Source organism: Ideonella benzenivorans, assembly GCF_020387415.1.
GTDB lineage: Bacteria > Pseudomonadota > Gammaproteobacteria > Burkholderiales > Burkholderiaceae_C > Ideonella > Ideonella benzenivorans.
Genome location: NZ_JAGWCB010000021.1, coordinates 1 through 57,671 on the forward strand (window position 1 = coordinate 1; position 57,671 = coordinate 57,671).

The window sequence follows — 57,671 nt, forward strand, 5'->3', positions numbered from 1 at the left end:
TCCTGCCAACGGACCCGACAACGCGCGCTTCGACGCCTCGATCATGCAGGGCCCGCAGGACGTCAGTGGCGGTCTCTAGGCAGCGGCGCTTGCGCTCCTGCGCGGGGTCCTCGAGGACAAGAGTTGCCTGGGGTGGGCCGCTGATGGAAGCGAGCCGGACTACATGAGCCTTATGCACGACATCGAACACCTCAATGAACAGCGTATACGGCGCCTTCAGCGTGAGCCAAGCTGCATTCTTAATGTTGTCGTCCCGGAAAGCCACGATGCCCTGGTCGGGTAGAACGCGGCAAACGAAGTCGATGATGAGCGCCGAGTCCACTCGAGGTACGCGCAGCGTGACCTTTTTGCGCTCAGCGTCCACCAGCGCTTCGACAGGGAGGTCCGAAAGCTCTGACATCGTGTGCTTCATGAGCGAACGCGTCATGAGTACACCCCGTGCGCGATGCGGCCTAGGAGGTCCTTCAGTGCCTCAAGCCCGCCGGGCTCCTCAAGCATGTCCTTGGGCAGCCGACCACCGAGTTCGAAGGCCGGCGCTCTAAGCCACCTCTGCAGCCAGGCCTCGTCGAGTCCTAGCTGCAGGGCGTGTTGGGCGAGCTGGCGGAAGATGTCGGAGTGCGTTGCGTGGGCCATTTGCACGGCGACTGCCTTGACTGCGATGTAGGCGGCACGCAGGGCGTTGGCGTCGGCCAGGGCATGGTGGCGCGCGAGTCCGAGTCGTCGGAGTTCATGAAAGCACTCCTCGGCGGCAATCTCACCCTCCGGACTCCCTGTCAGTGCACCGACGTCGACGGGAGTCACCACCGCGCGGACTCTCTCCCAGAGTCCGAGACTCAAGTCATGAATGGCGCGCTCCATCAGTTCGAAGTCGGCCCAGTAGTCGAAGGCGACCTGGACCGGAGTCCCGGACTGGGCTGCGAGTCCTAAGAGCCACTCGGCGGTCCGTCGGCCCATCTCGGGGTAGTCGCACGGAGCGCCAGGGACGAGTCCCCACAGGTCCAGAACTCCGTCGTAGCGCACGAAGTCGCTGGAGGCCCGTTTGCGGGCCTGGCCGACCTCTGTGGACAGGTCGAGCTCAACGTAGTGCTCGCAGCCATCGAGTGTGACCAGGCCGAGGCTCAGGAGCTCGGGGGTAACCAAGCTGGTGAATTCGGTGTCGAGGAAGGAAAGCGTGCCCATCCATTATGGATACCACGTCGACCGCCGAGTGCCAAGGGAACACCAGGGTGAGGGAGGGTACGATGGTTTTTGAGATATTCGCTACGCGAGTGCTATGGTGAATTTGCAACGCAATTGCACCGTAGGCGTTCACTGAACGCAGTGGTGCGTTTTTGCTCCGTCGGCGGCAAATTGGAGCCACACCAGAGTTTTTGCCCCACTTTTCCCCTGCGACTCACAAATCTCATCACGTTTCGCGCCAAGGCCCCCCCGTGTAGCTCACATTCGTGGGTGACGCATCGCCTACATATCAAGGATATATCTATTTAAAATCAATGAATTAGCGCTATACGTGATGACTTTTGTGAGTCCTCGCTTGGTGCCGCGCCTAGCGTCAAGGCGCCAACTCTTTGAAATCAAGGACTTAGCGCTCGTGAACTCACAAATGTCATCACGTATTGCCGGGCTGTGGCTTCGGATTGGCAAGGCCCCCCGTTTTACTCACATTGGGAGGATGTCACCGCTTGCTGGGCGCAGGGAACCAGGCTCGTGCGGCCTCCGGATTCGCACGCTTCCATTCCTCAAGGTCGCGGCCTTTCAGCCACCAGTCGCCAGGCCTGGTGTCCTGCAGTCGCGGCCCGGCGCTGTCCGCCCGTGGCTGCGTCTCGAGAAAGGCTGCCCTCTTGCGTTCTGGCGTTTCCGGCCGGACGAACACTCCGCGCACCGGGTCCCACCTGACACCGGTACCAGGTGCAAGCTTGCCAAACGGCTTGGCGAGGCCAGCAGCCATCTCCGGAAACAGCAGCGATAGCAGCCGGTCACCAGGCATCGAACCATGCGCGCTGCTCGGCACTGAGGGGCGGCGGGTACGCCTTGGCGGCGATGAAGTAGATGGAGAGCGTCGACAGCCGAGAGCCGCTCGTCTGCCGGATGGCATTCAGCACACCCATGAGGTTGTCGAAGCGATAGCCCACTGGCCGCCCGAGCATGATGGACAGCACTCGGGACAAGATGGCGCCATGGCCGACAAGGTTCTCGTCGGCCGCCTCCGGGTAGCCGTGCATCCCCAACTTGTCCGCGGCATCAGCAACGCGCTCGCGGGCCGCTCGGACGGCGTCGGCGTCCCCGCCGGCTGCGCGGATGTCGAGCATGCGCATCACCGCATCCAGATACTCGGCGCCGACCTCTGAGACTGGCGTCGCCAGGACTTGCGTCCGGCGCTCGGCGAGCCACCGCTCCCGCGACTCCCGCTCGGCCTGCTCATCGGCCACCTGCTTGGCCAGCCTGCCCAGCAGCGCGGAGCGCTGCCACTCCAGGTTCGGATGGAAGAGCCAGCGTTTCGTTGCCACCTCGTCCACCACCAGGTGCTTCAGCTCATCCCGGTTCACTCGGCCGCCGGCCAAGCTCAGGTCAATCTCCAGAGTCGCCTCGCCGGTTGCCCGAATCCGGCCGAGCCGCTCTTCGTCGACAGGGTTCGTCACCGTCACCTCAATGAGCAGCGGCAGGTGCCGAGCATGTCCGTCGTCGCCAAAGGCTTCGGCGGTGATGTCGGGGACCAGGCGGCCGTACCCTGTCTCCAGCTGCACATTGACCAGGCGCAGCTCTTCCTCTTCCTCGACCCACCGGCCGTGCAGAGTCTGTCCGTCCAAGCCTGGCACCTCGACTTCGACGGTTACCTCTGGGACGGTGAGCCGGCCCACCTCCGCCAGGATGCGCTTGACCTCATGGTGGAGCACCGTCTCACGGCGAAGCGCTGGGTCCAAGCCTTCCGGAAGCTCCAGGCCATCTGGGATGTCGTCGAAATAGAAGTGCGCCCGGGCGCGGGCTGCCGCCTCGGCCTGGGCCAGCAGCTCGACGTCGTTCCAGTGGGCGTGCCAGCACAGCTCGTTCGGCTGCAGGCGCGCCCGTCGGCGTAGTTCCTCTGGCGCCAGGGCGGCGAGCTGCGGATCGTCGATGGCAAGGTAGATGGTTGGGACGGGCTGGCCAGAAGGACTGAGCTTGGCCGGGTCGCCGGGCGTGCCGGTCAGTTCCACCTGCACCTGGCGGCCGTCGTCGAGCGTGATGACCGCGGTCGCCCTGTCGCGGTAGTCGACCTGGCTGATGCGAATCCGGACGGGAGCTTCTTCGACCCAGGCCTCGTGAAACTGGCCGCTGAGGCCAGCGACCCGGGCGGACATTCGGCGTCGAGGCAGGTCGAGCCAGCCGTCTTCCTGCAGCTGCCGCAGCGCCGCGGCGCGCGCGGCCAGCACCAGGCACTCGTCGCGCTGCGCACCCTCAGGGTGCCTGAAGTGCGGCCGCCTCAGGAACTCGCTCTTGGCGGCGTTCACCGCCGTCAGCGGCTTGCCGCAGCTCGGGCACTCACAGCCGCACTTGGCCCCGCGGTGCGCGGCGTCGAGCTCGAGGATGTAGCGAGGTTCACCGGTCTCCGCGTCACGGGCCCAGGCCATGACCAAGTCGGCCAGCGCCTGGCGGGCGCCAGCGCCATCGGTGACGACGAGGTTGGGTGCGTCGCTCATGGGGCCCAGTTTCGCATGGGCTACGCGTGGCTGTACGAGGCCAAGGGCCCCGGAACGTGGTTACCTACCCAAGGTCGCATCAAGCTCATGGGTAAGCAGGTAGATGTCTGCCCAAACGTCCAGCTTGATTTGACTGAACGCCTCGGCTGCAATTGCCAGATGTGCTTGTGTGCCCCAGGCAATTTAGGACGCAGGCAGCAAGGCTATGCCTACAACGCATGCGATATAGAAAAACCTGCCATGAAATTTCATCTTCATTAAGGAACCTCTGCATAAATCGAGAGCGATCTGCTACGGACGATTCAGCATCAGTGTTGCGGGCGACCGATTGGATGTAAGTCGTTGATTCTTCGTGCCCGCGGCGACCGGCGGTTCGCATGGACGGTGGACTGCCACGGCGGATTTCGATTTATGCAGAGGTTCCTTAAGCGTTCTTGCATGTATTCAGTTAAAACATATCGCAGGCACCTTATCGAACATTGACCTAACCTGAGCCAACCGTACATTCTCAGGCAGAGCTGACCTCCCAGCATTCCTGATGCTTAATGCTATTGGCTTGCAAGCGGGATACGCCCCTTTCTCAACTTGTCTTGCAAGGCCATCAGCATAGGCAGCAACACGATCACGAGATGATATTTCAGGAGCCTGCTCGACTGGCGCCGGGGTCATCTCCGCCTTTTTCTGTTTCAGCCAGCTCGCTAGATAAGGAGGAGCGCTCTCGCCAGACGCCCCAAATCCAAATGAGGACAACTTTGATTGATCCTCCATCATGACACCAAATACCTCTCCAGATTGAGTATTTATCGCGAAAGCCGCTTCGTCAACACCTCCCGAATGGGGAGCAAGCCCAGCGCCGACGACCCACACGCCCCGTTGTTCAGCCTCACTTGCAACTGTCAATCTTTCAACGAATTTCGCATATTCTGATTTGGTGATATTTTTAAACTTCTGCCTCCAATCCTTGGACCTGACTATGTCATAAGGGTGCATACCTACCAATCGACCCTCTACCACCTCACGAACAGGAGGTGAGCCGCACTGCTCTTTCACAGCAGCCTCGACAGCCCACATTCCATCCTTTAATTGATCAACTGAAGACATCGCCTTTTCCGCACAGGCATCATATTCAGATGGCGAAATTTTTGTTTTGGCTGCCGAACTAGCTCCAGCAGCCATCATCAACGCCAATATAAATGAGGCTTGATAAAGCCTATACATCCGAAGCACCTTTGAACCCTCGCTCAAAATATTTTTACACTATCCTCGCCGGCCTGATATTTGCTTTTTTTAACTCTCTTGGCAGCGTGACCGAAGCCTATAGTTTTTTGCAACGCGGCGGCACCGTTTTTGCGCCGCACCGGATTTCGCAGGCTCTTGACGCACGAACGTCACGGCAAATTCTAGGTATGTAAATTACGCCAAAAAAAATTGATTCACCGCACCTCTGGTGCCGTCAGCCCACCTTTCTCCGTACCGCTGAAGCCCATACTGACGGCAGATCGTGACCCGAAGCGGTCCGAAGTAGAAGTCCCCGGCATCCACTCTTCGGCGGATGACCGGGCGTAAAGCCCCCCGCCCAGCACCGTCGGCGCCTCGGTATCGCCGCATAACCAGCCCAAGCTGTTGTCCGCATCCCCGTGGGTCAAATTTCGATCGGCGCCAACACGTAAGCTCACCCACCAAGTAGACAGCTGAAAACCAGAGAATGCGGCCCAAGTCGAAAGGAAGAGGCCGATGAGGAAGAGCAAGTTCACGGAGAGCCAGATCGTGGCAATCCTCAAGGAGGGCGAGGCAGGCGTGCCGGTGGCGGAGGTCTGCCGCAAGCACGGGATCAGCTCGCCGACGTACTACGCCTGGAAGAGCAAGTACGCAGGTGCGACGGTGTCCGACCTGACGCGCATGCGCGAGCTGGAGGCGGAGAACGCGCGGCTCAAGCGCATGTATGCCGACCTGGCGCTGGAGAACGCAGCGATCAAGGACGTGCTGACAAAAAAATTCTGACGCCGTCCGCGAAGCGGCAGGCGGTGGCGGTCATGGTGACCGAGCACTGCCTGTCGATTCAGCGAGCCTGCAGAGCCACAGGCTTGTCGCGGGCGGCGTACTACAAGGTGCCGCCGCTACCGCAGGAGAAGGATGCCGAGGTCATCGACGCGCTCAACGGCGTCGTCGAGCGCAATGGCCGCTGGGGGTTCTGGAAGTGCTTTGACCGACTGCGCCTGGATGGCCGACCGTGGAACCACAAGCGGGTCTGGCGGGTGTACTGCGAGTTGGGCCTGAACATTCCTCGCCGAACGAAGCGGCGCATTCCCAAGCGCGAGCCGGTGCCGCTGGCAGCGGGATCGTTGATCAACCAGGGCTTGGCCTTGGACTTCATGCACGACGTTCTCTACGACGGCCGCCGGTTCCGAACGCTCAACGTCATCGACGAAGCCAACCGAGAGGCCTTGGCCATCCAGGTGGCTCAGTCGCTGCCCGCCTCGATGCTGATCCGCACGATGGACCGCCTGGTGGACTGGTACGGCGCGCCGCTGTCGATCCGCATGGACAACGGCCCGGAGATGACCAGCCATGACTTCGTGGAGTGGGCCCAGCGCAAGGGCATCGCCTTGAACTACATCGAGCCCGGCGAGCCCAACTAGAACGCCTACATCGAGCGCTTCAATCGGACCTTCCGCACCGAGGTACTCGATGCCTACCTGTTCAACTCCATCGAGCAAGTTCAGGCCATCGCCAACGACTGGCTGACCCAGTACAACGAGTACCGACCGCATGACGCACTGGGTGGCGTGCCGCCCAAGCAGTTCATGCCCAGATTGATCACCACAACCGCCGCAGACTCTAGAAATCAACTGTCTGCTTGACAGGTGAGCTTACGTAACCTCCACCCATCGCCTGAAATAGTGCGGCACTATCGGCAAGCCGTTGCGCCTGCGCTGCGACCAAGGCAATGCTACTTTGTTGAGCCTGCTGCCTTGCAATCAGCAATTGCGTGTAGCTGGCTGCGCCAAGCGCATACTGACGCCCAGTGGATTCAAGGGAAGACTGTGCAGTTGAGTCTGCAAGCGCGAGTGAACTCAATGCCTGTGCATCGTGCTCCAGTGCGCTCAATGTGTCCGCCACGTTGCGCAGAGCGTCGAGCACAACGCCCTGATAATTTGCCGCTGCGGCATCCAATGCTGCCAGCGATGCCCGTTTTTCTGCGGGTAGTCCCGGATTGAATAGTGGCTGGGTCAACTGCCCCAACACACTCCAAACAGCAGAGTTGCTGCCAAAAAGAGCCCCGGTTGTGAGTGCTTGCGAGCCAAGGTTTGCACTGAGGTTGATTTGAGGATACAGCTTGGCGATCGCCACCCCATATTCGGCATTCGCCGCGTGGAGCAATGCTTCTGCCGCCTGAATATCAGGCCGTCTGCGCACCAGATCAGAAGGCATCACAAGAGGCAATTCGGTGGGCAGTTTGAACTCGGCCAAAGTGAAATCGGGCACCTTCGCGTCACCAGGGGCCTGGCCGGAAAGCGTGGCCAGAAGATGCTCACTTTGTTGCAGTTGCTTGAGCAAAAGGGGTAGTCCAGAACGAGTTTGTTCGGTCTGCGTTTGCTGTGCAAGCAGCTCGTCCGGTGCTGCTTGACCAAGACGCACCCGCTTGCGGATGACATTGATCTGCTCGTCCTGTGCTTCGACCATCGCTTTGGTGGCCGCAAGCTGACCCGCGAGTTTTGCTCGGACAATGGCGGTGGTGGTGATATTTGCCGCAAGGGTCAGTTGCGCGCCCGCCAGTTCATGGCTCCGGTAGTCCACACGAGCGGCCAGCGCTTCCAACGCACGACGATTCCCTCCAGCCAAGTCGAGGCGGTAATGCACGCCAACGCTGGCGTTGTGAAGACTGAACTCACGTGCATCGCCGGCCAGTCCGAGACCGCTGGGGCTCATCCGTTGGCGTTGCGCACCGATATTCGCATCGACTTGGGGGTAGCGCGTTGATCCCGCTTGCGCAGCATGAAGCTCCTGCGCCTGCAGCAGCGTCGATTTTGCAGAGGCTAACGTTGGACTGTTTTGTAAAGCCAGTGCAATCAGTGCATCGAGTCTGGATGACCCCAGGCTGTGCCACCATTCCAAACTGACCTCCCGACCGACCCGGAGGGTTTGCACCTCCCCCAAAAGGATTGCGGCCGAGGCGGTTTGCGCTGGCATGGTGGCAACGGTGTAATTAGATGTAGTCGGCGCTTCGGGGCGTTTGAAGTCAGGCCCGACCGCACAACCAGCCAACAAACCAACAAGTGCGAGAGATGTAAGGGCTCTGGCCGGCCATTGACTGGGTTTCGTGCATTGGCCTGTGCAAGTCAGGTCATCGGTTTTCATAAAAATGCTCCATGAACGGCTTACGGAAGCTCTGATGACAACCGAGGCAGCTTTGTTGTACCTTCGAAAAAGCAGAGATAACGGCTAGACCATCACCACGCTTGGCTGCGTCGCCCATAGCAGTAGCAGATTCGTGCGTCTGCCCATCGTGGCTGCGAAACTTCCCAGCATCGGTTCCGAGCCAAGCAAGAATGCGCATTTTTTCCGCGACGGGAGGCTCTGCGTGGTTGGCAATCTTCGGAGCCAACTCGACAACCACCGCCCACTCTTCCTTGGAAATTGCGCCTGTAATGGCCTGCATGTCGCGGCCTAATTTGTCCATCACACCGCGTAGTGCCATCGGCTTTGCGGGTTTTTCCGTCTGCGCGCCGACAGGGGTGGCTGATATGGTCATCACCGTGAAAAGCACGGCGGAAATGACCAGGAACGGTTTTTTAGTGCTGTTCATGAGACCCCTTCTTTTTTCAGCGACATCGATAACGAGTGGCGCAGTCATTCAAAACTGCGCCCTTCACCCGCTTCCTCGTGAGTGACGCCATCGCGGATGTGGTAAATGCGCTTGAACGTCGGGATGATTTTTTCGTCGTGCGTGACGACGATGACGGCGGTTTCAAAACGCCGAGCCATGTCGTTGAGGATGCGGATGACAGACATCGCACGCACCGAATCCAGCGGTGCCGTTGGTTCATCAGCCAGGATCACTGGTGGTCGATTGACCAAGCCGCGAGCAATAGCCACGCGTTGCTGTTCTCCGCCTGAGAGTTGTGACGGCATGGCCTTGGCGCGGTGCTGCACATCCAGAGCGGTGAGCAGTTCGAGCGCGCGTTTTCGCGCATCGTCATTGCCGGCACCCGCGAGCATCGGCAAGAGCGCCACGTTATCGGTGACATCGAGAAACGGGATCAGGTACGGCGCTTGAAACACGAAACCGATCTTGTCGCGGCGCAAAGCCCGCAGGTCGCGCACTTTCCATTCATCGTCGAAAATCACCTCGTTTCCCAGCACCATGCGACCGGCGGTGGGGTCAATCACGGCTCCCAGGCACTTGAGCAACGTGCTCTTGCCGGAACCGGAAGGGCCGATCAGGCCAACCACCTCGCCCGGCGCAACCTGCATGTTCACGTTCTTCAAGGCGAGAACCGCAGTGTCTCCCTCTCCGTAACGCTTGCTCAAGCCTTCGATGTGAATGCCTTTTGCCGTCATGTTCAGCCTCCAATCGCTTCGGCCGGATCGACCTTCAGTGCCATACGGATGGCGACAACGCTGGCCAGCACACAAATAACCATCACCGCGAAGAAACCCAAGATTGAATCGATGGGCATCAGCAATACGTATTTGGGAAATAAGGGTGCAGCGAAGGTAGCCGTGATCTTGCCAACGACAAAACCGATGACCCCAAGTACCAACGCCTGATGCAAGATCATTCCCGCAATGGTGCGGTTGCGTGTGCCGATGAGCTTGAGCACCGCGATTTCGCGAATTTTGTCCATGGTCAGGGTGTAGATGATGAATGCCACGATGGCGGCGCTGACCACAGCCAGAATCACCAGAAACATGGCGATTTGCTTGGCGGATGTGGCAATGAGTTTGCCTACCAAAATCTCTTCCATCTGTGCGCGGTCATAAACCGTGAGCCGCTTCCAGCGTCGTATCGGTTCGGCCACCTCCTGTGGAGAGTATTCGGGTTGGATACGAACCAGCACGGCATTCACCGAGTTGTTGCTGGTTTGTGAGGCAATCACAGCATCGAGCAGACCGGGCACGCCGGGGCGGTTGAAAACCGGATTGGCTTCGGTGCGGCGACGCTGCATCAGGATGGCATCGTTGTCTTTGAGGAATTGCGCTTCTTGCGCATCCTTGAGTGGGATAAACACCATCGGATCGCCACTGGAGGAAACCATGCGGCGGGTCAGGCCAACGACTGTGTAATGGTTGCGGCGAATCTTCACCTCATCGCCCAGCCGAAACCCTGTGGCGATGTCCGCTACCGCCTCATAGTGGCCACGCGTAATCTGGCGTCCCGCGACCAATTGAGGTGGCCAGCCTGATGTTCCCGGTTCGCCTGCCGCGATGCCCACGACCATGGCACGAACATCTTTTTCACCTCTTCCGACCTGCATGGTCAGGTAGGTCACATTGGCGGCCTCTGCCACGCCCGGCAGAGTGCGGATGCTGCGCCACAGGTCATCAGGGATGCTGGAAGACTCGGCATAAGGGCCCAGGGTGTCTTTCTGTACCACCCACAAGTTGGCACCACTGTTGTCCAGCAACACCTTACCGTCATCGACCATGCCGCGATACACACCCGCCATGGTCAGCGTGACGCCAATCAACAGGCCCAAGCCAATGCCCGTAAAGATGAATTTACCCCAGGCATGAAGGATGTCGCGTCCGGCCAGGCTGATCACGGTGAGACTCCTGGCAGACGATCGACGATGTTAATCCGACTCTTGGCGCTGAGTGTCTTTTCGCTGTAGAGCACGACCTGATCGCCAACGCTCAAGCCCTCAACTACCTGAACCAGGCCATCAAGACTGGAGCGGCCCAGCACGACCGGAGTGAAAGTCAAACCTCCTTCAACCAGCTTCCATACACCGCGTTTTCCATCGACTGTCCGAATTGCGGCATTGGAGATGGTCGGCGCGGCAGGCAATTCGCCCAGTTGCACAGTCACCTCCGCCAACTCACCCAATGGTGGAAGTGGTACTGGAGGCGCGTTGAAAACGATTTTTGCCAGGGTTTCCTCAGTCACGGCATCGGCGCGAGGCTCGATGCGCAATACGTGTCCCGCCACAGCCTGAGATCGCCGTGATCTCAGAACAATCTTGGCTGGAAGCCCTGTAGCCAGTCCCTCGGCACTGATTTGATCAAAGCGTGTATCAACCCACAGGCTTGCGGTGTCAATTACTTCGATTACCGCTTGCCCCGCCACCACCGTGGTGCCAGGGTCTGAATCGCGTGCTGCGACCAGTCCGGCAACCGGTGCCACTAACCTCAAGTTTCCGCGTTGAGCGCGGAGCGCTTCCAACTCTGCGCGCAGACGCGCGATATCTTCTCGCGAGGCGACCAATGCCGCGCTCGCCACAGCCAGTTCTTGCCGTTTGGTGACTACCGTTTCTTCGCTGGTGCCACGCACCGATAAAAGCTGCTCATAGCGTGTGGCCTGTGTCTGCGCGAAAGTTTCTTTGGCAGCAGCCTGTCGAAGTGCAGCTTCGGAACTCTTGATTGCAGCCTGCTGAGCGCTGATGCGATCGTCCAGGTCCACCGCATCCATTTCACCGAGCACTTGCCCTGCTTTAACGGTATCGCCGACATGCACATCCAAGCGTTTGACGCGCCCGGCAACGGTGGGGCCGATTTTGTAAGTAAAGCGCGCTTGCACTGTCCCTATACCAGCTAATGCTGGGGCAACGGAGCGGGACTCTACCGTGCTGACAGTAGCTGCAACAGGAGCCAATGGCCCTGAACGCAAAGCAACATAGATGAAAAGCAGTAGAAGTGGAATGATGACGGCGACCAGGGCCAATGTGCGGCGTTGTAGACGTGGAAATTTCATGACGCACTCCCAATGCCACGACGATAGATTGCAAAAACACCAGAGGCATCGCGACGGATGCGAGCGGCGTCACCCGCGATGAGCGACTGCATCACCAAGCCCTGGATGGAGCCGATGAACGATACCGAGGCAGCCTCGATATCGAGGCTGGCATTAAGCTCGCCTATCGCCTTGCCCCTCTCCAGCAGATGGCGCAAGCGTTCTCCGTACCGCTGAATCAAGGTCTGAACCATCCTTTTAGGGAGTGTTTCTCCGGGCCGCTGCAACTCTCCGAAGAGCATCCGTGGCACGCCTGGATGCTCGGAAACGAAGTCGATATGAGCCATGAAGACCGCTTCCAGCGCGGCAAGAGGAGAAGTGATGTTCTGGGCCGCCTTGTCTACTCGGGAAAGAAGACGCTCAGCTACCCACGTCATCACTGCTTCGAGAATGGCATCCTTGGTGGGGAAATGCCGGAACAGCGCGCCTTGGGTCAGGCCCATGCGCTGCGCGATCGCCGTGGTGGTGATGTCGCTGGGATTCTGCTCAGCCGCCAGGTTGATCACCGCCTCTACGGTGGCCGCTCGCCGTTCATCAGCCGGAAGGTGCTTAGGGTGTTCGCTCATCGCCAATCCAAAAGAAAGTAAGTTATTACTATCTTATCAGGTTGTGCGATGAGAGCAAGGCCCTATCTGACAGCACCTGTTGGCGCCGACTGAAACTTGACCCCACCGGGGGTGCGGACAAAAACTTGGACTGGTTATGCAGCCAGACCGAGGCTCCTGCGGTGCTCGGCGGGGCTGCGGAAGCCAAGTGAGCTCTTGATGCGAACCTCGTTGTACCAGCGAATGTACGCGTCCAGCGCAACAACGAAGTCATCGATGGTCGTTGTGAGCCAGTCTCGTGCGAAGAACATCTCGGTCTTCAGCCGGCCGAAGAATCCCTCGCAGGCAGCGTTGTCGGGCGAGCATCCCTTGCGCGACATCGAGCGGACCAGTTTCGCCTCCGAGATTCTCGTCAGCCAGCCTGGCCAGCGATAGTGCCCGCCGCGGTCGGAGTGGACCATCGGCCGTTCACCGCTGGCCGCGACCTTGTCGATGGCGGCATCCAGCATCGTGTTGACCAACTCAGCGTTCGGTCTCGTGCCGATGGACCAGCTGACGACCATGCCGTCGAAGCAGTCGATCATTGGCGACAGGTAGACCTTGCCCGCCGGAATCTGGAACTCCGTGATGTCGGTCAGCCACTTCTCGTTCGGAGCATCGGCGCTGAAGTCGCGGTTCAGCAGATTCTCCGGCGCCGGACTGATCTCGCCCATGTACGAACCGTATCGGCGCCGTTTGCTCGTCGCAGCGACCAGGCCCTCCTGCTTCATCAGGCGGCGAACGATCTTCTCGGAGATGCTCACGGATCGATCGCTCAGCGAGGCGTGGAGCCGCCGGTAGCCGTAGCAGCGGTAGTTGCGCTCGAAGATGTCGGTCATGGCCTGGCGCACGTCGGCGTACTTGTCGGCCATCCCCAGCCGGGCCCGATGGTAAAAGTAGGAACTGCGCGGCAGGTCCAGCTCGCAGAGCAGTTCGGTCAGCGTGTATGTCGATCTCAGGGCATCAACCAGCTGCGTCTTCTCTCGATTCGTCAGCTCTTGCCGGTCGATGCCCAGTTCTTTTTTTAAGAGCTCATTCGCCTTCTTCAGCAGGTCCTTCTCCAATTGAAGGCGCCTGATGTCTTGTCGTAGCGCCTCGACCTGGTGTTCCAGTTCGGCTCGATCAGAGGTTGTCGGTGCGTCTTGTTGGCGCTTCATGGGTACGGGTGCATCTGGGCCAAGCAGCTGATTCTTCCACTTGTACAGCGAGCCCCGGGACACGCCAACATCGTCGGCCACAGCCTGCGCGCTCGCCGGGCGCATGCAAAGGGCGATGACCGCGGACTGCTTGGCCTCGGGCGCAAGTTCCGGGATCTGACCAGAGACCTGAGTAAGTGCCTGCGGATAGACCTGCCCGAGCCACGCAGACAACAGATCCCGCGAGGGATAGCCCAGTGCCTTGATCGTCGAAGCGATACAGCGGCCGTGCTCCAGGTAGTGCTCGACGGCACGATCCTTTTGCGCCTGCGAGTACCTCGGCGGACGAGCGTAGCCGGCGGGCAAGTGGCCGCGCTCCTCGTACTCGCGGTACCAGCCCTTCAAGGCGTTCTCGGTCGGGTAGCCGAGCTGGCGAATCGTCGGACCGACGCGCTTGCCCAGCTTGATGTAGAGCTTGACGGCTCGAAGCCGATCTTCGTATGAGTACATGAACTACCCCTCCAGGTAGTCCAAGAAATCGTCCGCACCCCCCTCGCTCGGATTTCGGCGGAATAGCACATGGCTCCAGTTTCTCTCATCCTCTAGTCGCAGAGCCAGGCTCTTCCCTAGTCGACGACCTAAGGAGTTCCACCACCGGCCTGGCTGACGCGATTCATCCGACGGCACATCGCCCACTCGGTCTTGTCCTTGCGAACGCCGTCCTCGACGGTTTGCCACTGCATGTTTTTGGGGTCATCAGGTCCCCCCGCGCACAGTGGCGTTATGTGGTCCACGACCCAGCCCGGGCATGCCCCGCGGGCCTTACCCGTCGAAGGGCATGGGTGCTCGCGCACGAACGCTGCCCGAGCGGCAGATGACCTTGGCGCCGCTGGAACCGACGCTGCTGCGAAGACCATCAGCAACAGGAGCGCGCTTCGAACCATCTTTACGCCCTCGCGATTGGCATCTCAGCCCACGACGTCGTGTACCTCGGCGTCCGCCGTTCCTGCTTCATTGCCCATGTCCGCTCAGCGGCTCGAGCTGCAGTGCCGGCGCTGGCTATGCTGATGGCGCCACGACCGTATCTCTCATTCACACGGTCCATCGCCGACATCAGGCGTGCGCGCTCGTCGCGCTCTTTGACAGGCCGGCCTTGTGGGTCGAGCCCGCCAACAAGGTCAAGCTCATGCTGCACAACGGTCGCAGCCTGCAGGTCGACCAGCATGACCCCGGCCTTTGCGAACTTGTAGCCGGCCTTGTAGAGTGCCTTTAGGCCAGATACCGCGGATGTGACGATGAGGCCGGTGTTGGCCGTCGGCCTCCGCAATGGCACGGTGACGGTGCGGCTGTATTGCCGGTCGCGCTGGCGGAATGGACTGGTCATGACGAAGATCATCACGGCTCCGGCGACGCTCGACTAATTGCGTAGCTTCTCGGCGCCCCGGGCCGCGAACGTGGAAATCGCTTCGGTCAAGTCTTCGAGCGTGCACACGGGGGCACCGAACGAGCGCGAGCACATGATTTGCCGCTTCGCCGACGGTGCGTCCTCGAGCTCGATGCACGGAGTACCTCGGAGCTCTAGCACCGTGCGTTCGAGCACAACGCTGAAACGCTGACGAAGCGTGGCCAGGTCGAACGCCCTCAGTGCCTGGACCGTCGTCACGCCGGCATCCGCGAGCTGCCTACCGATGCGCGGACCTATGCCCCACACCTCCCCCACATCGGTTGCCGCCAGCAGCTCGTCCAACCCCTCCTCTGCCAGCTCGCCCAAATTGCAGACCTGCGCCAGTCGCGCAGGGTAGGAGCCTGGCTTGCGCTTTGCAGACTTTGCGATGTGGTTGGCGAGTTTCGCCAACGTTTTGGTTGGCCCAATGCCGACGCAGCATGGGATGCCCGTGACCTGCAGAACCTCATCCCGCACGCGCCGGCCGATGTCGCTGAGGTCACCTCGGATTCCAGCAAAGTCCAGGAAGCACTCGTCGATTGAGTAGATCTCCTGGCGTGGCGCGTAGCGACCGATGACCTGCATCATGCGGTCAGACATGTCGCCATAGAGTTCGAAGTTTGCAGACAGCGCGACCAGGCCGGCCTCCTGTTCGAGGTGTCGGATTTCAAACCACGGTTGTGCCATCTTCACCCCGAGGGCTTTGGCCTCGTTGGACCTGGCGATGGCGCAGCCGTCGTTGTTGCTCAGGACGACGACTGGCCTGCCCACGAGGGCGGGCCGGAAGACCCGCTCGCACGAGACGTAGAAGTTGTTGCCATCGACCAGGGCCAGCATGCTCAGCTGCCGTTGTGTCGAGCTGGCATGCAGTCTTGGTAGCCCGCGCAGACGACATTGATGTCGCCTTGTCGCTTCGACCGCTGGCCAACGATAACCATCAGAGCGCTGGAGATGGCAGCCAGGCCATTCGACATCTTGAGCGCTGTGACGAGTTCGTGCACCGCGTTGCCATCGACTCTCCGCAGCGGGTGGATGCCGGCATGGATGTACGAATTGAGGACGTCCCAGGAGCTTGTACGGAACTCGCGCAATGACCGTTTCAGGTCATCGGGTGCCTGAGATTTCTCAATGGCGGTGAGCAGCTCCGCGGCCAGGCCGAGGCTCTTTGCAGCCTTCAGAGTGCCCGGCGTCAGCGGCGCAGCCAGGGCAGCAATGTCGGAAGCATCGGCCGCGAAGAGCGCCCACACCGCACGCAGTACCGCCTCGTACTGCATTCGCAGCAAGCCGATGGCAGAGGCGCCGAGGTCGGCTTCAAGGGTCAGGCGAAGTGCGGTTGAGTGTTGGTGGGAGAGCAGCAAGGCATCCATCGTGACGGTCGCGCGCTCCGCCGCGGGCACGGCGTCCAGGTCTCCGACGGCCTCAGCCAGCGCCTCGTGTAGCGCGTCGCTGCGCTCTAGCAAGATGTCCAGCTCCATTTCAGCCTAATCAGCTTTCCGGTCGAGCCGCGTAGGCCTCAGCGAACGCCTTGAGCATGGCATCGTTCACCTGCGGCAGACCGTCGACGACCCGCTTCGCCCAGTCGAAATAATCCTGGCGTCGAGTTAACGACCAGTCGGCCGGTGGCGTGGCAGCAATGTCTCGGAGGTTGCAGGTCTTGTCCGCGAGCTTCACAAGCGCAGCGCCTGTGCTCTTGTGCGGTGCGTGCTCGACCTGCAGTTCTTTGCGCCGCTGTTTCGGTAGCGCTTTGTCGTCTGTGACCTCGATGACGATATCGGTCACCGCCTCTCCGAAGCGGGCGCGGAGTTCAGCCTCAGTGGTGTCTGTGTCCTCGATGGTGTCGTGCAGGATGGCCGCCTGGAGCACCACGACGTCGTCGACGCCACCTGTCGTTGCCAGCAAGTGGGCCAGAGCGATGGGGTGGTTGATGTACGGCGAGGCCTCGGCGTCCTTGCGGCGCTGATTTCGATGGCGCTCGGCCGCGAACATCACGGCGTCGAGCAATGCTGGTGCGATGCGTTGTTGATTCATTCGACTCTCCCTCAGGTTGCCCCGCGCTACACGCGCATCTGCTTGATGGCGTTGGTCACCACGCCCCAGATTTCGACGGTTTGACCCTCTCGGGGCACGATATCAGGGTAGGTCGGGTTGGCCGCCTGGAGCTTGATGTTTGAGCCCCGGCGCCAGAGGCGTTTGACGGTGAAGTCGTTGTCGACCACGGCGACAACGATGTGGCCATGGACTGGCTTGATAGCACGGTCAACGAGGACGACGTCGCCATCGTCGATGCCTGCCTCTCGCATCGACGCCCCCCGCACCCGCATCAGATAGGTGCTGAGCGGGTGTTTGATGAGGACCTCATTGAGGTCGACGGGTTTCGCCGCGTGGTCCTCCGCCGGCGATGGAAATCCGGCAGCGATGGTCGCAGCGATGGCCAGCACCGGAGTGCAGCCTAGCTTGAGCTGGGCTGGCTGGCCGGGGGAGAGGTTCGCTGACTCACAACTGTACATAAACACAGTATATGCCTGCGCTCTTTGGCGCCGGCAGCTCTCGCTGGTGTCGCGCCATCACAGCTAGGCCAATGATTCCCAGCCAAGCCTCGAGTTGCAGTGTCTGGACACCACCTATGTGGCCACAGATACCATTGATTCATGCTGCATGCCCCCTACTTCCCATACCGCGCCATCAAGAATCGGCCCTACTTTGACGCCTTCATGGCGCTTCCGAAGGAGGACCGTGGCTGGGATGCGCTGGTGCAGATGGCGCTGTTTCGCACGCTCGACTCGTTCGGCAGAGAGCACAAGAAGGAGCAGCGGCCAACCACGTGCGCCATGAACGAGGCATGGCTCAGCGACACCGTCGCACGCTTCTTTGACGGTGGCCAGGTGGTGTTCCATATCGAGCCCAGATTGAAGGAGGCCTTCCAGGCCTCCGACCTCGGCGATGCAACCGCCGAGGACCTCAAATTCCCCTTCGATGTGTTCTATGTGCACCTGGGGGCCGACCTAGGCATGACCTTCAACGCCGGGGCCGCGCGACTCGAAGGTGTCTTTATCAACCGGAGCCAAGAGGGCCAGGTGGTGATGACTCTCGCTGGAGAACTCGTCGACGAGCCGTCCCATTGGGGGGAGCGCGGCCTCGAGTCGTTTACGTTCCACTTCGCCAAGGAGGACCTCGACAAGCCACTACTCTTGGCGGCTCGGGCTCACCTGGAGAAGAAGTCGCAGGACCCGAACGACATCCCTGAACTGGCCGACCTCACTGGGTTTGCAGAAGCCGAGCGCAACGACATCTTGGAGACCTGGAAGTCGCACGACGAAGAGCGAAGGATGCATGCCGCCAACGTTGACGTCGTGCTTGAGTGCGTACGGATCGCCGCCAACGCACTCCTGTACGTGTCGCAGTACCCGGAGGATATGGCCAGCGACTATCAGGACGGCTTTCCGGCCGGCTTCAGGGAGAAGATTGAGCGCAGCGACGGCAAGACGCGCGAGCGCACCCTCTCCAAGGCGCGTAGCGCTGGCTACACGCTTATCAAGCGTGTTGGTCAGGTGTTCGAGCGCGCGGAATCTGCCGAAGGCGGCGAAACCCCGTCACCTCATCTGCGGCGCGCTCATTGGAGGCGTCAGGCCCACGGACCACGCGGGTCACTCCGCAAGCTAATCTGGATTCGGGCTGTGCGGGTGCTCGGCGGCACTCACCGCGAGCGACCCTATCTCATTGTCGACGGTGCTGTTTCCACCGCAGCCTGATGCCGCCGGCTCATCAGGTACTCGAGAACCGCAATGGACTCAGACGACGTCGACCGGCGCCGGAAGCACGCGCTGGTACCGCGCCATCACTGCCGGGTCCGTGACACCCAGCCACCGGGCGACTTCACCTGGCGCCTTCCCCCGCCGCAGCTGCCGCAGCGCGAAGGTGTGACGCAGCCGGAAACTTCCGCCATCGACGTCGTCAACACCGGCGGCCTGCAGGACCTCCTTGGTGGCGTTGTACTGGGAGACCCGACTCCAGGGCTTGCCGGTGCGCGTAGACGGGAAGAGCGCCTGGCCATTGATACCCTGCTCCGAGCGCAGCTGCAGCCAATAGGCGAGGAGCTGGCCAGCCCAGGGCGCCAACGGAGTCTCGCGAGCCGGAGCCGCGGCATGACCGCGGACGCGCAACTTCCACGGCATAGATTTTGTTCGGCCACCATCGACGACTACATCCTCGAGTTCTAGTGTCCGGACTTCACCGGGCGTGACGCCGGCACCGAGAATGAGGGCGACTGCCGCACGGTTTCGGACGTCTTGCCAGGCCTGACCACCCGCGCTGCGGCCGGGGCGCACAGCTGAAAGGAAGGTCACCAGGCGCTTGGCCTCTCCGGCGGGCAGGAAGGCCGGCAGAGGGTCCTTCTCCGCGGCGTTGGCGTAGCGGTACTCCGGACGCTGCTCGAGCAGTTGCGTGGCCGCGTGGTTCGGATGCGTTCCGAGGCTACGCGACCGGTTGGCCAGCACGCGGTCGACCAGGCGCAGGAACCTCCAGGCGTGCCTGGCTGAGATGTTGTCGCGGCCGCCGCGAGAGCTCAGGAAGCGCTCCAGGTCCATCGGTTCCAGTGCATCAAGGGCAACTCCCTCGCCAATGCACCAGGCGCTCCATGCCGACCACATCGCTTCATAGACCGTGACTGACGAGGCCTGCCGCAGGCGCCCTGCCCTTTGCTCGCCCTTGAGCCAGCTGGTCCACGACTCCGCAAACACCGAGGGACTCGACGCAGGAGTTGAGAGTTCGGCGAAAAGGTCGAGGGTGGCCATTCGAAAATGAATTAACGCCGTTGCCGTTTCATTCTAGAGCCCTGCCGCCCACAGTTGCATCGGCATCCAACAAAGCTATGCAACCACGCATTGAAAAAACCGGCTTTGCCGTTAATTCATTTTCAAGAAGTCGATGAACGCATGGGCCTCATCAAGCCCGCCGGCGAGCCCGGCGCCATGGCACCGCACCTAGGCTCGTTCAGTCGCGATGGCTCAAATTTGCGAAGTCCCAAAGGTCTGTGAGCTTGGCCTCTTGCCAAGAGAACTCGTTGCCCGGGACGACGGCGCTCTCGTCTTGGTCCACTTCAACACCTTCGCACGCATCAAGCTCAGCCAAAAATTTGGCGAATGCGTTGTTGATGTCCTTGCGGCCTTCAATGTCGCCATTCCAGACGTCCTCGTCGACGACAAAGAACACGACGACGTGGTAGGCCTGCTCTGCACCGAGCTCTTCTTCTTTCTCGACGATGCCAACGCGCACCTCGGCGATTTCATCAACCAGGTCGTCAAGTGCATCCTCGAGGGCATCGCGTACCGTCCGGACACGGTCGCAAAACTCGTTTGGCCACGAGGGCCGTCCTGCTCTCAAGGAATACCATGCGAGCACCTTCTGAGATGCGTTGGCAGAGAGCTGACGCCCCTCGTCTGGGCCTTGTGCTACCAGCAGCTCGCGCGGTACGACGTAACGGTCGGCGATGGCATGTGCAGACAGCACAAGGTCCTGGTGTGTCTCTCGATTTGGCCTGAAATCCAGGTATCGAGTTGACTGAAGGTCCCGTCGACCTCTGCGAGGCTTCCCAGCATGAGGTCTGCAATGGAGCACCTCCACGAGAGGCTCAGCCTCTTGCTTGGCAGCGACAACATCGCAGGTCTGTGAGACCACCACCAGCCAGTCGGCTTCGGCGACCTGTGTCGGCTGCTGTCCAGGCCGCGTCAGGTGAGGAGCGAGCGCGGGCAGCATGTCAGCCGGCACCACGGAGCCGGTCTTCCACCCACGCTGAGCAACCTCGTCACCAAACGCCAAGGCCTGACCTCACTCATCCGACGGAAGCGAGCGCACCGATAGGCGCCGTGTGAAGCCGGCCTCACGAAGACGCTGGCTGCGCGATTTCGGGCGCTCTTGCAGCTTGCCGACGAGCTCGTCGAATGCAGCAATCACACCGACGTCATCGATAACGTCGGCAGACAGCAAAGCGAATACAGAGGCACCAGCTGCCAGCGGTTCCTTGGCGACAGAACTGAGCGGCGCGGACGAGCGGGCCGCCCACTCCTTCGCGATGCGCTCGACAGTCGCCAGGCGCGCGCGACTGGCTTCCTGAAGCTTGATGTCGTTGGCCGCATCGAGCCATTTGTAGAGCTGAGGACGCGTGATACCGAGCACCGCGGCCAAATCTTGGATGGTGAAGCCGAATGCTGCCTGAAGCGACGAGAGCCGTTCGACTCTCCAGCGGGCCGCCGCTGTTGTTTGCCGAGGTGCTACCGACGCTGCCTTCTTGAGGGCCTCCTTCGCTTGGCTGGTCCAGCGGCTCCAGCTGTTGTCGGCCTGGTGTTCATCGAGGTCGACAATCAACTCCGGTGCCGTCGTCGGCCACGACGCGTTCAACACGACAACCTTAGTGCCAGCTGTAAGAGGAGCCTTGAGCACTCGCCCCGGCACTCCGGCACCTACGAGGTTGGAATGAGTGCCAGACAAGGTTGTGGAGGAGTAGTTGAACTGCACCATGAACGGCTCATGGTTCTCCACCACATCCTCAATGCTGTCTGCCGCTTTGATGATGTCGCAAGGCCGACGCTGCAGCAGTGCGGCGTGCCTCGCCGTGTAGTGGCGACCTTGGATTGTGTTGCTCACATCCATTCCCGTTTTGCTAGGTCGGACAGTGCTGACTTGAACGTTTTCGACGTGAGCTTCTGCATCTCTGTGTACGCACCAAGCAGCTCACCAGCGTCAAATACCTTGCCGATGTCCTTGAGGCAGTCAGTATCCACGAATCCAATCGTCGCCTCATCCCTGAGGCGCTTCTCCGCGTCCAGCATGACCACTGGCTTGTTGAGCGGCAGCGCATTGAAGTCCGGCGGCAACAGGAGCCCTCGCGGTGTCGGCGCAGCAGCACGCAGATTGACTAGGCTACCGTCGAACTGAAAAGCCGACGCCCACATCGAGCCATTCGCGCGCCCGCCTTCTGGGGTGATGCCCTGCAGGGCCGGCGCTAGGTAGTCTGCCGGCGAGCGTCCTTCAGCAGGCACAATGAGGTCGACATACCGCAGGCCGGCACGCTCGACGAACGCCCCGAGATTCGCGCCCTGGATTGCATCGAGGACCTCAGCCCAGCGGCCGAGGAAGTCGCTCGACTGGACGTAGCTCGTGGCGTGCAAGGAGATGGAGCGCGTCCCCAGCTGTACTCCATGTTTCTGGTCGACCGACATCAGTTGCCAGAGGGGCTGGGCCGATGTCTTTGCACCGTCGATGACGAGCTCATTGGCCTCGATGGTGCGCGGGAAGGCACTCCGCAGCCTGTCCTGCAGACCGGGAACCTTTGCCGCCATCGAGTAGTAGGGAGAGATGACCAGCTCTGCAACGACATATGCAAGCGGTGGCCTCCGCCACGTGCCGAGCGCGGTGTTGGTCATGATCTTTCCTTCCGGGTAGCAGTTGCCAGGGAGCGCTCTTCTGCGGAGCGACTGCAAGTAGTTTACAGAGTAGTTGACAGGCTCGGGCGCGGATTTGTTCCCTAATTCGTTAAGAAAACACCTCTGTGCCAGCCCGCCCACTCCGCATGTCCATAGTATGGACATGCGGTGGGGATCTGCCTGAAACGGAGCACGCCGTGCAGGATGTCCCTGGGGCAACTCGCCTCAGCGCTCTCGAGACATCGCGAACTCAAGCAGCTCGGTGTCTGTCACCTCACCTGGCCACAGCACCGTCGCCAGCCATCGGAAGAACGCACTGCTGGCTACCCGGCTCGAGACGCCATCGCGGCGCCAGGCCTTGGCTATCGGAGACGCAAGGTCGCCGAAGGCTTCAGCTTCGAAGCGCACAATGTGCTCAGCCTTTGCGGCCTGGTCGAATTCAGCAAACCGCTCCCTGGCTTGGGCAAGGCGGGCTGCATGCCACTCATCGCGTAGCTGCTGCAGTTTCTCCGACACGCTCGGGATTTGCGGGGCAGCGTCTGGCTCATCCTCGCCCTGGCCACCAGCGTATTGCTTCTTCAGGGCGTCCCGCATGTAGGCAATGGGCGACTGCAGCGGCGGAAGCGTAGTGCTCTTCTGGCGCTGCTCGACGTGCTCGACGGCGGCTCGCAGCACGCCCTCATCGGTCACAGCGTAGAGGTCCTGCGCGTCCGGCCGCTTCATCCCAAGCGCAACAACGCGCTCGACCAGTTCAAGGTCGAAGACATTTTTCGCGCCCTCCTTCATCCCCTGGAGGGTCGCTTGCACCTTCGGAACCACGCGGAACTGCAGCTCTTCGACCTTGCGGCCGCGCCGGTGTTCGACGACCTCCATGCGGAAATCCTCGCTCAGTGCATCGAGTTCGGCCAGCGCCTTCTTGATGGTGTCCCGATGCAGGATACGGTAGTCGACAGTCGTGATGTCACTCCGGCCAGTCAGCACCGAGGCCCACCAAATGATGTCTTCGCGCATCGTCAGGCGACCAGGGGACGTCAGGTAACGAGCACCGAGTTCATAGAGCACGGCCGCAGCGTAACTGCGCATCTGAGAGCTGATCTCAAGGAGCACGCGAGTGTATTGAGAGGGCTTGACGAGCTTTTCGCGGATGTCATCGTCGTACGACCAGGTGATGGTGCAGGGTTGACCCCGCCCAGGCTCGTCTATGTCGACTTTGCCGAGCAGCGAGCGAGAGGACCAGCGCTGCCCTTTGCCGACACTCGCGAACCACTCAATGGTCGTCGCCTGCATGTCGCGCAAATGCGACTTGAGGAGTGACGTGTTGTTCGAATTAAAGCGCGCGTCGTCGATGAGCTCGGAGAGCAGGATTGTGTACGTGGGTCGATCTACGCCCTGCTGCTGAGCGTGATACAGAAGCGCATTGAAGATGCGACGGGATAGCAACGTGAGCTTCCCTCGCTTGGGACGAATAGCGATGGCCTCGTTGGCCTTTGCGATGGACTGGTCGTCGCGTTCGCGACCCGATGGCTGCGCCGCCTTCGCTGCGTGAGGTCTCGTTTGATCCGAATGAGTGACTTGTGTTGCATCGCTGTCAGTCATGGCACCCTTTGCACAACGAGCGCTTCACCCGTGTTGCTCGTATTGTGAATTGTTCATTTCACAATGACCAGTGCGCTGGACAAGAACGCGCCTTGAAGATTTGAAGATTTAACACTTGAAGAATTGAAGAGTTGGTATCCGAAAAATCGTATTCGAATCAACGAGTTAGCATCACTTTTCCTTGTGGATATGGGGATGTCGCGGAGAGTCTTTGGGGACCCTGGGTTGTGGATTTGGGGAACGCGCGCCGGGAAACGGAGAGTTTTTGGGGTTCTTTGTGAGTGGACTTGGGGATGTGGTCAGCACAGTGCTCGATTCCTGCATCTGACAGTGCGCAGCACGCGAGATATCTTCAAAACTTGCGCACTGATGGGGTGGTCTGATGGCCCATTCCCCAAAAGCTCTCACATTGACGGGCAAGCATCGGTCACTGAGCGCGCCTGAATCCCCAATGGTTCTCCACTTCGACGCCCCCAAGGTCTCCGAATTTCGGCGATTAGACGTTTCCCAGTACACTCGTCGAAATTCATCGAATGGGGATTTTGCTGTGAATGCGCCTGAGACCGCTGAAGAAGAGCGAGACGCTGGCAACCAGGTTGCCACCACGCCCTCCGCGACGACCGAGCCTCGAGCCGGGGCCATTGACATGAGCCGGATTCAGGCTCTCGCGGTTCGTGCCGAGAGCATGGTTGGGCAAATCCGACAACGACTGCTGGCACCGGAGTCACGAAAGGTGGCGCCGATGCTATCAACAGCACAGCTCGCGACACTTTGCGGTGTCGATAAAGCTCACGTCAACTATCGCGTCGGCAAGGGCGACTTGCCTGCCGGGCGCTTGACGCCAACCGGGGGGAAGCGCGAGTTCACGCTCGGTGAAGCTAGGGCATGGACGAGAACGTACCGCGCCGAGAAGATGCGCCCTGAGGGGCAACGTGCGGTGTGCGTCGCGGTCGCCAACTTCAAAGGAGGCGTTTCGAAGACAACGAGCTCGATGGTTCTAGCTCAGGGTCTCAGCCTCCGCGGTCACCGCGTGCTGGCTATCGATATAGACCCGCAGGGCTCGCTCACTACCCTGCACGGCGTCCTCCCGGAAACTGACGTGACTGAGGACATGACGATTTCTCCGTTGTGTCACGGGCAAACGAACGACCTCACCTCTGCAGTCCGTTCGACTTACTGGGATGGCATTGACCTCGTTGCCGCGGCACCGTTCCTGTTTTCCGCGGAGTTCGCCCTGCCCTCGATGCAGATGAGCAACCCGTCAGCGCGATTCTGGAATGTGCTCTCTTCGGGCCTCGAGCCGCTTCGGAGCATGTACGACGTCATCATCATCGACACGCCCCCTTCGCTTTCGTATGTGACGATCAACGGTCTGTGGGCGGCCGACGGAATCGTCGTCCCGATTCCGCCGAGCGGACTTGACTTCGCGAGCTCGGCGCAGTTCTGGTCCCTGCTCGGTGACCTTGGGACGAACCTGGATCAGCAGGAGCCAGGCGGGAGCGGTAAGGCTTTCGATTTTCTCCATGTGTTGCTCAGCCGTGTCGATCAAGCTGACGCAGCGTCGCCAGCGGTCCGGCAGTGGATTCAGGCGACATATGGTGAGTACGTCCTACCGGTCGAGATTCCTAAAACCACTGTGACGAGCAACAAGGCGGCTGAGTTCGCGACCATTTACGACGTCCAGAAGTACGACGGTTCTGCAAAAACCTACAAGCGCGCTGTCGATGCGTACGACCGTTTCGTTGACCTCATCGAGGAGTCGGTGGTCGAAGCGTGGCGGGCGCGTGGAGAGGTCAAGTGATGGCGCTGATTCAAGTGGCAACCAGGTTTCCACGGGTGTGGGAATCGCTCGATCTCGATGCCTGCGGCAACCTAGTTGCCAGGCGGTTTCACCCGCGCACCCGGGGTGGAAATAGAGGCCTTGCAAGCCCCTGGCAACCGGGTTGCCATCCGTTCACGACAGTGCCCTCCCCGTCTATTCGACCCACAACGAACATCTGGCAACCTGGTTGCCAAATCTCCCAGGAGACCCAGCGATGAGCACGAAAAATAAGCTGCTGGCGATGACTATGGGCTTGGACCCGATGGCGCAAGCGCCGGCTGAGCCTGCAGTCTCGCGCGCCCCGGGGGCGCCTGCGATACTCCCGCCGCCTGCTGAAGGTAGCTTGCCTGCGCAGAAGTTTCCGCAACTTGGCCCCGGGTCCGCCCCTCGAACCGGGCCTGGGCAGATGCTGCAGTTCCGCGGGCAAATGTTGGCAATTGAAGGCGAGCTGGCAAAGGCGCGGAGCGAGCTTCAGTTGCACGAAGGTTCGACGCCCACTCGGCTCATTGATCCGGCCCTCATCGACGGCAGCCGCTGGGCGAATCGCCATCCGGATGCGTTCAATCGCCCCGAGTTCGAAAGTCTGAAGCAGGACATCGCCCACGCCGGAGGCAACGTGCAGCCGATTCTTGTTCGGCAGGCCGCGGGGCAGGAAGGGCGCTACGAGGTAGTCTTCGGACACCGCCGTCACCGAGCCTGTCTCGAGCTCGGGGTGCCTGTGTTGGCAATGGTCACGACGTCGCCCCTTTCCGACGCGGAACTCTTCGCGGCGATGGACCGGGAGAACCGCGAGCGCGCGGACTTGTCGCCGTACGAGCAGGGGACGATGTACCGGCGAGCGCTTGACGCAGGGCTGTATCCCTCGAATCGGCGCATGGCCGAAGCGCTCGGTGTTTCGCACACCTGGGTCGCCAACGTTCTGTCAGTCGCAGACCTGCCTGCGCCGGTCCTTGAGTGTTTTCGGTCACCCCTGGAAGTTCAGCATCGGCACGCCAAGGCCATCTCTGAAGCCCTTGAGCGCGACCGTAAAGCGGTTCTGAGGCGTGCGGAGAAGCTGCGGCAGGCACCCGCAAAGCTTGCGCCGACTGCTGTCGTCGCTGCGCTCATTAAGAGCGACGCTGGCCAGGCAGATGGTGGTCGTCAGTCACTGAAGCTGGGGCAGCGCGACGTCGGAACCTGGCAGCGTGATAGGGCAGGGCGATTGACGATTCAGCTCGATGCTGCGGCTGTTCCGGCGGACAAGGTGGAGGCTGTATTGGCTGCCTTTACGAAGGCCCTCGAGTCTGTCAACTGAGCGGAGTGGCAACCGGGTTGCCGCTCCGTAGCTCTTGGGTTGAGACCTTTGGCTTGGGTAATCAAGGTCGCTGAAATCGAGGGGGCAGGTTTGACCTGCCCCCTTTTTCTTTCTAGAAGATAAAAGGGTCCCTATACGTGATGCCTACGTCTAGCCCAGCACTCAAATTTCGCCCATGCGCAAACCCATCGACCTCATCCATCAAGCCACCGTGGATGGTGCACACCCCAAGCTCAATGAGCGCGTCATCTTCGCGAGTCCGGAGCTGCAGCACCTGCTGACCTCAGTCACGATGCCCGGCGACTGGAGGTACATGGATGTGCCCTGTACCGCAGTCGTCGGAGTCCAGAATCCTCAACGGGGGGCCCCGCCGGAGCCGTTCAATTGGCGCCAAGCGGCCCTGTGTCTGCACGGGGACGGCTGGGGGCTGGGGGCAATTCGATACCTCGAAGGGCCACTACGCTGCCTGGCCATGCCCGAGGCTCCAGGCGCAAAGCGGGCTCTAAAACTGACCAGCTACGCTGGCGCCGTGATTTGTTCAAACGGTGCACACAGACTTGCTGCGGCGATTCCTTGGCAGTTGCGGCCTGGCGCCAGTGGCCTGCTCCAAATGGCGGCTACCCATGAGCGTCCAGAGCTCGCTGGACGCGTAGCCGCAATCCTGGCCTACGCTGGAGACGGCGCTCTCGAATTTGTGCAGCTGCACGCCCCAGCGCAACTCGACCAACTCGCCACGCTGGCTGATGCTCAATGCGACCTGGCCGTCCGGCTCTGTGGTGGGAGCCAGGAATCGCTCCTGGCGCTTCCCACGGATGGTGGGCCCGCCATAGAGGTCCGGCCTCGGTCTGGATGGCAACGGCTGCTGGCCAACAAAAAGGCCGATGAGGCCAGAGACACCGGATGGTTTGACTGGAGGCTACTGCCGCATGAGCTGCTCGTCGCTTGGCGTGGCAGGGGGTGGCTGCAGAGCAGCCGAGCCGGCAGCGAGCTACTTGGCGACACAGAGCCTCACGGGCCCTTGATGGCCTAGCGGCTCAACTGCCTTTCGATCTGTCGACCTCGTGAATCAGCGCGAAGACGGCTCGGTCGAGTTCATCCAACTTCTCGCGTCGAACATCGTCAGGCTCATCGAAGGCAAGGTCGACTTCGCGACTGGCGGCCGCGATTTGGTCCTTGAGTTCGCGAAGCTTCGGGTTCGCCTGCTCGGCTTCGAGAACCCGCCGAGAGAGCCAGCGATGCATGGTGAGCATCTCGCTGTCACCGCTCGCTGCGCCTGCGCGAAGAGCTGCACGCCAGTTCCGCGCTGCACGTCGGACATGCTGATTTTCGGCCAATGGGAATCGCTGCAGGTGGATGTAGGGCTGACCAGTCGAGCGGTCGATGGCGAAGCTCGACAAGACGCCGATCCCATTGGCTTCGTCCTCCTCGAGGGAATGGAAGTTGGCGTCGGTGACGACATCGAGCGGCGTGACGCCGTCGGCCGCCAGCACCACAACGTAGTCTCGCCGGCGTTGAAGTTCTTCCTTCAGTTCGTACACGAACAGCCTCCACCGACCGTCCGGCATAGGCTGTGTCCCGGTCTCCCATAGCCCCACCATTCGGGGGGTGACATCCAGTCGTCGCGCAACGGCGGCTGGACTCCAGCCGAGCGCAGTTCGCATTCTATGAAGGGCAGTCGCCCTGTTGATCGCATCCATTTCTCACCTCACAACTATTTCCGATGCGGAAATAGTGGCCGTGAACGAAATTTGGCGCAATAGTCGGCGACTTCACTTGACCGGCGGAAAAAAGGGCGAGTGGCATGCAGTCCCTCCTGGGCATCAAAGTGCCGAATGACGGCGGCGGAGCGGGTCGTGATGACACGATGTTGAGGCGGGGGATGGTCCCTCGGGTACTCAAATGAGGTGAACGTGACGACGACATTCAAGATGGCTGGCGCCCAGCTGGTTGCTTTCGACAAGACGGACAGGCCCTGCGCGGCCTGGGACGGCCCCGAAGAGCTGCTCCGCGGCCTCGAGGTTGTTCTCGCACAGGCGCCGGCCCTGGCGGACGCCATTGCCACCGCCTGCGGTCTGGTGATGCCAGTAGGCGCAGCAGCAACAGAAGCTGAATAAATACCGTGATAACTACTATTATCACGGTGTCAGCTTTTTAGTTGCAAAACTGCCAGTTCTGGCTGACACTTCCCTACATCATTGATTCGGCAGAAGTTTTCGTCTCCCGGCTGAAAGCGATGGCCACAACCGAGAGGAGGGCGCGATGAGCTTCTACCCAGTCGCCGTCGACGGCGAGCTGCTTGACCTCTCGCTGTTCGAAGACGGCCCGCTCAACGAGCGACTGCAGGTCGCGCAGAACAGGCGCCAGGTCATTCACTGCCACTGCCATGAAGGGCGTGGCGAGCCGGCGCCGGCAAGTCCGCTGCGCCTGACGCCGGTGCGCCGCGGCGTGGACTACCACCTGCGCCGCGACCCGGACGATGCTGATGCACACCACGCGGACTGTCGGCACTTCACTCTCTCTTCCTGCCAGCTTGCCCAAATCGGACTTTCGACCGACGCGCTGCGCGTAAGCGACGAGGGCGAGCTGCGCATCAACCTGGACTTCGGCCTGGGCGAGTCGGGCGACCGCGACATTGCAGCGGCCATCGTCCAGTACCACCACCCGGACGGAAAGACGACTCAGACTCGCTCTCGTGCCAGCCTGCTCGGTCTTCTGCATCTGCTGTGGGCGCGCGCGGAGCTCAACCGGCACGACCCGCGCCGAAGACTTTCCGGGCCTGGGCCGTGGGAGCGGCTGCGCCAGGTGGCGCGACACACCGTTCCCAACTCGATGCGCAGCCTGTCCGAACATGGGCTGTCCAGCATCCTGCTGCTACCCACCAATGCGACCGCCGAGGCCAGCGAACAGGCCAGGCGCAACCGCGCCAAGCTCTTCGAGGCCCACAAGAAGCGCCGCGTGATGTTCGCCTGCCAGCTCGACCCGCATCTGCTTGAGGCGCGCAACGCCGGCGGCTTCGCTGACCTCTACCCGGCCTTCGGCGTCGGCCTGACGGTGCACGGAGACCTCATCACCCAGATGCTCGAGCAACACCCGTCTGAACGTGCGGCACTGGCCACCGGCCAGGCCGTCATCGCCATCGGCGTAGCCAAAGTGTGGGAGCGCAGCCGCGGTCGCCTCGCTGCGACCGTGGAGCGCATGGCGTTGATGGGCGTAACCGACCGGTACATCCCGGTCGAGTCTTCTTACTGGCGCGCCCTGGCTGAGTACCTGGAGGCCACCGGCCGCAGCTACATGAAGCCACTCAAGCACGACGCTGCCGACCTAGTTCACCCCGACTTCGTGCTTACCGACACGCCAGCACAGGTTGCGCTCGAGGTCTACGGCATGGACACGCCGGACTACTTGGCCAGGAAGGCGGAAAAGCAAGAGTTGTACGCCCAACGTCTGCCTGGGCGGCACTGGCAGTGGGAAGCCCTCCATGAGCGACTGGAGGTGGCCGTTCGGCATCTCCCGGCACCAATGAATCGAGCATGACGAAACCAGCCAACGCGACGACACCAAAGCTGTCGAACGTCGACTTCCGCTTCATCAGCGCCTGGGTGCAGGGCATTGACGTGCGGGGGGCATGGGAGATGTACCAGCTGCACCGCGGCCCCGGCGACATGCGTCGAATCCGGAACACCACCCGGCTGCTGATGGACCTGCTGGCCGGCATCGGCAAGCGTCACGGGCTGCCAGAAGCTGCGGTGCTGCGTCGAGACGCCACACGTATCGCGTCCATGAATTCAGGTGCAACGTCGCTGACTTCATCGACGGTGGCCATGAACTCATCGTCGGCGGCGGTGAAATCAGCGCATGCACCGACGCTGGACCAGTTCCGGGAGGAGCTCGAGGACCCGGATTACTACTCCGAGGCCGAGCTCATCGAGCTCTGGCAGGAGCGCTATGGAAGCGCGAAGGCAGGGCCTTCGTCAAACGACACTGGCAGCGGCCTGGCCTCGCGGCCGCAGCCAACGTCCGAGGAGCGAGCGTTCCAGCGCCGCGCCCGTCTGGTCAAGCGTCAGCTGGAGGCCTTGCGCAAGCTTGAGGCCTTGGCCGCCGCGGCACCGATGCCGGAAGACCTGGTCGAGGCCTGGCTGTTCAACAGCGAGACCGCCAAGCGCTTGCGCACCGTGGGCATCCTGCGCCTTGGCGAGCTGATGTTCTTCATCCGCCAGCATGGCTACCGCTGGTATCGCAAGGTGCCGCGCATCGGCGAGGAGGGCGCCAAGCGCCTGGTCACGTGGCTCCAGCAGCACGAGGCGACCCTGGGCCCGGTGTCGCAGACCGCGCTGGCACCGTTGACGAAGCTCGATGTCACCGCGGTACAGCCGGCACCGACAACTGGCGTGGTGCCGTTCGAGCGGCTCGTGGTGCCGTCGACATTGTCCGGTGCAACTGGCCGAAATCGTGCTGTGGTCGAGGACTGCAGCATCAAGGTCTCGGACGACTACGGGGCAATCAAGGCATGGCTGTCGATGTACGCGCCCGGTATCGACCCGGTGACGCGAGAGCAGGTCGGCAACGCGAACACCTGGCGAGCCTACCGAAAGGAGGCCGAGCGGCTTCTGCTGTGGTCAATCTTCGAACGCCACAAGGCACTGAGCGACCTCGATCCTCTGGATATCGCCGACTACCGTCGCTTCCTGGTGACTCCCGGGCCGCTTTTCGTGGGCTCCAAGAGCGCGCAGCGTTGGAGCGAGCACTGGAGGCCATTCGAGGGCCCGCTCAAGCCGCGCTCGCGCATCGCCGCCGAGACCATCTGCAAGACCATGTTCTCCTGGCTCGTTGAGGTTGGATACCTGAGACACAACCCCTGGGCTCAGACTCGTGGGGGAACCAAGGTGCGACAACTGCAGGAGCTGCGCTCGCTCTCCGACCACCAGTGGGCTCTGGTCGATGCCTGGCTGAAGGCATTGCCGGCGACGCCGGCGAACACACGACTCCGCTTCATGTTTCGCTTTGCCTTCGTCTCTGGCATGCGGGAGACGGAGCTCGCCAATGCCAGGGTCTCGTGGCTGTACCAGGACGCGGGGGAGGGCGGCGAGCTCGTCTGGAACCTTCGAGTCATTGGCAAGGGCGAGAAGCCCCGAGACCTCCCGCTGCCGGAGCGATTTGTCGACGAGCTGCGCGAGCACCTGGTCGACAAGGGGCACGACGGGGTCTTCTACGATGTCAGCGAAGAGATGGACTTCCCCATCCTCTCGGCCCTAGTCGACCCTCGGAATCCGATGGACGGAAAGCGAGTCTACGAGCTTATGAAGGCTGCCCTGGTGGCTTGCGCTAACGACGTGGAGCGCACGGACCCCGCTGCCGCTGCGCGTATTAGGAAGGCATCGCCGCACTGGGTGCGCCACACGCATGGCCGGATGTGGGTCGAAGGCGGCGGTGACCGCGGCATTCTGCGAGACCGCCTGGGCCACGCCTCCATCGTGACCACCGGCATCTACGACAGGTCGGACATCAGGCGTCAGCGTGGGGTGGTTGAGCGTCTGTTCGGGTAGTAGGACATCTGAATCAAAAGGGGCAAGCCCCTTGCTGCTCGACCAGTGCCCTGATTTAGCCAGTGCTTGATCGCCGCGACGATGACCTCGGTCTCAGTCACGCGGCGTCCGGCGAGCATCTCTTGCGCCACGTAGGCCTAAAGCTGAACAGCAACGTGACGAGCTGGGCTATCTGCCCTTCAGCCAGGCTGGCGGTGCCTTGCTCAGCTGACTTCGGATTCGGATAAAGGACACGGTTCTGCACCTATCCATCTCCTCTCTTTTTCAGCTGTGTGCACGTTACTAGGACACGTCTCTGTCAAGTCGGGGGCGTTACCTGAACGCCTTCGGCTACATCGCTAGGCTGCCCAAATCCAACCGCGGGCGCCCCGGTCGACGCCCTCCTTGGATCCCTCATGAACCCTCTTGCAGCCCAATTCCAAGGCTGAACGACTCCTTGAACGGAAAGTTTGGGTGCCCCGAATCGGCCCCGCAACGAATCCGGCGCCAAGTTGATACTCAAATGAACACCACGCGATGTTCGATTGATGTTCGATTGATGTTCAACTGGACATCAACTCGCCGACTTTGGTCGCGAACCCAGAGTTGAACACCACATGAACATCATCTGGTGTTCAGTTGAGCATCAATTGATGTTCACGTAGACACCAACTCGCTCTCGACTTGTCATTTCGCCACGAATGCGTTTAAGGACGCCCGTTTTACGGTTCAAATCGCTAAAAAAGTCGACGACCCCCCTGGGGGTCGTCGTAAAAATTTGCGATTTGCCTTGGAAAAAGGCAACGTCATTACTCGCTTGTTGTCAATGTTCCAGGAACGTGTTCTGTGTGTTGAGGGCCCAGAATGGACCCGGTGGGGATGCGGACAAGAGCTTGGACTGGTTATGCGGCGATGCCCAGGCGCTGACGGTGCTGGGCAGGTCAGCTTGAACTTGCTGTTCAGGTGGGTCTGGGCCTTCCAGGCGATGTCGGTGATGGCGGAGGGCAGGCGCCTCATGGCGCTGGGCGATGATGGGACACACGCGCGGGCCGGCTTGGTAGTGCCAGGCCACCTCCACCAGCATGTAGCGCACCGCGTTTCTCCCGGCCGATGCAAATCTGAGCCACCGTACCGACCCAATAGTGAGCCAGGGATGGAAGCCGCAGGCGCAGGCCTGCGGGCTGTGGATGAGTTTAGTTTAAGGGCCTGAGCGTGCCCTTGGCACTCTCCTGCTTCTGAGCGGCAGCCCGTTGCTGTTACCGAGCCCTCACGCGCGACTTGGCCTGTGCTGTTGAGCGCAGGTAGCGGATCGAGTCGTTGCCGGTCTCCACGATGTGGCTGTTGTGCGTGAGCCGGTCCAGCAGCACCGTGGTCATCTTGGCGTCGCCGAACACCGCGCTCCACTCGGCGAAGGCGAGGTTGGTCGTGATCATCACGCTGGTGTGCTCGTAAAGCTTGGACAGCAGGTGGAAGAGCAAGGCCCCGCCGGCTTGGCTGAACGGCAGGTAGCCCAGTTCGTCCAGGATCAGCAGGTCCAGCCGCAGCAGGCCGGCCGCGATGCGCCCCGCCTTGTCCTCGACCTTCTCCCGCTCCAGTGCGTTGACCAAGTCCACCGTGCTGTAGAACCTTACCTGGCGCCCGTGCTGCGTGATCCCCGCCACGCCGATGGCTGTGTCCAGGTGGGTCTTGCCCGTACCCGGCCCGCCCACCAGCACCACGTTGTGCGCGGCCTCGGTGAAATTGCAGCGCACCAGCTGCGTCACCAGTTGCCGGTCCACGGCGGAGACCTCGAAGTCGAAGCCCGCCAGGTCTCGGTGGATGGGGAAGCGCGCCGCGTGCATCTGATAGCTCGGACAGCACCACCGGCAGGAAGCAGGGTTGATTGGCAACGGGGCGGTAGCAGGCCAAAGGCATCCCCAGCACAAGGCGACACATTCACCTTGCAGGCCCCATGCCGCAACGATAGGCTGGGATCATTCACCCCACATCCGAACCAAGTGCCAACACGGACGTCCCATGCCTGAGATCAGCATGCTGCTCGACCGCGCCGGGACCGCGATGGGCGGGGTTTTGCTACAGCTTCGTTAGGCCGCATGAAGACCCACCGCGTTCCTCCCGGCACACTCTCCGGCGACAGGCTGTTGGCCCCATCAGCCGTCAGCTTACGCTCCGCTCCGTCCACATCGGAACTTGAGGCTCTGTTCCAAGAGGCGGCGAAGGGCGACTATTCCACTGAGGTCGTCAAGCAAACCGCTGTCATCCCGAGTAGACCCCGATCGACGTCAGGGACGACGCTGCATCAGCGGGTGGAGAACACAGCGAGGTGGAGTTGCATATTTGCCAGCAGCCAAGGCCGTTCGCAGATCAGATCGTCGTGCATTCCGTATGGAGCATCAACGAAGACTCTGCCGGCGTTTCGTGGATATACAGTTTCGGGGTTCACCGACTGGGTCTTGGAATTGCATGGCATCCGCTCCCCAATAGCCTCTCTCCAGATGGGCAGCGATGCCGAAGCGCGAGTTCGATTGTTGCGAGTGCCAGTGCCGACCAGCACTCGCTGGGACCTCATTCACGACGGAATGACACTCGCTGACTTGCAACGTAGGACCTTTCAAATATCGGATCTCGCAATCGATGGCTACCCATTGCGCGCCAATCCGGACTTGGTGTTTAGGCCGGCACAAGATCTTGGTTGTGAGGAAGAAAGTAGGCGTGACGTCGTCATCATTGAGGTCAAGTGCACTGATGCTCCAATTCCTGACGATCTTTGGCCAAATGCCCGGTGTCAACTGTGGGCATACTCGAAGATCGACAACTTCGCATCCGCCACCGAAGTCTATTTGGTAGGCGAGGTCTGGAACTCCCGAGGAACTGAACGCCGACACACGCGAACTTGGCGTCGGAGCGCCGGCGTCCTTGAAGACGAGTGTGCAGCGCTATTTCAACTCTATCGGTCTGCAGCACCGCGCAGCAAGTAACCCCGCAGCATGCGGCCTAACCCTTCTACCGGGACTTCCCCCTCGGTCAAGCAGACCCCGGCTGTTTTCTCCTTCCCACCTGATTCGTCACGAACCTCAGCCAGGCGCATAGCCTGAGCCTGTCCTTGCCACGATTCCCGTCTTCATGGTGCTCTTTGCTGCGCTCCGGCTCAAGCAGTCTGTGACGGCGGCGCAGAAGGCCGGTATCGCGGCGGCCTTCGCCGGCATTGCCGTGGTGGCTTTGGGCCGAGGCGGTGGCGTCGAAGCGACGCCAGCGGGCGTCGGCTTCATGTTGTTTTCGGCGGTAGCCATCGCGTTCTACTACGTCTGGAGCATCAAGCTGATTGAACGTCAAATGTCGGCGATCGCCGTAACCTGACGCTCGATCCTGCAGGCGTGACTGCTACGATTGATCTCAAATCTTCAGTTACCTTGTCGTAGCCAATCTCAGGCATTCCGACAAGGGAATCAGGTGTTATGGGCCTTCTCGATCTGTTCAAGTCCTTCTTTTCTGATGAGAGCAGGTCCATGGCGCCGGCTGCGGAAGTGTCTTCAACAGGTCGAGAAGACGACTTCCGAATCGGCGACCTTGTTACCGGCTCGGTCAGCTATGCAGGTCCAAGGTTCTACAAAGTCGATTTGTCGGACGGTCGAATCGGTCTCGTCGGTGGCCACCATGTCCCCCGTGAGAGAGCTGATGTCTCCTCGCATTACCAACGCGGGGACCTCGTGCAGGTTGTCGTGCTTTGCCCGTCCGAACGGAAGTACGGTGAATACATCTGCAGTGAGACGCTGGTCGAAGAGATGATTCGACGTGCGGACCTGTCCACATTGTCCGTGGGCGACGAGGTGGAAGTTCAGGTACGCCGGCTGACGCAGGACGGGATCAACGTAGCGTATGGCCGCGCGGAAGGGGTCATTCCTCGCGAACGCGCCGCTGGAGGTCAGGCTCGTAAGCACGCCCTCATTCCGGGGCAGGTCGCCAAGGTGCGGGTCGACTGGATCGAAGTGCCGGAGCTGGGGGATTCCTTGCCGCCTTGGAAGCTGCGCAGCAGCTTTGGCGCGAGTCTCCGCCCCGAGCCGGTGCAGCCGGTGCGTTGCGTACTTTGGGAGGTGGGAGCCGTTGTCTGTCGCATGAACGTGAGTGTGCGGCTACCGCGCGAGGTAGACGTGATTTGCCAATGGTGTTTGGAGAGAATGGCTGACGGCGCCGATTGCGCGACTTTGACCACCGAGACGGGCTTGCCACCGGGCTCCGTTCAGGCCATTGCTGAGCTCCTCATCGAGTACGGCCTAGTGCAGTCCGAATCTTGGATCCCGACGCCACGCGGCCGATCGTTGCTAGTTGCTCTGGCGAAGGTTGCGGATGCGCAAAGGCATCCTGTCCAGTTCCTGTTTGCGAGCGCCATGCCCTCGAACTTGTCCTTCCTCCCGCCTGAAACGGAAGGTGTCGAGCAGGCGCCGGGGTCGCCACAAGCTGTGCGGGACACGAGGCAGGAGCGACGGTTGCGGGCGGATGCGGCCAGTGCCTTGCGCAAGTTGCGCGCGGCGCTACCCGACGCGTGCCCCGAAGAGATGCTCGAAGCCCTGCAGGACAAATGGTTGCGTGTATCACTGCAGGTCGAGCGCCATGAGATTCCACTGACTCGGCCCGTGCCGCGGTCCTTCCTCACCGAGGCGTTGCACCGACATTTCGCCTGTGCCGAACGGGAACCGCCTGAGCGTGTCCCCGAACAGGAGATGCATGCACGCGTGGTGCTGCTCGTGCGGCTACGGACCACGCTGGAAACACGTCAAGGTGCGGACCAAGACGATTTGCCGGAGCGGTGGGAAGAGGACATCTTCCTCGAACCAGCGTCCGGCACCCTCTGGCGCAAGGATCCGGCCAAGGACATCCGGTTGCAGGACGTGTCCAGCGACAACCTGCCCGCACTGCCTCTCGATTTCTCATGGCGATTCGTGTCTACCGGGACGCTCGTCGAAGTGCAACCCCAGGACTGGAAAAAGGCGATCTTTAATGGCACGCGAAGCACTTCGATTCCTGTCGAGAACGGCCGAGATCATGGCGAGGAAGGTGGGCGGAATCGCGTCTAAGACGGCCACCCGCGCGATTCCGACAGACGTGCTGGGGGCAGTGTCGGCCTTGCTAGGCGCGGTCCAGGCAGGGCTGGACTACAGCGCTACGAAGGTGAGGACCCGCGCAGCGCGTGAGGAGATTGTTCTGTTGGAGCGGCAGTTGGTCCAGCAGCGTGATGCTCTCAAGGAAGAGGCGAAGCTTGCAAATCGCGAATTCGAGTTGCACCGGGGCAGTCTTGAGCCGGCCCGGCGACTGGTCGACCTCGCGGCCAATCTGGTGCAGGACGCGTCGATGTGGCTGAGCCTTCTGTTGGAGGAGGACATTCCGGATCGCGAGGAGCTCGAAAACGTCCAGGAGATGCTGGAAGATGCCTGGGAGCAACTCGGCATCGCCTTGACGGGATGGAAGGATTTAGGAGGGGTACCCCATGGCTAGCAAACTCAAATTACCCAAGTCGTCCACGCCCACGCCTGAAACCGGGCCAAAGAACCTGGAGTTCGCCAAACTGGACAACAACTTGGCGGTGGCTCGCGTCAAGGTGCTGAATGACGTGTTCAATACCATCGGCAAAGGCTTCGACTATCTGCGCGCGAAGCAAGACAGTGAAGCCATCATCGTGAAGGCGCATGCTGATGTCGAGAAGGCGCGGGCCGACCTCGAGAAGACCCGATTGGAGGTCGGTCTCGGACACCACGCGCTGGACAAGCTGGATGAGGCCCAGACCACCGCGATTCAAATGCTCAACTTTCTGATCGACGAAGCTGGTCGATCTTCGGATTTCGAACAGCGCAGACGCATCATCGCCGACGCCAATGAGTCCCTGCGGGCGCTCGCTACTATCCGGCAGAAATGATCAATTTGGTCCTGGCCGGGGTCAGCTTGGGCGCCATGGCCGTTCAGTGGTGGTTCGGCGGCAAGACGGAGGAACTGCAACGCCAGCTGCAGGATCTCGAGCACAAGAGGAACGCAATTCTTGCGGCTGACGCGCAGCGGCGGCGCACATTGCTAGGGCCTTGGCTGGAACAAGTCCTGCTCGTTGTCGAAGGCGAGATCAGCATGCGGCGGCAGGTGGAACCGGAGCTCCTTGCCGCGCTGGAACAGGCGACCGCGCTTGCGACACATCCGCTGCGGCCAGTGAGCGAGAACGCGCTGCGACGCACGGTAGCGGAGCTAGAGCGTGCGGTCGACTTGGTCGAGGCCGAGCGCGCGCATCTGGAGTGGTTTCGCGATTCCTTGCCAGCCCACGGCGTGGGGGAGCTCTTTCCGCTTGAGCGCCTGCAGATGCCTGCCGATTACCCCGCGCGCGGCGCGTTGCTGCAGCTCGAAGCCGGGACGAAGAAGCATCATGGTTATGTGCTGCAGGGCTTGCACCGCGGCGAGCTGGTCGCAGTTTACAAAGTGGACCACTACAACCGAACCGCGAGCGTTTGCGCGCTGCGCGGGGAGCTGTTACGGCTGTCAAGGAATGGCGGTAGCCATTTCGAGGCGATCGTCGAAGGGCGCAGCCGGGACGAATTGCGGGTCAGCATCGCTTCCGGTTCGGAGCCGGGGGCCGAAGACGGCCCCCTGGCGCGCATTGAGTTTCGCTTGCCTTTGGAGCGGGGCGATTCGCGGGGGAATGTCCCCCCCGGCGCCCGTCTAAAAGTCTTCAGTCGCCCATGGACCTGGGCCGAGATCAATGGTGCTGTCCGCCCTGGGGCGAAGCCGCTTGAAGTGGGCTTCGCCCCCACGATCCGCCGAGATGCGAAAGATTGGAGCCCCATTCCGCTAGCCTGCAGGACCGAGCAGCTAGTCGAGCTGCGAGAAGCCTGGGAGCGCATCGAGAAGGCAGGCGCCCTATCGCACCCGTGGCGCGTATCTATGCAGGACCAGGGCGTCTTTGTCTTCCAGCTGGGGGACGTGGCTTTACGCATGCGCTGCAAGGAGGATGCGCATTGCTTTGAGTTGCTGGCCGTGGGGACGGCTGGCCAACGGCCGGCGACCTCTGTGCGTATCCATGCCGAAGTGGGTGTCTTCGTTCCTAACATCGGTGACGAGCAGGAGCTCGCTCCGGGCTTGTTCCGGGAATTCGTGGACATGCTGGCTGAGGAGCTTGGCAACCAACGCATGAGCTTGTTGGACCGCCAGTCGGCACTGCACCTGCGCAAGATGCAGATCGTCTTTGAAGACCTGCGGGATTCGGCCGAGCGCGATTCGCGCGTTGAGGTGTTCGCAATGGGCGGACGACGAGCGGGGAGAGCGATGCGATGTATCGTCCTTCATCGCCCACTGCCTGCCTGGCTGCTTGAAGCTGACGCGGAGTCCCCGCGTGTGGAAGGCGTGGATGCCGCCGGCCAGAAGATTCCTGTCCAGGCGCTAAAGGTGGTCGACGAGCGACTGGGCTTGGTTGAACTTTCGTTCCGCCACGCCAGCACCGATGCCCATGCCTTACGCTACTTAGCGGCGATCGGCGAAGGCTACACGCAGGAGATCATGGCGCGCTCGGCCGCATCGGCGCTGGCGAATCGCTTCGTCTCGCCCACGGTGCGCGCCGACCTGTTCCACTTGGAGGAGAGCCCCTCAGGCAAAGCGGGCAGCCAGGCCAGCAACCCCGACGCCATCATCGATGCCGCTCTGGACGATGAAGGCGTGTTCGCCGTCTGGGGACCGCCGGGAACGGGCAAGACAACGCTGGTTGTCGCTTTGCTGAGGCGATTCCTCGGGGAGTGGGCGGCATTGGGCAAGCCTCGGCCAGCGCGAGTGCTCGTTGTGGCGCCGACGCACGTTGCGGTCAACGAAGTGATGCAGCGGCTTCTGAAGGAGGATGCGGCGCTGGCAGAAGGCGTGGTGCGCTATGTGGCACAGACCTCGCGGATCGAAGGAACGAGCCTCATGGACTGTTCCCAGGACCGGCTGCTCGAAAGCTGGCGTTCGTCGGTGCTGGGTAGCACGAGTGGCGTGAGCCCCGCGTGGCGCGCACTGGTGGAGGACGAGGACGGCAACGTTCCCAGGGGGGTGCGGGAGGCGCTCAGCCGGTGGGTGCTTGCAGGCCGGCAGGTGCATGCGGTGACCTCGATGGGCATGCCGCGTGCTGACTTCGCATTGCTCGACAAGTCGTTCGATCTGGTAGTGTTCGACGAGGCTGGTAAGGCTTTCGCGCCTGAGATCCTGCTGCCGGCGATGCGCGCTCGCCGCCTGGTGCTAGTCGGTGATCACAAGCAGTTGCCGCCCACGGTGACGGAAGAGATGCTGGCCGACGACGGCGCCAACCGCCTCGATCCTCAGGAGGTGGAGTCGTTGCTGCGTAACAGCTATTTCCACCACCTGTTTCAGTCGTTGCCGGACACCCGCAAAGCCATGCTGGCCGTGCAGCACCGGATGCACCCGGAGATTGGTGCAGCCGTGAGTGAACTGTTCTACGAGGGCCGCCTCAAGTCGTCCCGGCAGGCCGGGAAGTGGGGAGTGACTCGCAAGCGCCTCACTGTGGTCGACTGCAGCGACGTGCCGGATTACCGCCATCGACGCGTCATGGGCAAAAGCCTCGAGAACCCTTTTGAGCGTCGGCTGGCGCTCGAGCTTGTTGCCGCGCTTGCGACTCATGGAACGTGCTTGGTAATCTGCCCGTATCAGGCGCAACGCATCGCTGTCGAGCGCGAGATTCGCATGCGGCGCCTGGATCAGCGCGTCCAGACTACAACGGTGGACGCGGTCCAAGGCGGCGAGGCCGACATCATCTTGCTTTTGATGACGCGAAGCGGAGGCAATACGAATTTCCTGCTTGATGAGAACCGCATGAACGTCGCACTGTCTCGCGCGCGCGAGTGCGCCATCGTCGTAGGCCATGTGCGAGCCTTGACTAGACGAGAGGGAAACCCGATTTCAAGGTTTCTGGCGCACGGAAGTCGAGCGCGGTCGCTTCTCCACTTTCGGGCGCCGCCCGCGGGCGACATTCAGGAAGACATTGTTCAGCGCGTGATCGGCGAACAAACTGGGCGTCCGCGCGCCGTGCACCGCTAATCCTGCCGCGGGGCCACTGGGCCCCTCAAGCGTCAACGGTGCTGGCCAGCACCTCCGCTTGCCGCCCAAGGCCGCAGACCAACGCAAAGCCGATGCCATTCATGCGCCTGCCGAAAGTCTGGCCGCGTGACCGTTTGGGGGGAGTCAGCGTGAGTTCGTGCCCTCGAAGCCAAAGTCAGCAACCGCTGCATAGCGGGCAGTCCTACACCCGCTGGCCGCTTCAGACTGGGTGCGGCCGTTCGACGAGTGGCGACCGATAGCCCGCTTTCGACCCTGAGCAGCCTCAGCCGGCGCGAACCCGAAGGGCTGCTGGGCAGCGAGATCAGACATTCAATGACACCCAACGAATGACCGAACTAGACCGCTTCGGGGTCACTCGAAGCGAAGCCGGTCAGATGTGGGCTTCGGTGGTGAGCGATGGCTTCAGCAGGTTGAAGCTCAGGGTTTGACTCTCGGTGCCTACCCGCTCATCGCCGAAACTGGCGATGGCCCCACCTGCTCCCATCTGCATCAAGGCCAGGCGAACCAGCGGGGAGTCGAGGTGGCTTGACTCAAGCCTGAGCCCGCCGAAGGTCAGTGACAGACTGATGGCTTCTTCTGCTTTGACACTGATCTCCAGCGTCAGGCCGCTGGTGCTGGACGCCGCCAGGGCGAGCAGGAGTTTTTGCACTCCTGCGTGGAACTGCTCCGCATTGCCCATCACCGCCAGGGTCCGGCTGGGCAGGGCCAAGCCCAGGTCGATGGCCTTGCTTTGGGTTCGACACCAAGCGTCGAGCTCCGTCAGCGCCCGCGCCAGGTCAAAGCCTTTCAGCTGCGGGGGCGCAATCGGTAGCGCCGCGCGCCCCTGAACGGCGGCGACCAGCTCCTCGGCCGAACGGGCGCCGTCGCTCAAGGCCTGGAGCAAGGCCAGCTGCACGCCGGAGGCGACGACCGCATCGCGCAGCGCCTCGCGCCGCTGCTCGGCGGCGATTCGATCGGTCGCATCACGCAGCACGACGGTGGTGATGCGGTGCGCACCGCCCCCCTGCTGAAAGACCACCGGCTCCACCGATCGGACCGCGCCATCGCCGCGATAAAGGCGCAGCACCCGCGCTGGGCGGCCGCTGCGCCGCCGCTCGTTGGCTTGGTCCATGGCTTCGTTGGCAAAGTCCAAGGCCATCCAGCCCGGTAGCACCGCCTCCGCAGGCTGGCCGAGCGCACGCTCCACCGAGACGCCGAACAAGGCTGCGGCCGCCTTGTTCATCAGCCGCACCACGCCGGCCGAGTCCACGGAAACGATGGCATCCGAGGCCACCGACACCAGCTCGGCCACGCGGCGATCGCCCAGCTCCTGCCAGTGCGCGGCGATGGCGTTGACCGTCTCCTCGCGCTCGCTGCGCAGTTGCAAAAGCTTGCGCACCCGAGCCAGCAGCACGTCGGGCTTGAAGGGTTTGGCCAGGAAGTCGGAGGCGCCGACCGCAAAACCCAGGGTCTCGCACTTGGCCTCGGCGTGAACGCTGACGAAGGCCACCGGCACCTGGCTCAGCACGGGGTCGGTTTGCATGGCCTGGCACACCGCGTAACCATCCAGCCGCGGCATCTGGGCATCCAGCAGCACCAGGTCGGGAACCTCGTTGCGCATCTGGGCGAGCGCTTCCTCGCCATCGGCCGCCGCCAGCAAGGTGGCGCCCAGCGGCGCCAGCGTCGAGCGCAGCGATTCGATTGCCAGCGGGTCGTCGTCCACCAGCAGGATGCGCGCGCTGCGCAGGTTCAGGGCGGCTGGCTGGCGGGCGCGCAGCGCCGACAGCCGCAGCAAGGCGCGCATGCGATCGACCAGCAGCTCAGGCTGGAACGGTTTGCGGACGAAGTCCTGCGCGCCGATCTGCAGCGCCGTGGCCTCCAGCGCTTCATCGCTGGCGCTGGTCACCAGGATCACCGGCAGCTGCGCACTGGCGGGGCGGGCCCGGAGCTGCGCGAGCACCTCCATGCCCCCGAGGCCCGGCATGTTGACGTCGAGGATGAGCAGATCGGGCAGTTCCGCCTCCACCGCCTTGAGCGCTTCGGCGCCGCTGCGCGCAAAGCGCATGCGGGCGTAGGGCGCCAGGGTCTTGCTCAGGGCCTGCAGCGTGACCGTGTCGTCATCCACCAGCAACAGTCTGGGCTTGTCGGCCATCGAGTCACCTCCTCATGACTATCCCGACGCTCCGGCTGGCGCCGTCTCGGTATTCTCTGGGCACCAACCATAGCAAGGATCGGCTCGCGCGACCGTCATATGCTGCGCCACACCAGGATTCCCAACACGATGCAAGCTCACTTCAGCAGGGCATGGACATGGGTCGGACTGCTGGGTCTGATCGCGACGGGTCTCGTCGGCGGCGGCTTGAGCCTGGAGAACGAGCGCCGACTCGCGCAGGAGATGGAGCGCCAGGCGCAGCAGGTGGCGCAGCAGGTGGAGGCACGCTTCGGCCTGTATGAGTACGGCTTGCGGGGCGCCAGCGGCGCCATCCTCGCCGGCGGCGGCGCAGAGATCCGGCGCCCGACCTTTGCCGCCTACTCGCAAAGCCGCGAGCTGTCGCGAGAGTTCCCGGGGGCCCGGGGCTTTGGCTTCATCCGGCGCTGGCCCCTTGGCCAGGATGAGGCCGAGCTGCGCCGCGCGCGCGCGGACGGCATGCCGGATTTCCGGCTGCGCGAACTGACTTCGCACCCTGGCGAGCGGTTCGTCATCGAGTACATCTATCCCCAGGCCAGCAACCAGGGCGCGACCGGCCTGGACATCGCCTCGGAACGCCATCGGCGCGAGGCAGCGGTGGCCGCGGCCCAGTCAGCCGCGCCGCGGCTGACGGCGCCGATCACCCTGGTGCAGGCCAACCAGAAGCCGCGGCAGGGCTTTCTGATGCTGCTGCCGGTCTACGCGTCGGGCGTGCTGCCACCCGACCCTGATGCAAGACTGGCCCGGACCCTGGGCTGGTCCTACGCGCCGCTGTTGGCCGACGAAGTGCTCAGACCCTTGCTCGAGGCGTTCCCGCTGGTGAGCATCCGCCTGACGGAACGCGACGAGTCTCGACCGTTCTTCGAGTCACACCCGGACCAGGCCGCTGAGACCGCCCCTATCACTGCGCGCGCCCAAAGGGCCTTGTCGGTCTTCGGTCGGGCGTGGAGCCTGGAGTTGCAGTCCAGCCCCGCCTTGCGCGCCCAGTCGCGTCTCGCACCCGTCTGGCTGGTGCTGGTGCTCGGCGCCGTGCTCAGCGGGCTGATCGCCCTGGTCACCCGCCTGGCGACGGCCCGGCCGGATGCCGAGGTCCTGGCTCAGCAAGGCGGCACCCGGCTGGCGGACTTCGTTCGCAGCCCGCTGGCGCGATGGTCCTTGCTGGTCCTGCTGGCCCTGGGCGGGGCCTATGCGGCCTTCGCGGGATGGCAGGTCAGGCAGTCGGTCGCCGCCAACCTTGAGCGCGAGTTGCAGCTGCTGGTCGACCAGCGCGCCAGCAACGGTGAGACCGCCATGAAAGGCCGCAAGGGCGCGCTGGTCTACCTGCGCGGAACACCACCGGTCGATGGGCTGGTGCGCAGCGACGCCAGCGGTCGCGACCCGCTGGATGGCAGCGCTGCCGCGCTGTGGCGCCAGCGCATGGGGCAAATCTTCGCGGCCTATGCGCAGGCCAATCCGGATGCCCAGGAGATCCGCTTGATCCGCCTGGAAGGCACTGCCCGGCAACTGGTCACGTGGCGTCGGGAAGCCGCCGGCGCCACCCAGGCGGGTGCCGTATCGATGGACGAGGCGCTAGCCCCGGCAGCGCTCGGCACGCTGAACGATCTGCGTGCCCGCCTGCTGCGCGGTGAGGCCTGGACGCATCCCCTCACCGCCGCAGCGCGCCCGGACGCGCAAGGCGAGCCGCTGCGGCAGCTCATTCGCTACACCCAACCGGTGCTGGTCGACGGCAGGCTGTTCGGCGTGCTGGAAATGGACGTCGATGTCTCCGCGCGCTTCAGCGCCGAGAGCCTGCGCCTGCCCTGGGGCGGCAGCTTGCATGTGCTGAGCAGCGACGAGCGCTGGCTGACCCGCCAGGGCCCGCTGGAGGGGAACGCCGCCGACAGCTGGCGAGACCGCTACCGCCCCGGCGCGATGGCGATCGCCACCCCGCTCGGCCGCTTGCGCGCCTGGCAGGGCGCGCAAGCCGAGGTGCTGAGCGTGGAAAGCGTCATCGATCCCAACCCTGGTGACCGAAGCGCACGGGTCATCTACCGCGCGGTGGTGCCCAAGCTGGCCATGGACGCCGAGGCGATGACGCAATGGCGCTCGCGGATGCTGCCGCCGGCGTTGCTGGCGGGCCTGTTCTATGCGCTGATCTACCTGTACTGGCGCCTTCAACAGCGCCATCAGAGGCGACTCACGACGCTCAACGCCGACCTCGAGCGCCGCGTCGCCGAGCAGACCCGGGATTTGCAGAGCGAACGGAGCCGACTGAGCAACATCCTGGAGGGCACCGGGGCCGCCACCTGGGAGTGGAACGCGCAGACCGGGGAGACCCGCTTCAACGCCCGCTGGGCAGAGATACTGGGCTACCGCCCCGAGGCCCTGCTGCCGATGACCCGCGACGGCTGGATCGCGCTGATCCACCCCGAGGACCTGGCACGTACCCGGCAGCTGCTGGGTGCGCACCTGAAGGGTGAGAGCGCGCAATACGTTTGCGAAAGCCGGCTGCGCCACCAGGACCAGCACTGGGTCTGGACCCTGTCGACCGGCCGGGTGATGAGCCGCACCCCCGATGGCCGGGCCGAGTGGGTCAGCGGCACCCTGCTGGACATCTCCGAGATGCGCGCCGCGCAGCAGGAGCGCGAGCGCTTTGCCAGCCTGCTGCGCGGCGTGCTGCAGGCAGCGACCGACTTCTCCATCATCGCCACCGAGCCCGATGGCCTGATCACCGTGTTCAACGCCGGTGCCGAGCGCCTGCTGGGGTACCGCGCCGAGGAGATGGTCGGGCGGCAGACGCCGGCCCTCATTCACTTGCCCGAAGAGGTCATGCAGCGCGGCGTCGAGCTCAGCGCGGCCGAAGGCGTAGAGGTACAGGGCTTCCGAGTCTTCCTGCATGTGCCCGAGCGTGATGGCAGCGAGCAGCGCGAGTGGACCTATGTGCGCCAGGACGGCAGCCGGGTGCCGGTGTCGCTGACGGTGAGCGTGGTGCGCAGCGAGCGCGGCGAGATCGTTGGCTACCTGGGCGTTGCGCAGGACATCTCGGCCCGCCTGGCCGCCGAGCGGGCGTTGCGCCATGCCAAGGCCGCCGCCGAGCAGGCCAGCGCCGCCAAGGGCATGTTCCTGGCCAATATGAGCCACGAGATCCGCACGCCCCTGAACGCGGTGATCGGCATCGCCCACCTGCTGGCCGACACCCCGCTCAACGAGGACCAGCGCCAGCTGCTGCGCAAGCTGCAGGTGGCCGGGCGCTCGCTGCTGGGCGTCATCAACGATGTGCTGGACCTGAGCAAGATCGAGGCCGGCGAGCTGGCCGTCGAGCAGGCACCTTTCCAGCTGAGCGAGCTGCTGCGAGAACTGGACGCGGTGTTTGCCCACCCGGCGCGGGCCAAGGGCCTGGGGTGGGAACTGAGCAGTGCGCCGGACCTGCCTGACACCCTGATCGGCGACGCGCAGCGCTTGCAGCAAGTCCTCAGCAATTTGCTCAGCAACGCCATCAAGTTCACCGCCCAGGGCCAGGTCAGCTTGCGCGTCGACCGCGTCGAGCTCGATACGCAGCGGCCAAGCCTGCGCTTCCAGGTGCGGGACAGCGGCATCGGCATCCCCCCGGAGGCGCAGGCTCAGCTGTTCCAGCCCTTTGTGCAGGCCGAGGCGTCAACCACCCGGCGCTTCGGCGGCACCGGCCTGGGCCTGTCCATCGTCAAGCACCTGGCAGGTCTGATGGGCGGCACCGTGGCCCTGGAAAGCCAACCGGGACAGGGCAGCGTGTTCACCGTGGAGTTGCCACTGCTGGAGGCGGCCGAGACCAGCCGGCACAGGCCGCAACGGCTGGAGGCGGTCATCGTTGAGGACGAGGAGCTGCAACGCGATCGCCTCAGCGCGCTGTGCGTCGGCTTTGGCTGGCAGGCGCGCAGCTTCGCCGAGGCCGCCGGCCTGCTGGCGCTACTGCAGCAGCGCCAGCAAGCCGGTCAGGCCCTGCCAGATGTGTTGCTGGTTGACTGGCATCTCGGTGACAGCCTGGACGGCATCAGCGCGATGCGCCGCCTGCGCGCATCGCTGCCGGCCAGCCAGGTGCCGGCGGCCTTGCTGATCACCCAGGACCAGCGCCGCGCGCTGCAGACCGAGGACATCGAGGCGGTGGTCGACGCGGTGCTGGCCAAGCCGGCCAACCCGTCCACGCTGTTCAACGCCGTCAACGAGGCGATCGCCAAGCGCAAGGGCGGCAGCGATCACCTGCTGGACCCGGCGGTGATCCGGCGCCTGGGCGGCGGCCTGCTGCCCGGGGTGCGCCTGCTGGTGGTGGACGACAGCGAGATCAACCTGGAAGTGGCAAGGCGCATGCTGGAACGCCAAGGCGCGCAGGTGCACTGCGACAACCATGCCGAGGCGGCGCTGGCGCGCCTGGCCGGTGGCGAGCCGTTCGACGCCGTGCTGATGGACATCCAGATGCCCGGCATGGACGGGCTGGAAGCCACGCGGCAGCTCCGCGAGCGCCTGCAGCTGCGCGAGCTGCCGGTGATCGCACTGACCGCCGGCGCCTTGGTCGAGGAGCGCCGCCGCGCGCTGGACGCCGGCATGGACGATTTCCTGACCAAGCCCCTGGACCCCGAGGCCCTGGTGCGCACGCTGCGCCGGCACATCGAAGCCCGGCGCGGCGCCCCGCTGCCGGTGCGCGGCAGCGACGCCCAGGTCGCGCTGCCCGCGGACTGGCCCTTGATCGACGGCATCGAGGCGGCGGCCACCGCGCACCGGCTGGGCAACGACGCCGCGCTGTTCCGCCGCCTGCTGGGCAAGCTCTTGGAGACGCACGAGGCGAGCTGGGTCGACGGCCTGGCGGCAATGAGCGCCGACCAGGCCGCCGCCGCCTTGCACCGGCTGCGCGGCTCGGCGGGATTGTTGGGGGCCGAGCGGGTGCAGGCGCTGGCGGCGGACGGCGAGCTGCGCATCGGCGCCGGCGCCAGCACCCAGGATCTGAGCGGTCTGTTCAAGGACCTGGCGCAGGCCCTGGGCCAGCTGAAGGAGGCGGCGCGCGCCAGCCTGGCGGCCAGCGAGTCCGCGCCCGCGCCGGAGCCGGAGCCGGGCAGCGCCCTGCTGCCGGATGCTGCCGCGCAGCTCGCCCGGCTGGAGACCTTGCTGACCCAGCAGGACATGGAAGCGGCCGAATCGTTCACGCTGCTGCGACCCTGGCTGTTGCAGCACGGCATGCCGGCCGCTGACGGCGAGCAGTTGCAACGCATGATCGATGACCTGGACTTTGCGCCCGCGCTGGCCTTGTTGCAGGCGTGGAAGGCGAGCTCCGCTCCGACGGCCCACTGACTGGAGTTCCGCATGACGAACCCCCGCACCGCGCGATCCGTGTCGCCCCAGCGCTCATGGGCCGGCCTGGCCCTGGCGCTGGTCTTGGGGCTGGGCATCGGCGGCGCGGTGCAGGCCGCACCTGCCAGCGATCCGCCCCGCGCCGTGCGCTTTGCGCCCGAGGCCGATTACCCCCCCTTTGTCTACGCCGACCGCGACGGGCAGATCCGCGGCCTGTCGGTGGACCTGCTGCGGGCCATCGCACCCCGGGCCGGGCTGGACATTCAAACCCTCCCGCCGCGCGACCTCGCCGACATCCTGCAGGGCGTCAAGACCGGCGAGGTGGACCTGGTCTCGTCGCTCAGGCCCACCCCCGAGCGCAGCAGCTTCCTCAGCCCAGCTTCGACAGGGACTCCCACCGGCCGAACTCAGCCCTCAGCTGGAGGCCTTGAGGGATGCGTTCTGCCAGCTGCGCCAACTGGCGGAGCCGATGCTGGCGCAGGCTCGTTCCCCAGCTGGACCGACGATCGCGGCGGACCTGCCGGCGCCAGAGCAGGCGGCGACGCGCCTTGCCGAACTGCTGCTGCTGTTGAGCCAGCAAGACCTCGGCGCTGCCGATGCGTTCGACGCCTTGCGCCCCTGGCTCTGCGCGCAAGGCCTGCCGTCGGCGGAGCTGGGGCGCCTTCAGCACCGTATCGCCAATCTTGACTTTGCGCCCGCGCATCAATTCCTGACTGAATGGCAGGCATCCGATGCCTCGTCGCGTCAAGCATGATGCGCTTCGATAACGCTAGCAAACCCGGTCGACAACTGACATGAACGAATCCAGACCCACGCCAGCCACGCTGCTCCTGGTCGACGACGACCCATCGATCATCCAGGCGGCCAGCCGCCTGCTGAGCGATTTCGGTCGCTGCCGCTTCGCGCGCAGCGCAGCAGACGCCTTGCGTCTGCTGCGTCAAGAGCCGGCCGATCTGGTGCTGCTGGACGCGGAGATGCCGGAGATGGGGGGGCTGGAGATGTTGTCGCTGATGCAAAAGGCCAGCGAATTGGCAGAGATTCCGGTGGTGCTGCTGACCAGTCACCGCGACGAGGCCACCGAGGAGGCCGCCTTCGCCGCGGGCGCCGTCGACTATTTGTCCAAGCCGATCCGCCCCGGCGTGCTGAGAGCCCGGGTGAACACCCAGCTGCGACTGAGCCGGGCTTTGGCCGAAGTCCGACGGCTGTCACGCACCGACCCGCTGACCGGGCTGTCCAACCGCCGCGCGATGCAGGAATGGCTGGAGAGGGAACTGCTGCGCGCCGACCGCCAGAACGCGCCACTGAGCGTGCTGATGGTCGACGTCGACCACTTCAAGGCCTTCAACGACTTGTACGGTCATGCAGGCGGCGATCACGCGTTGATCAAGATGGCCGACTGTCTTCGACAGGCAGCCAGCCGTGCCAATGACGACTGCGCGCGCTGGGGTGGCGAGGAGTTCTTGGTCCTGCTGCCCGACACCGACGGCCCAGGCGCGATGGCGGTTGCTCAGCACCTGCATCGGGCCCTGGCCGAACTTGCCCACCCGCATGAAGCCAGTCCGCTGGGGCAGTTGACCGCGTCGGTCGGCATTGCGACCTTGGAGCCGCTCAGTGAGGAGCGCGCCGCTGCACTGCGAGCGGCGCCGGTTCAGGATCGGATCGAGGAGTTGCTGGGGCGAGCCGATGCGGCGCTGTACCGCGCCAAGGCAGCGGGCAGAAGCCGGAGCGAAATCGCAGAGAGCTGAGGAAGCTCGAACCACGCCGCGTACGGCGACGGCCGCACAAGGCGAGCACGAAGCCGGTGATGGCGTAGAGCAAGACCGCACCAAGCTGAGGGCGACGCCGAATCCAATCGAGCGGCCTGAACGCAAGAAATGCAGACGGCCACGCTGAAACATGGGGCGGGTGCTGGCAGCCCGGTAGCGTCAGAGAGCAATTCGCACTCCAAATGGCAGCTTGAATCATTCGCCCATCGGCGCATGCTCTGATGCCCATCAACTCGATGGGAGACCATCATGAGCATGTCGAATGGCAACGCGTCTCGCGAGCCGTGGAATAAGGGCAAGATCGTCGGACAAAAGGCGCCCTTCAAGCTGAAAGATATCTGGGCGCTTCGCGTTCGCCTGCAGATGCAAGGACGAGTTCGCGAGCTCGCCCTGTTCAACCTGGGCATCGACAGCAAGCTTCGCGGGTGCGATCTGGTGGCGCTTCGAGTGAGGGATGTGTGCCATGGCGACCAGATGGCCTCCCGCGCCATCGTCATGCAGCACAAGACCCAGCGCCCCGTGCAGTTCGAGATCACTGCGAGCACGCGTGATGCCCTGCAAACCTGGATCAAGCAGGCCGGCCTGAGAAGCGAGGATTTCCTCTTTCCCAGCCGGTTGCACGAGTCGCCGCACCTGGGCACGCGTCAGTACGCTCGCATCGTCGGGCACTGGGTGAAGGAACTGGGACTCGATCCAGCGGACTACGGCACGCACTCCATGCGCAGGACGAAGGCGACCCTGATCTACCGACGCACCAAAAACCTCCGCGCAGTGCAGCTGCTGCTTGGCCACTCCAAGCTGGAGTCGACTGTCCGATACCTTGGGATCGAAGTCGATGACGCCCTCGAGATCTCGGAACAGACGGAGATCTGAAAAGGCTGCGGCGATCACGGCGACGCAGTTAGTGATGTGACCGCCGCAAGCGCGGCGCCCTCCTTCTGGAACGCCGCGTCCTGCTCCGTCCGACTTCTAACATCACCGGTTCCACCGGCTGGGGTAAAGGACCGATCCTGGGTGAAAGCGGCCATTGGGCAAAGAAGGGTTGACCGACGGCTCTCAGCCTTAACCGGGTACCCGCGGAAGCAGCCTGAGCACCCGCTCTTGGCCGATTGCCGTCCGCTGACGGTCGGAGGCCAAATGACCGCAACCGCTGCAGTGCGGACATGCAACCCGTCCATGTTGCTGTCGCTATCTAAAGTCCCTGCTCTCCGTTTCCAAACTGCCCAGCAATGGCGTCAGATCCTCCAGGTAGTCCGCCACGATGCTGGTCGCATCCCCCTGCCGCTGCCAGGTTCCGCGGACCTCCAGCAGCCGGGCCCGCAACACCTCGGACCGCTGCTTCTCCTTCAGTGACCGCCACACGACCACCTGGACGTTCCCGGTCTCGTCCTCCAATCCGATGAACACGGTTCCGTTGGCAGTCTCCGGCTGCTGCCGGATGGTGACAATGCCTGCATAGCGCACGGGCACCCCATCTGGCAGCAGCATCAACTGCGCAGCAGTGCGCAGCCGCCGCTTGTCGAGGTGCCTGCGCAGCAGCGCAAGCGGATGACTGCGCAAGGTCAGCCCCACGGTGGCGTAGTCGTGGATGACCTCCTCGCCCTCCAGGGCGGGTGCCAGCTCCAGGAACGCCTCCTCCACCGGCGCCTCGCGCATCAGCTCTGGCGGCCGGCGCAGCGCTGAAGCCTCCCACACCTGCTGCCGTCGATGCCCCGACAGGCTGGCCAGCGCATCAGCCCCGGCCAACAGCCGCATCTCATGCTGCTCCAGCCCGGCTCGCATAGCCAAGTTCTCGGCCGTGTCGAACGGCGCCCGTGCCCGGGTCGCCACGATGCGTGCCGCAGAGTTCTCCTTCAGCTCAGAGACCAACCTCAGCCCCAGCCGCACGGCTGGTGGGTCGTTCACGCCCTCCAGCGTGCAATCCCAGTGGCTGTGCATCACATCCACTGGCCGCACTTCGATCCCGTGCCGCCGTGCGTCCTGCACGAGTTGCGACGGCGAGTAGAAGCCCAGCGGCTGCGCGTTCAACATCGCGGCCAGGAACTCGGCCGGGTGGTGGCACTTCAGCCAGCAGCTGGCATAGACCAGGAGCGCGAATGATGCTGCATGGCTCTCCGGGAAGCCGTACTCGCTGAAGCCCTTGATCTGCTCGAAAATTTGCTTGGCGAAGGCCTCCTCGTAGCCACGCTCGGTCATGCCGTTGACGATCTTGTCGTGGTACTTCTGCAGTCCGCCCTTGCGCTTCCAAGCCGCCATGGAGCGTCTCAGTTGGTCAGCCTCACCCGGCGTGAACCCGGCCGCCAGGATCGCCACCTGCATCACCTGTTCCTGAAAAATTGGCACGCCCAGCGTGCGCCCCAACGCCTCCTTCAGCGCCTCACTGGGGTAGCTGACGGCTTCCCTGCCCTGCCGCCGCTGCAGGTAGGGGTGCACCATCTGCCCCTGAATCGGTCCCGGCCGCACGATGGCGACTTCAACCACCAGATCGTAGAAGCAGCGCGGCTTCAGCCTCGGCAGCATGCTCATCTGCGCCCGGCTTTCGATCTGGAACACCCCCACGGTGTCGGCCTTGCAGATCATGTCGTAGGTGGCCGTGTCCTCGGCCGGGATGTCCTGCAGTTCGAAGACGTGACCCTTGCGCTCGCTGACAAAGGCCAGGCAGCGCCGGATGGCGGAGAGCATGCCCAAGGCCAACACATCGACCTTCAGCAGTCCCATGGCGTCCAGATCGTCCTTGTCCCACTGCACGACGGTGCGGGCCTCCATCGCCGCGTTCTCGATCGGCACCATGCGCTTGAGTGGCCCCTTGGTCAGCACAAAGCCGCCTGGGTGCTGGGAAAGGTGCCGTGGAAAGCCCAGCAGATCCCCCACCAGCGTGAGCAACTGCCGCACCGCCAGATCATTCAGGTCCAGTCCGGCTTCGGCCACCCGCTCGGGGATGACTTCACGGCCATCCCACCAGGTCAGGTTGTTGGCCAGGGCCTCCAGCTGCTCTTCCTGGAATCCCAGGGCCTTGCCCACGTCCTTGAACGCGCTCTTGGGCCGGTAGCTGATGACCACCGCTGTCAGCGCGGCCCGGTCCCGTCCGTACTTGTTGTACAGGTACTGAATGACCTCCTCGCGCCGCTGGTGCTCAAAGTCCACGTCGATGTCCGGCGGCTCGTTGCGCTCCCTGGAGATGAACCGCTCGAACAGCACCGACATGCGGGCTGGGTCCACCTCAGTGATGCCCAGGCAGAAGCAGACCACCGAATTGGCGGCACTGCCGCGCCCCTGGCAGAGGATGTGCTGGCTGCGGGCGAACTGGACGATGTCGGCGACGGTGAGGAAGTAGTGCTCATACCGGAGGTCCCCGATCAGCGTCAGTTCGTGTTCGATCTGGGCCTGCACCTTGGCCGGCATGCCCGCAGGCCATCGTCGCCCGGCGCCCTCGTAGGTCAGGCGCCGCAGGTAGGACATCGGCGTCTCGCCGTGCGGCACCACCTCGGCCGGGTACTGGTACTTCAGCTCGTCCAGGCTGAAAGAACAGCGCTCGGCCACACGCAGTGTCTCGGCCAGCAACTCGGCCGGGTAGCGCTGCGACAACCGCAGCCGGGTGCGCAGGTGCTGTTCTGCGTTGGCCTGCAGATCCGCCCCGCACTCGGTCAGCGGTCGGCCCACCCGTGTGGCCGTCAACACGTCTTGCAGCGGTTTGCGAGACCGCACATGCATCAGCACGTCCCCCGATGCCACCAGTGGAATCGCGGTCAGCTCGCTGACCTCCCGCAGCCGATGCAGCCAGATCTCGTCGTCGATGACGCGGTACAGCTCCACCATCAACCAACAGCGTCCGATGAAGTTGGTCAGCAGCCAGCGCGCCACCGTGGTCAGCTGCGCCGGCGTGGCATCCCGGTCCGGCGAGATCAGTACCAGGCAGTCGGCCAGGGCCTGCGGGTCGACCTGGTCGATGGTGAGGCGGTAGGTCCCCTTGGCCGAGTTGCGGCGCAGGCTGGTGATGAACTCGCACAGGTTGCCGTAGCCGTTGAGGTTGCAGGCCAGGAGCACCATCGTGAACGGAGAGTCGCACTCGACCCTGAACTGGCTGCCGATCAGCAGCTTCAGCTGGTGCTCCTTGGCCGCCACGTGGGCCCGGACCACGCCGGCCACCGAGCACTCGTCGGTGATGGCCAGCGCGGCGTAGCCCAGATTCTTGGCCCGCTCGACCAGTTCCTCAGGCCAGCTGGCACCGCGGAGGAAGCTGAAGTTGCTGCTGCAGCGCAACTCCGCGTAGCGCGGGATGACTGTGGCCAGGCGCAGGCTCATGAGTACGACCCCTGCAGGTACCAGGCGGTCTTATCTTCACCGGACAGCCGCTCATGGAAGACCAGAAGCGGTCCGCTGTGCTGGCTGAGCGCGACCCAGTAGTCCCGCACCACATTGCGCATGAATTGGCGGGGTTGCTCGACACCGCCAGCTTCGTTCTGGGTGGCCACGCGGTCCCACCAGCCGCCCTCGACCCGGTGCGGGCCGATCAGCATGTGCAACGGTCCCTGGTACAGCGGCCGGTCGCCGCTCATGGCCAGGCGCAGTGGCTCAGGCAGCAGGTTCGTCGGTTGCGGAAAGCGCATGCGCCGTGGGCGCTTCCTCGGCAGTGCCGCCGGAGCCGGCTGCCAGTGCTGCATCCATTCGAGGCGATGATCTTCGCGCACCACAGGCCGCAGCACCTTGTCCGGGCCCAGTCGGGCGGCAATGCGCTCGAGCACCAAGGTCAGCGACTCACCGGACTTGGCGGTGTCAGGCAGAAGCGAAGCACTCTGTTCTTCCAGCGCCTGCACGTCCAGGGCTTCGAGCTGCAGCTCGCCGGCCGGGGCCAGCAACCGGATCTTGGCCAGGTTCTCGGCCAGCAGGCGGCAAAGGTGCTCCAGGTCGCGCATGGGAACAGCAGTGCGAACAGTCAGCTCGCCGCTGTCGGCCACGTCTCGCGGTTTGAAGCTGTCGTGCTTCCAGCGCAGTGTGAACGCGGTGATGCCGGCATGCCGAGCGGCAAGCCAACCGCACAGCTGCATCAGCAGGCGCCGAGCGCCGAACAGCAGCGCAGGGGCCACTTCCACCCGGGCCTGCAGTTCCAAGCGGACCGAGAAAGTCTCAGGCACGGTGATCCATGTGTGGGCCTCGGGCCGCAGGCCATAGGCCTGGTCCAGGGCATGCAGCAAGGCTGCATCGAAGCGCCTGCTGATGCCGCCCCGGGGCAAGGCACGCAGATCGGCCAGCCTGCGGCACCCGAGCTGGGTCAGCGTGGTGCGGTGCGGCCGGACCGCGGTGACGGTCTCCATCGGCAAGGGGTCCAGCAGCTCGCCAATGGGCCGACGCACGCCGTTCTCCTTACCGGCCCTGGCCAGCGCCAATGCGGCGACGCTGTTGGGCGCCCAGGCCACCTGAGCTACGCCGAGTTCCGCACCCTCGAGGACGACCCGGTCACGCAGCGTCCTCCTGCCACCGAACAGGCGGGCGCTGGCCTCGACCTCCATGACCACGGCCTCGTCGACGGTTGCAACGCGGGGCGTGAAGCACAGAGCCCAGGTTGCAAGAGCCGGAAGGCGGGGGTCATCGGACGGCGGCGAGGGGTCGGGCAGCGGGGACAGCAACAGGGCGGCCCACAGCATGGCCAGCCTCACGGGTAGGTGCCAGTCGCTCCTCCAGGAGCAGGCTGGGTTGGCGCAGGCGCGGCGTCAGCACTGAGGCCAGGCCAGCAGGAACCGAGGGCAGAACCAATTGCCCTTCATGCGCCGGGCCACGGCGCTTCACGATCTGCAGGTGCAGCTCCCAGTCCAGCCCCACCGAGGCGACCACACGCAGCGGCGCGGCCGATGCCTCATGGCGGGCAGCCTCGGGCCGACACAGGAAGACCAGGCCTTCACAGCCGGCCGCGTTGACCTGCAGACGGCGCAGCTGCTCCTGCCGCGCATGGGGCAGCCAGGCCACGATGGCGCCTGCAGCGTTGGAGCGGATGAGTTGTTCGGTGACCCACAGCCGCTCTGCTGGCTTCTCGGCCTGAATCCAGACCAACTGGCGGTCGTCCAGGCCCTCCAGGGCCAGCCCAGGGGCGTGCGGATGGCGCGGGGGCCCCACGACCACCACCTGGCCGCCAGAGGCCACCACGGGCCGCAATGCAGGCGCCAACAACCGCCACTCCAACACGCCCGGCTGCGCGGTCAGGACCTCGGTGACTGCGTGCAGCGGCCAGCCGCCCCCAGGCAATTCGGAGTCCAGCGTCGCCCAACCGGAGGGGCTGACGGCCGACGAGGCCGTCCGGCCCAACTCTGAGCCGCGCCAGACCGAAGTCTGAAGGTCGTCGGGCAGCGCACGGTCCTGCGCCGGGCCGGGTGGCTCGGGGCTGGGATGGTGGCCCGCAGGGGCGAGCGCAGGGGCGAGGGCGAGCTGCATGACAAACGACTGTATGTATATACAGTATCATTCAGCTTCCGCCCCTGTCCAGTCGAACAGATCACACTGCACCGGTCCTGTTGAGATTGCTGGCCGCGGCAGGCAGGCTGTGCGATAACGACCGCTTCCGAGCTGACCCGGGAGGTTCGCTGCCATGTGCTATTCCGCCCAGATCCGTGCCAACTACCGGGACTATGTGCGCCTGTTTGGCGCGACCTTGAGCATCAAGGAATTCGTGGACCTGTTCTTCCGGCGGGAGCAGGCCAAGCTGAAGGTGCCCAAGGCGATGGAGTTGGCCTTCGAGCAGGCTCCGGCCTCTCCTGATGAAGAGGCCATCCAGGCTGCCATTGCGACCTACAAGGCCCAGCGAACCCTGGCCCTGGAGCAGGAATTGTTTGCGCAGCGCAAGCGCCTGGCGGATGCCGAGCGCACGCTGCAGACCAAGACGACCAAGGCCGCGCTCGACAGCCAGCGCATCGCCACCGCCAAGATCTCCAAGGCCCG

Annotated in this window: 41 protein-coding genes and 4 pseudogenes (1 of these 45 running past the window's edge); 18 read left to right on the forward strand and 27 right to left on the reverse strand. The window is 63.3% G+C overall.

The annotated features are described in order from the left end of the window. The 4 genes from KGA65_RS20630 to KGA65_RS20645 all read right to left on the reverse strand — a co-directional run. A partial coding sequence (locus tag KGA65_RS20630) for a hypothetical protein (RefSeq protein WP_225865020.1) occupies positions 1-427 on the reverse strand: 427 nt, incomplete at its 3' end. Further along, entirely contained in the window at positions 424-1,179 is a 756-nt protein-coding gene (locus KGA65_RS20635; RefSeq protein WP_225865021.1) for an MbcA/ParS/Xre antitoxin family protein, read from the reverse strand. The genes KGA65_RS20635 and KGA65_RS20630, both read right to left, overlap by 4 nt. A gap of 797 nt (positions 1,180-1,976) precedes the next feature. Then, complete coding sequence (locus tag KGA65_RS20640) at positions 1,977-3,674, reverse strand: hypothetical protein (protein ID WP_225865022.1); 1,698 nt, start codon at positions 3,672-3,674, stop codon at positions 1,977-1,979. A 444-nt stretch (positions 3,675-4,118) separates the two neighbouring features. After that, complete coding sequence (locus KGA65_RS20645) at positions 4,119-4,892, reverse strand: Ivy family c-type lysozyme inhibitor (protein WP_225865023.1); 774 nt, start codon at positions 4,890-4,892, stop codon at positions 4,119-4,121. 516 nt (positions 4,893-5,408) lie between these two features. Here KGA65_RS20645 and KGA65_RS20650 point away from each other — a divergent pair. Continuing rightward, positions 5,409-6,535 (forward strand): annotated as a pseudogene (locus KGA65_RS20650) (IS3 family transposase). Here KGA65_RS20650 and KGA65_RS20655 read toward each other — a convergent pair. The 12 genes and pseudogenes from KGA65_RS20655 to KGA65_RS20705 form a co-directional block, all read right to left on the reverse strand. Beyond that, positions 6,513-8,033, reverse strand: a complete 1,521-nt coding sequence (locus KGA65_RS20655) for an efflux transporter outer membrane subunit (RefSeq protein WP_225865024.1) — start codon at positions 8,031-8,033, stop codon at positions 6,513-6,515. The pseudogene KGA65_RS20650 and the gene KGA65_RS20655 sit on opposite strands and share 23 nt — an antisense overlap. Then, complete coding sequence (locus tag KGA65_RS20660; protein WP_232476748.1) at positions 8,020-8,427, reverse strand: cytochrome c; 408 nt, start codon at positions 8,425-8,427, stop codon at positions 8,020-8,022. The genes KGA65_RS20655 and KGA65_RS20660 overlap by 14 nt, the downstream gene beginning before the upstream one ends. 98 nt (positions 8,428-8,525) lie before the next feature. Beyond that, positions 8,526-9,236 carry an ABC transporter ATP-binding protein gene (locus KGA65_RS20665; protein WP_225865025.1) on the reverse strand — a complete coding sequence of 237 codons (711 nt, stop codon included), beginning with the start codon at positions 9,234-9,236 and terminating at the stop codon, positions 8,526-8,528. A 2-nt stretch (positions 9,237-9,238) separates the two neighbouring features. After that, positions 9,239-10,441 (reverse strand): ABC transporter permease, encoded by a 1,203-nt coding sequence (locus KGA65_RS20670; protein ID WP_225865026.1) that lies wholly within the window; start codon positions 10,439-10,441, stop codon positions 9,239-9,241. Beyond that, complete coding sequence (locus tag KGA65_RS20675) at positions 10,438-11,589, reverse strand: efflux RND transporter periplasmic adaptor subunit (protein WP_225865027.1); 1,152 nt, start codon at positions 11,587-11,589, stop codon at positions 10,438-10,440. Before KGA65_RS20675 ends, KGA65_RS20670 begins: the two co-directional genes overlap by 4 nt. Beyond that, on the reverse strand, positions 11,586-12,194 hold the full coding sequence (locus KGA65_RS20680) for a TetR/AcrR family transcriptional regulator (protein ID WP_089416614.1): 609 nt from the start codon (positions 12,192-12,194) through the stop codon (positions 11,586-11,588). Before KGA65_RS20680 ends, KGA65_RS20675 begins: the two co-directional genes overlap by 4 nt. Positions 12,195-12,328: 134 nt before the next feature. After that, a complete protein-coding gene (locus KGA65_RS20685; protein WP_225865028.1) occupies positions 12,329-13,858 on the reverse strand; it encodes an IS3 family transposase in 1,530 nt (509 codons plus the stop codon). Between the two features lie 436 nt (positions 13,859-14,294). After that, entirely contained in the window at positions 14,295-14,462 is a 168-nt protein-coding gene (locus tag KGA65_RS21240; protein ID WP_510594499.1) for a DUF4113 domain-containing protein, read from the reverse strand. Between the two features lie 78 nt (positions 14,463-14,540). After that, positions 14,541-15,629: pseudogene (locus KGA65_RS21140) on the reverse strand (Y-family DNA polymerase); the annotation flags it as partial. Between the two features lie 2 nt (positions 15,630-15,631). Beyond that, complete coding sequence (locus KGA65_RS20695; protein WP_225865029.1) at positions 15,632-16,267, reverse strand: DUF6988 family protein; 636 nt, start codon at positions 16,265-16,267, stop codon at positions 15,632-15,634. Positions 16,268-16,277: 10 nt separating this feature from the next. Continuing rightward, positions 16,278-16,820 carry an HD domain-containing protein gene (locus KGA65_RS20700; protein WP_225865030.1) on the reverse strand — a complete coding sequence of 181 codons (543 nt, stop codon included), beginning with the start codon at positions 16,818-16,820 and terminating at the stop codon, positions 16,278-16,280. A gap of 26 nt (positions 16,821-16,846) precedes the next feature. Next, positions 16,847-17,299, reverse strand: coding sequence for a LexA family protein (locus KGA65_RS20705; RefSeq protein WP_375142664.1), 453 nt, complete (start codon positions 17,297-17,299; stop codon positions 16,847-16,849). A 141-nt stretch (positions 17,300-17,440) separates the two neighbouring features. On the opposite strand from KGA65_RS20705, the gene KGA65_RS20710 reads away from it, so the two are divergent. Beyond that, positions 17,441-18,541, forward strand: a complete 1,101-nt coding sequence (locus tag KGA65_RS20710) for an AcrVA2 family anti-CRISPR protein (RefSeq protein WP_225865032.1) — start codon at positions 17,441-17,443, stop codon at positions 18,539-18,541. A gap of 39 nt (positions 18,542-18,580) precedes the next feature. Here the strand turns inward: KGA65_RS20710 and KGA65_RS20715 are convergent, their stop codons facing one another. From KGA65_RS20715 to KGA65_RS20735, 5 genes are all read right to left on the reverse strand, one after another. Continuing rightward, the gene (locus tag KGA65_RS20715) at positions 18,581-19,582 is read right to left on the reverse strand and encodes a tyrosine-type recombinase/integrase (protein ID WP_225865033.1); all 1,002 of its coding nucleotides are present in this window, start codon (positions 19,580-19,582) and stop codon (positions 18,581-18,583) included. Positions 19,583-19,781: 199 nt separating this feature from the next. Beyond that, positions 19,782-20,297 (reverse strand): hypothetical protein, encoded by a 516-nt coding sequence (locus tag KGA65_RS20720; RefSeq protein WP_225865034.1) that lies wholly within the window; start codon positions 20,295-20,297, stop codon positions 19,782-19,784. Between the two features lie 318 nt (positions 20,298-20,615). Next, a complete protein-coding gene (locus KGA65_RS20725) occupies positions 20,616-21,437 on the reverse strand; it encodes a helix-turn-helix domain-containing protein (RefSeq protein WP_225865035.1) in 822 nt (273 codons plus the stop codon). Beyond that, positions 21,428-22,210, reverse strand: a complete 783-nt coding sequence (locus tag KGA65_RS20730; protein ID WP_225865036.1) for a TIGR04255 family protein — start codon at positions 22,208-22,210, stop codon at positions 21,428-21,430. The genes KGA65_RS20725 and KGA65_RS20730 overlap by 10 nt, the downstream gene beginning before the upstream one ends. Positions 22,211-22,435: 225 nt before the next feature. Then, on the reverse strand, positions 22,436-23,806 hold the full coding sequence (locus KGA65_RS20735) for a replication initiation protein (RefSeq protein WP_225865037.1): 1,371 nt from the start codon (positions 23,804-23,806) through the stop codon (positions 22,436-22,438). 646 nt (positions 23,807-24,452) lie between these two features. Here KGA65_RS20735 and KGA65_RS20740 point away from each other — a divergent pair. After that, positions 24,453-25,607 (forward strand): AAA family ATPase, encoded by a 1,155-nt coding sequence (locus KGA65_RS20740; protein ID WP_225865038.1) that lies wholly within the window; start codon positions 24,453-24,455, stop codon positions 25,605-25,607. Positions 25,608-25,842: 235 nt separating this feature from the next. After that, the gene (locus KGA65_RS20745; protein ID WP_225865039.1) at positions 25,843-26,922 is read left to right on the forward strand and encodes a ParB/RepB/Spo0J family partition protein; all 1,080 of its coding nucleotides are present in this window, start codon (positions 25,843-25,845) and stop codon (positions 26,920-26,922) included. Positions 26,923-27,956: 1,034 nt separating this feature from the next. Here the strand turns inward: KGA65_RS20745 and KGA65_RS20750 are convergent. Then, complete coding sequence (locus KGA65_RS20750; protein WP_225865040.1) at positions 27,957-28,460, reverse strand: hypothetical protein; 504 nt, start codon at positions 28,458-28,460, stop codon at positions 27,957-27,959. A gap of 372 nt (positions 28,461-28,832) precedes the next feature. On the opposite strand from KGA65_RS20750, the gene KGA65_RS20755 reads away from it, so the two are divergent. From KGA65_RS20755 to KGA65_RS20765, 3 genes are all read left to right on the forward strand, one after another. Further along, a complete protein-coding gene (locus tag KGA65_RS20755; protein WP_225865041.1) occupies positions 28,833-29,036 on the forward strand; it encodes a hypothetical protein in 204 nt (67 codons plus the stop codon). A gap of 145 nt (positions 29,037-29,181) precedes the next feature. Next, positions 29,182-30,456, forward strand: coding sequence for a DUF1173 family protein (locus KGA65_RS20760; RefSeq protein WP_225865042.1), 1,275 nt, complete (start codon positions 29,182-29,184; stop codon positions 30,454-30,456). After that, on the forward strand, positions 30,453-32,465 hold the full coding sequence (locus tag KGA65_RS20765; protein ID WP_225865043.1) for a site-specific integrase: 2,013 nt from the start codon (positions 30,453-30,455) through the stop codon (positions 32,463-32,465). The genes KGA65_RS20760 and KGA65_RS20765 overlap by 4 nt, the downstream gene beginning before the upstream one ends. Before the next feature lie 1,235 nt (positions 32,466-33,700). Here the strand turns inward: KGA65_RS20765 and istB are convergent. Beyond that, a pseudogene (gene istB, locus KGA65_RS20770) lies at positions 33,701-34,294 on the reverse strand (IS21-like element helper ATPase IstB); the annotation flags it as partial. A 1,273-nt stretch (positions 34,295-35,567) separates the two neighbouring features. On the opposite strand from istB, the gene KGA65_RS20775 reads away from it, so the two are divergent. The 5 genes from KGA65_RS20775 to KGA65_RS20795 all read left to right on the forward strand — a co-directional run bounded on the left by KGA65_RS20775 (position 35,568) and on the right by KGA65_RS20795 (position 41,495). Then, the gene (locus KGA65_RS20775; RefSeq protein ID WP_225865044.1) at positions 35,568-35,801 is read left to right on the forward strand and encodes a hypothetical protein; all 234 of its coding nucleotides are present in this window, start codon (positions 35,568-35,570) and stop codon (positions 35,799-35,801) included. Positions 35,802-35,899: 98 nt separating this feature from the next. After that, the gene (locus tag KGA65_RS20780; RefSeq protein ID WP_225865045.1) at positions 35,900-37,516 is read left to right on the forward strand and encodes a S1 domain-containing protein; all 1,617 of its coding nucleotides are present in this window, start codon (positions 35,900-35,902) and stop codon (positions 37,514-37,516) included. After that, entirely contained in the window at positions 37,440-37,934 is a 495-nt protein-coding gene (locus tag KGA65_RS20785; RefSeq protein WP_225865046.1) for a hypothetical protein, read from the forward strand. The genes KGA65_RS20780 and KGA65_RS20785 overlap by 77 nt, the downstream gene beginning before the upstream one ends. Beyond that, a complete protein-coding gene (locus tag KGA65_RS20790) occupies positions 37,927-38,352 on the forward strand; it encodes a hypothetical protein (RefSeq protein ID WP_225865047.1) in 426 nt (141 codons plus the stop codon). The genes KGA65_RS20785 and KGA65_RS20790 overlap by 8 nt, the downstream gene beginning before the upstream one ends. Further along, positions 38,349-41,495, forward strand: coding sequence for a DEAD/DEAH box helicase (locus tag KGA65_RS20795; protein ID WP_225865048.1), 3,147 nt, complete (start codon positions 38,349-38,351; stop codon positions 41,493-41,495). Before KGA65_RS20790 ends, KGA65_RS20795 begins: the two co-directional genes overlap by 4 nt. Before the next feature lie 391 nt (positions 41,496-41,886). Here KGA65_RS20795 and KGA65_RS20800 read toward each other — a convergent pair whose 3' ends face one another. Continuing rightward, positions 41,887-43,647 (reverse strand): response regulator, encoded by a 1,761-nt coding sequence (locus KGA65_RS20800; RefSeq protein ID WP_225865049.1) that lies wholly within the window; start codon positions 43,645-43,647, stop codon positions 41,887-41,889. A 129-nt stretch (positions 43,648-43,776) separates the two neighbouring features. Here KGA65_RS20800 and KGA65_RS20805 point away from each other — a divergent pair, with 129 nt between their 5' ends. The 5 genes and pseudogenes from KGA65_RS20805 (at position 43,777) to KGA65_RS20825 (ending at position 51,617) form a co-directional block, all read left to right on the forward strand. Continuing rightward, the gene (locus KGA65_RS20805; RefSeq protein ID WP_225865050.1) at positions 43,777-48,978 is read left to right on the forward strand and encodes a CHASE domain-containing hybrid sensor histidine kinase/response regulator; all 5,202 of its coding nucleotides are present in this window, start codon (positions 43,777-43,779) and stop codon (positions 48,976-48,978) included. 12 nt (positions 48,979-48,990) lie between these two features. After that, a pseudogene (locus tag KGA65_RS21215) lies at positions 48,991-49,332 on the forward strand (transporter substrate-binding domain-containing protein); the annotation flags it as partial. Between the two features lie 73 nt (positions 49,333-49,405). Then, positions 49,406-49,732: a hypothetical protein gene (locus KGA65_RS20815; RefSeq protein ID WP_225865065.1), complete on the forward strand. Its 327-nt coding sequence runs from the start codon at positions 49,406-49,408 to the stop codon at positions 49,730-49,732. 40 nt (positions 49,733-49,772) lie between these two features. Continuing rightward, positions 49,773-50,723 (forward strand): GGDEF domain-containing response regulator, encoded by a 951-nt coding sequence (locus KGA65_RS20820; RefSeq protein WP_225865051.1) that lies wholly within the window; start codon positions 49,773-49,775, stop codon positions 50,721-50,723. A 270-nt stretch (positions 50,724-50,993) separates the two neighbouring features. Continuing rightward, a complete protein-coding gene (locus tag KGA65_RS20825; protein WP_225865052.1) occupies positions 50,994-51,617 on the forward strand; it encodes a tyrosine-type recombinase/integrase in 624 nt (207 codons plus the stop codon). A gap of 315 nt (positions 51,618-51,932) precedes the next feature. Here the strand turns inward: KGA65_RS20825 and KGA65_RS20830 are convergent, their stop codons facing one another. Genes KGA65_RS20830 through imuA form a run of 3 tightly spaced genes read right to left on the reverse strand, consistent with a single transcriptional unit; the run spans position 51,933 to position 57,167 of the window. Beyond that, the gene (locus KGA65_RS20830) at positions 51,933-55,046 is read right to left on the reverse strand and encodes an error-prone DNA polymerase (RefSeq protein WP_225865053.1); all 3,114 of its coding nucleotides are present in this window, start codon (positions 55,044-55,046) and stop codon (positions 51,933-51,935) included. After that, positions 55,043-56,386 carry a Y-family DNA polymerase gene (locus KGA65_RS20835; RefSeq protein WP_225865054.1) on the reverse strand — a complete coding sequence of 448 codons (1,344 nt, stop codon included), beginning with the start codon at positions 56,384-56,386 and terminating at the stop codon, positions 55,043-55,045. The genes KGA65_RS20830 and KGA65_RS20835 overlap by 4 nt, the downstream gene beginning before the upstream one ends. Further along, entirely contained in the window at positions 56,328-57,167 is an 840-nt protein-coding gene (imuA, locus tag KGA65_RS20840) for a translesion DNA synthesis-associated protein ImuA (protein WP_225865055.1), read from the reverse strand. The genes KGA65_RS20835 and imuA overlap by 59 nt, the downstream gene beginning before the upstream one ends. A 154-nt stretch (positions 57,168-57,321) precedes the next feature. Here imuA and KGA65_RS20845 point away from each other — a divergent pair, with 154 nt between their 5' ends. Next, positions 57,322-57,671, forward strand: the 5' end (the start) of a protein-coding gene (locus KGA65_RS20845; protein WP_225865056.1) for an SOS response-associated peptidase family protein. It continues 610 nt past the right edge of the window; 350 of the gene's 960 nt are visible here — the first part of the coding sequence; the start codon lies at positions 57,322-57,324; the stop codon falls past the right edge of the window.

Bases quoted from the DNA above. Each gene is read 5' to 3' on its own strand.
- KGA65_RS20820 (WP_225865051.1), top strand. From the start codon at position 49,773: ATGAACGAATCCAGACCCACGCCAGCCACGCTGCTCCTGGTCGACGAC.
- KGA65_RS20830 (WP_225865053.1), bottom strand. From the start codon at position 55,046: ATGAGCCTGCGCCTGGCCACAGTCATCCCGCGCTACGCGGAGTTGCGC.
- KGA65_RS20775 (WP_225865044.1), top strand. From the start codon at position 35,568: ATGGTGCTCTTTGCTGCGCTCCGGCTCAAGCAGTCTGTGACGGCGGCG.
- KGA65_RS20645 (WP_225865023.1), bottom strand. From the start codon at position 4,892: ATGTATAGGCTTTATCAAGCCTCATTTATATTGGCGTTGATGATGGCT.
- KGA65_RS20825 (WP_225865052.1), top strand. From the start codon at position 50,994: ATGAGCATGTCGAATGGCAACGCGTCTCGCGAGCCGTGGAATAAGGGC.
- KGA65_RS20790 (WP_225865047.1), top strand. From the start codon at position 37,927: ATGGCTAGCAAACTCAAATTACCCAAGTCGTCCACGCCCACGCCTGAA.
- KGA65_RS20725 (WP_225865035.1), bottom strand. From the start codon at position 21,437: ATGGATGTGAGCAACACAATCCAAGGTCGCCACTACACGGCGAGGCAC.
- KGA65_RS20745 (WP_225865039.1), top strand. From the start codon at position 25,843: ATGAGCACGAAAAATAAGCTGCTGGCGATGACTATGGGCTTGGACCCG.
- KGA65_RS20715 (WP_225865033.1), bottom strand. From the start codon at position 19,582: ATGGCCACCCTCGACCTTTTCGCCGAACTCTCAACTCCTGCGTCGAGT.
- KGA65_RS20685 (WP_225865028.1), bottom strand. From the start codon at position 13,858: ATGTACTCATACGAAGATCGGCTTCGAGCCGTCAAGCTCTACATCAAG.
- imuA (WP_225865055.1), bottom strand. From the start codon at position 57,167: ATGCAGCTCGCCCTCGCCCCTGCGCTCGCCCCTGCGGGCCACCATCCC.
- KGA65_RS20730 (WP_225865036.1), bottom strand. From the start codon at position 22,210: ATGACCAACACCGCGCTCGGCACGTGGCGGAGGCCACCGCTTGCATAT.
- KGA65_RS20705 (WP_375142664.1), bottom strand. From the start codon at position 17,299: ATGTACAGTTGTGAGTCAGCGAACCTCTCCCCCGGCCAGCCAGCCCAG.
- KGA65_RS20805 (WP_225865050.1), top strand. From the start codon at position 43,777: ATGCAAGCTCACTTCAGCAGGGCATGGACATGGGTCGGACTGCTGGGT.
- KGA65_RS20675 (WP_225865027.1), bottom strand. From the start codon at position 11,589: ATGAAATTTCCACGTCTACAACGCCGCACATTGGCCCTGGTCGCCGTC.
- KGA65_RS20710 (WP_225865032.1), top strand. From the start codon at position 17,441: ATGCTGCATGCCCCCTACTTCCCATACCGCGCCATCAAGAATCGGCCC.
- KGA65_RS20700 (WP_225865030.1), bottom strand. From the start codon at position 16,820: ATGAATCAACAACGCATCGCACCAGCATTGCTCGACGCCGTGATGTTC.
- KGA65_RS20660 (WP_232476748.1), bottom strand. From the start codon at position 8,427: ATGACCATATCAGCCACCCCTGTCGGCGCGCAGACGGAAAAACCCGCA.
- KGA65_RS21240 (WP_510594499.1), bottom strand. From the start codon at position 14,462: ATGTCGGCGATGGACCGTGTGAATGAGAGATACGGTCGTGGCGCCATC.
- KGA65_RS20785 (WP_225865046.1), top strand. From the start codon at position 37,440: ATGGCACGCGAAGCACTTCGATTCCTGTCGAGAACGGCCGAGATCATG.
- KGA65_RS20655 (WP_225865024.1), bottom strand. From the start codon at position 8,033: ATGAAAACCGATGACCTGACTTGCACAGGCCAATGCACGAAACCCAGT.
- KGA65_RS20780 (WP_225865045.1), top strand. From the start codon at position 35,900: ATGGGCCTTCTCGATCTGTTCAAGTCCTTCTTTTCTGATGAGAGCAGG.
- KGA65_RS20765 (WP_225865043.1), top strand. From the start codon at position 30,453: ATGACGAAACCAGCCAACGCGACGACACCAAAGCTGTCGAACGTCGAC.
- KGA65_RS20735 (WP_225865037.1), bottom strand. From the start codon at position 23,806: ATGACTGACAGCGATGCAACACAAGTCACTCATTCGGATCAAACGAGA.
- KGA65_RS20740 (WP_225865038.1), top strand. From the start codon at position 24,453: ATGAGCCGGATTCAGGCTCTCGCGGTTCGTGCCGAGAGCATGGTTGGG.
- KGA65_RS20665 (WP_225865025.1), bottom strand. From the start codon at position 9,236: ATGACGGCAAAAGGCATTCACATCGAAGGCTTGAGCAAGCGTTACGGA.
- KGA65_RS20760 (WP_225865042.1), top strand. From the start codon at position 29,182: ATGAGCTTCTACCCAGTCGCCGTCGACGGCGAGCTGCTTGACCTCTCG.
- KGA65_RS20635 (WP_225865021.1), bottom strand. From the start codon at position 1,179: ATGGGCACGCTTTCCTTCCTCGACACCGAATTCACCAGCTTGGTTACC.
- KGA65_RS20835 (WP_225865054.1), bottom strand. From the start codon at position 56,386: ATGCTGTGGGCCGCCCTGTTGCTGTCCCCGCTGCCCGACCCCTCGCCG.
- KGA65_RS20795 (WP_225865048.1), top strand. From the start codon at position 38,349: ATGATCAATTTGGTCCTGGCCGGGGTCAGCTTGGGCGCCATGGCCGTT.
- KGA65_RS20695 (WP_225865029.1), bottom strand. From the start codon at position 16,267: ATGGAGCTGGACATCTTGCTAGAGCGCAGCGACGCGCTACACGAGGCG.
- KGA65_RS20640 (WP_225865022.1), bottom strand. From the start codon at position 3,674: ATGAGCGACGCACCCAACCTCGTCGTCACCGATGGCGCTGGCGCCCGC.
- KGA65_RS20680 (WP_089416614.1), bottom strand. From the start codon at position 12,194: ATGAGCGAACACCCTAAGCACCTTCCGGCTGATGAACGGCGAGCGGCC.
- KGA65_RS20800 (WP_225865049.1), bottom strand. From the start codon at position 43,647: ATGGCCGACAAGCCCAGACTGTTGCTGGTGGATGACGACACGGTCACG.